General features: G+C 72.4%; 53 protein-coding genes and 1 pseudogene (2 of these 54 cut by a window edge). 24 read left to right on the plus strand and 30 right to left on the minus strand.

What is annotated here, in order from left to right; translation table 11 throughout:
* Positions 1 to 528, plus strand: partial view of a ThuA domain-containing protein gene (locus RBL05_RS09610; RefSeq protein ID WP_308739694.1) — the 3' portion only. Its footprint begins 234 nt before the window's first position; 528 of the gene's 762 nt are visible here — the last part of the coding sequence; its start codon lies beyond the left edge, outside the window; it ends in the stop codon at positions 526 to 528.
* Positions 525 to 1613 carry a Gfo/Idh/MocA family protein gene (locus RBL05_RS09615; protein WP_308739693.1) on the plus strand — a complete coding sequence of 363 codons (1089 nt, stop codon included), beginning with the start codon at positions 525 to 527 and terminating at the stop codon, positions 1611 to 1613. Before RBL05_RS09610 ends, RBL05_RS09615 begins: the two co-directional genes overlap by 4 nt.
* 12 nt (positions 1614 to 1625) lie before the next feature.
* Here RBL05_RS09615 and RBL05_RS09620 read toward each other — a convergent pair whose 3' ends face one another.
* The gene (locus tag RBL05_RS09620; RefSeq protein WP_308739692.1) at positions 1626 to 2300 is read right to left on the minus strand and encodes a maleylpyruvate isomerase N-terminal domain-containing protein; all 675 of its coding nucleotides are present in this window, start codon (positions 2298 to 2300) and stop codon (positions 1626 to 1628) included.
* 14 nt (positions 2301 to 2314) lie between these two features.
* Positions 2315 to 3886: an aspartate:alanine exchanger family transporter gene (locus RBL05_RS09625; RefSeq protein ID WP_308739691.1), complete on the minus strand. Its 1572-nt coding sequence runs from the start codon at positions 3884 to 3886 to the stop codon at positions 2315 to 2317.
* A gap of 288 nt (positions 3887 to 4174) precedes the next feature.
* On the opposite strand from RBL05_RS09625, the gene RBL05_RS09630 reads away from it, so the two are divergent.
* Positions 4175 to 5257 (plus strand): Gfo/Idh/MocA family protein, encoded by a 1083-nt coding sequence (locus tag RBL05_RS09630; protein WP_308739690.1) that lies wholly within the window; start codon positions 4175 to 4177, stop codon positions 5255 to 5257.
* A 79-nt stretch (positions 5258 to 5336) separates the two neighbouring features.
* Here RBL05_RS09630 and RBL05_RS09635 read toward each other — a convergent pair whose 3' ends face one another.
* Complete coding sequence (locus RBL05_RS09635) at positions 5337 to 5603, minus strand: hypothetical protein (RefSeq protein ID WP_308739689.1); 267 nt, start codon at positions 5601 to 5603, stop codon at positions 5337 to 5339.
* A gap of 244 nt (positions 5604 to 5847) precedes the next feature.
* Positions 5848 to 7110, minus strand: a complete 1263-nt coding sequence (locus tag RBL05_RS09640) for a DUF222 domain-containing protein (protein ID WP_308739688.1) — start codon at positions 7108 to 7110, stop codon at positions 5848 to 5850.
* A 254-nt stretch (positions 7111 to 7364) separates the two neighbouring features.
* Here RBL05_RS09640 and RBL05_RS09645 point away from each other — a divergent pair, with 254 nt between their 5' ends.
* From RBL05_RS09645 to RBL05_RS09670, 6 genes are all read left to right on the plus strand, one after another.
* Complete coding sequence (locus RBL05_RS09645; RefSeq protein WP_308739687.1) at positions 7365 to 7835, plus strand: MarR family winged helix-turn-helix transcriptional regulator; 471 nt, start codon at positions 7365 to 7367, stop codon at positions 7833 to 7835.
* Positions 7836 to 7908: 73 nt separating this feature from the next.
* The gene (locus RBL05_RS09650) at positions 7909 to 9213 is read left to right on the plus strand and encodes an MFS transporter (RefSeq protein ID WP_308739686.1); all 1305 of its coding nucleotides are present in this window, start codon (positions 7909 to 7911) and stop codon (positions 9211 to 9213) included.
* Between the two features lie 295 nt (positions 9214 to 9508).
* Positions 9509 to 11032 (plus strand): mannitol dehydrogenase family protein, encoded by a 1524-nt coding sequence (locus RBL05_RS09655; RefSeq protein WP_308739685.1) that lies wholly within the window; start codon positions 9509 to 9511, stop codon positions 11030 to 11032.
* Positions 11032 to 12036, plus strand: a complete 1005-nt coding sequence (locus RBL05_RS09660) for an L-idonate 5-dehydrogenase (protein ID WP_308739684.1) — start codon at positions 11032 to 11034, stop codon at positions 12034 to 12036. The genes RBL05_RS09655 and RBL05_RS09660 overlap by 1 nt, the downstream gene beginning before the upstream one ends.
* Before the next feature lie 38 nt (positions 12037 to 12074).
* Positions 12075 to 12728, plus strand: coding sequence for a bifunctional 4-hydroxy-2-oxoglutarate aldolase/2-dehydro-3-deoxy-phosphogluconate aldolase (locus tag RBL05_RS09665; protein WP_308739683.1), 654 nt, complete (start codon positions 12075 to 12077; stop codon positions 12726 to 12728).
* The gene (locus RBL05_RS09670; protein ID WP_308739682.1) at positions 12725 to 13690 is read left to right on the plus strand and encodes a sugar kinase; all 966 of its coding nucleotides are present in this window, start codon (positions 12725 to 12727) and stop codon (positions 13688 to 13690) included. Before RBL05_RS09665 ends, RBL05_RS09670 begins: the two co-directional genes overlap by 4 nt.
* A gap of 42 nt (positions 13691 to 13732) precedes the next feature.
* Here the strand turns inward: RBL05_RS09670 and RBL05_RS09675 are convergent, their stop codons facing one another.
* Both RBL05_RS09675 and RBL05_RS09680 read right to left on the minus strand, forming a co-directional pair.
* A complete protein-coding gene (locus RBL05_RS09675; RefSeq protein WP_308739681.1) occupies positions 13733 to 14395 on the minus strand; it encodes a GntR family transcriptional regulator in 663 nt (220 codons plus the stop codon).
* Positions 14385 to 15302, minus strand: coding sequence for an NAD(P)-dependent oxidoreductase (locus tag RBL05_RS09680; protein ID WP_308739680.1), 918 nt, complete (start codon positions 15300 to 15302; stop codon positions 14385 to 14387). The genes RBL05_RS09675 and RBL05_RS09680 overlap by 11 nt, the downstream gene beginning before the upstream one ends.
* A gap of 105 nt (positions 15303 to 15407) precedes the next feature.
* On the opposite strand from RBL05_RS09680, the gene RBL05_RS09685 reads away from it, so the two are divergent.
* Together RBL05_RS09685 and RBL05_RS09690 are read left to right on the plus strand one after the other, a co-directional pair.
* Positions 15408 to 16196 carry an SDR family NAD(P)-dependent oxidoreductase gene (locus RBL05_RS09685; protein ID WP_308739679.1) on the plus strand — a complete coding sequence of 263 codons (789 nt, stop codon included), beginning with the start codon at positions 15408 to 15410 and terminating at the stop codon, positions 16194 to 16196.
* Positions 16197 to 16256: 60 nt separating this feature from the next.
* Entirely contained in the window at positions 16257 to 17666 is a 1410-nt protein-coding gene (locus tag RBL05_RS09690) for a GntP family permease (RefSeq protein WP_308739678.1), read from the plus strand.
* A 78-nt stretch (positions 17667 to 17744) separates the two neighbouring features.
* On the opposite strand, the gene RBL05_RS09695 is transcribed toward RBL05_RS09690, so the two are convergent.
* Positions 17745 to 18002, minus strand: coding sequence for a hypothetical protein (locus RBL05_RS09695; protein WP_308739677.1), 258 nt, complete (start codon positions 18000 to 18002; stop codon positions 17745 to 17747).
* Positions 18003 to 18115: 113 nt separating this feature from the next.
* Positions 18116 to 18409, minus strand: a pseudogene (locus RBL05_RS16935) (hypothetical protein); the annotation flags it as partial.
* A gap of 195 nt (positions 18410 to 18604) precedes the next feature.
* On the opposite strand from RBL05_RS16935, the gene RBL05_RS09700 reads away from it, so the two are divergent.
* Positions 18605 to 19396: an IclR family transcriptional regulator gene (locus tag RBL05_RS09700; protein WP_308739676.1), complete on the plus strand. Its 792-nt coding sequence runs from the start codon at positions 18605 to 18607 to the stop codon at positions 19394 to 19396.
* Positions 19397 to 19405: 9 nt separating this feature from the next.
* Here the strand turns inward: RBL05_RS09700 and mgtE are convergent, their stop codons facing one another.
* Together mgtE and RBL05_RS09710 are read right to left on the minus strand one after the other, a co-directional pair.
* Positions 19406 to 20761, minus strand: a complete 1356-nt coding sequence (gene mgtE / locus RBL05_RS09705; protein ID WP_308739675.1) for a magnesium transporter — start codon at positions 20759 to 20761, stop codon at positions 19406 to 19408.
* A gap of 67 nt (positions 20762 to 20828) precedes the next feature.
* Complete coding sequence (locus tag RBL05_RS09710) at positions 20829 to 22976, minus strand: MMPL family transporter (RefSeq protein WP_308739674.1); 2148 nt, start codon at positions 22974 to 22976, stop codon at positions 20829 to 20831.
* Positions 22977 to 23051: 75 nt separating this feature from the next.
* Between RBL05_RS09710 and RBL05_RS09715 the strand changes: the two genes are divergently transcribed.
* Entirely contained in the window at positions 23052 to 23639 is a 588-nt protein-coding gene (locus RBL05_RS09715) for a MarR family winged helix-turn-helix transcriptional regulator (protein ID WP_308739673.1), read from the plus strand.
* Between the two features lie 118 nt (positions 23640 to 23757).
* Here RBL05_RS09715 and RBL05_RS09720 read toward each other — a convergent pair whose 3' ends face one another.
* The 3 genes from RBL05_RS09720 to RBL05_RS09730 form a co-directional block, all read right to left on the minus strand.
* Positions 23758 to 24267, minus strand: coding sequence for an SRPBCC domain-containing protein (locus RBL05_RS09720; protein ID WP_308739672.1), 510 nt, complete (start codon positions 24265 to 24267; stop codon positions 23758 to 23760).
* 237 nt (positions 24268 to 24504) lie between these two features.
* Entirely contained in the window at positions 24505 to 24906 is a 402-nt protein-coding gene (locus RBL05_RS09725) for a hypothetical protein (protein WP_308739671.1), read from the minus strand.
* The gene (locus tag RBL05_RS09730; protein ID WP_308739670.1) at positions 24900 to 25475 is read right to left on the minus strand and encodes a DUF664 domain-containing protein; all 576 of its coding nucleotides are present in this window, start codon (positions 25473 to 25475) and stop codon (positions 24900 to 24902) included. The genes RBL05_RS09725 and RBL05_RS09730 overlap by 7 nt, the downstream gene beginning before the upstream one ends.
* 135 nt (positions 25476 to 25610) lie before the next feature.
* Here RBL05_RS09730 and RBL05_RS09735 point away from each other — a divergent pair, with 135 nt between their 5' ends.
* Both RBL05_RS09735 and RBL05_RS09740 read left to right on the plus strand, forming a co-directional pair.
* A complete protein-coding gene (locus tag RBL05_RS09735; protein WP_308739669.1) occupies positions 25611 to 26585 on the plus strand; it encodes a YafY family protein in 975 nt (324 codons plus the stop codon).
* Positions 26586 to 26696: 111 nt separating this feature from the next.
* Entirely contained in the window at positions 26697 to 27611 is a 915-nt protein-coding gene (locus tag RBL05_RS09740) for a hypothetical protein (protein ID WP_308739668.1), read from the plus strand.
* 33 nt (positions 27612 to 27644) lie between these two features.
* Here RBL05_RS09740 and RBL05_RS09745 read toward each other — a convergent pair whose 3' ends face one another.
* From RBL05_RS09745 to RBL05_RS09755, 3 genes are all read right to left on the minus strand, one after another.
* Entirely contained in the window at positions 27645 to 28475 is an 831-nt protein-coding gene (locus tag RBL05_RS09745; protein WP_308739667.1) for a sulfite exporter TauE/SafE family protein, read from the minus strand.
* Between the two features lie 186 nt (positions 28476 to 28661).
* On the minus strand, positions 28662 to 29333 hold the full coding sequence (locus RBL05_RS09750) for a DAK2 domain-containing protein (protein WP_308739666.1): 672 nt from the start codon (positions 29331 to 29333) through the stop codon (positions 28662 to 28664).
* An 11-nt stretch (positions 29334 to 29344) separates the two neighbouring features.
* Positions 29345 to 30343: a dihydroxyacetone kinase subunit DhaK gene (locus RBL05_RS09755; RefSeq protein WP_308739665.1), complete on the minus strand. Its 999-nt coding sequence runs from the start codon at positions 30341 to 30343 to the stop codon at positions 29345 to 29347.
* Between the two features lie 131 nt (positions 30344 to 30474).
* Here RBL05_RS09755 and RBL05_RS09760 point away from each other — a divergent pair, with 131 nt between their 5' ends.
* Positions 30475 to 30963, plus strand: coding sequence for a DUF3592 domain-containing protein (locus tag RBL05_RS09760; RefSeq protein ID WP_308739664.1), 489 nt, complete (start codon positions 30475 to 30477; stop codon positions 30961 to 30963).
* A 201-nt stretch (positions 30964 to 31164) separates the two neighbouring features.
* On the opposite strand, the gene RBL05_RS09765 is transcribed toward RBL05_RS09760, so the two are convergent.
* Positions 31165 to 32310, minus strand: a complete 1146-nt coding sequence (locus RBL05_RS09765; protein WP_308739663.1) for a 3,4-dioxygenase subunit beta — start codon at positions 32308 to 32310, stop codon at positions 31165 to 31167.
* 339 nt (positions 32311 to 32649) lie between these two features.
* On the opposite strand from RBL05_RS09765, the gene RBL05_RS09770 reads away from it, so the two are divergent.
* Positions 32650 to 33324 (plus strand): histidine phosphatase family protein, encoded by a 675-nt coding sequence (locus RBL05_RS09770; RefSeq protein ID WP_308739662.1) that lies wholly within the window; start codon positions 32650 to 32652, stop codon positions 33322 to 33324.
* A gap of 13 nt (positions 33325 to 33337) precedes the next feature.
* Here the strand turns inward: RBL05_RS09770 and RBL05_RS09775 are convergent, their stop codons facing one another.
* From RBL05_RS09775 to RBL05_RS09805, 7 genes are all read right to left on the minus strand, one after another.
* The gene (locus tag RBL05_RS09775; RefSeq protein WP_308739661.1) at positions 33338 to 33481 is read right to left on the minus strand and encodes a hypothetical protein; all 144 of its coding nucleotides are present in this window, start codon (positions 33479 to 33481) and stop codon (positions 33338 to 33340) included.
* A gap of 92 nt (positions 33482 to 33573) precedes the next feature.
* Entirely contained in the window at positions 33574 to 34287 is a 714-nt protein-coding gene (locus tag RBL05_RS09780; protein WP_308739660.1) for a sirohydrochlorin chelatase, read from the minus strand.
* Positions 34284 to 35150 (minus strand): uroporphyrinogen-III synthase, encoded by an 867-nt coding sequence (locus RBL05_RS09785; protein WP_308739659.1) that lies wholly within the window; start codon positions 35148 to 35150, stop codon positions 34284 to 34286. Before RBL05_RS09785 ends, RBL05_RS09780 begins: the two co-directional genes overlap by 4 nt.
* Positions 35147 to 36034 carry a uroporphyrinogen-III C-methyltransferase gene (gene cobA / locus RBL05_RS09790; RefSeq protein ID WP_308739658.1) on the minus strand — a complete coding sequence of 296 codons (888 nt, stop codon included), beginning with the start codon at positions 36032 to 36034 and terminating at the stop codon, positions 35147 to 35149. Before cobA ends, RBL05_RS09785 begins: the two co-directional genes overlap by 4 nt.
* Positions 36031 to 36417, minus strand: coding sequence for a nitrite reductase small subunit NirD (gene nirD, locus RBL05_RS09795; protein ID WP_308739657.1), 387 nt, complete (start codon positions 36415 to 36417; stop codon positions 36031 to 36033). Before nirD ends, cobA begins: the two co-directional genes overlap by 4 nt.
* Complete coding sequence (gene nirB, locus RBL05_RS09800) at positions 36414 to 38975, minus strand: nitrite reductase large subunit NirB (protein WP_308739656.1); 2562 nt, start codon at positions 38973 to 38975, stop codon at positions 36414 to 36416. Before nirB ends, nirD begins: the two co-directional genes overlap by 4 nt.
* A complete protein-coding gene (locus RBL05_RS09805; protein WP_308739655.1) occupies positions 38972 to 39847 on the minus strand; it encodes a formate/nitrite transporter family protein in 876 nt (291 codons plus the stop codon). Before RBL05_RS09805 ends, nirB begins: the two co-directional genes overlap by 4 nt.
* Positions 39848 to 40292: 445 nt before the next feature.
* Between RBL05_RS09805 and RBL05_RS09810 the strand changes: the two genes are divergently transcribed.
* A complete protein-coding gene (locus tag RBL05_RS09810; RefSeq protein ID WP_308739654.1) occupies positions 40293 to 41273 on the plus strand; it encodes an LLM class flavin-dependent oxidoreductase in 981 nt (326 codons plus the stop codon).
* 34 nt (positions 41274 to 41307) lie between these two features.
* Here the strand turns inward: RBL05_RS09810 and RBL05_RS09815 are convergent, their stop codons facing one another.
* On the minus strand, positions 41308 to 42348 hold the full coding sequence (locus tag RBL05_RS09815) for a M14 family zinc carboxypeptidase (RefSeq protein ID WP_308739653.1): 1041 nt from the start codon (positions 42346 to 42348) through the stop codon (positions 41308 to 41310).
* Between the two features lie 192 nt (positions 42349 to 42540).
* Here RBL05_RS09815 and RBL05_RS09820 point away from each other — a divergent pair, with 192 nt between their 5' ends.
* The 4 genes from RBL05_RS09820 (at position 42541) to RBL05_RS09835 (ending at position 48038) form a co-directional block, all read left to right on the plus strand.
* A complete protein-coding gene (locus RBL05_RS09820; RefSeq protein WP_308739652.1) occupies positions 42541 to 43086 on the plus strand; it encodes a nucleoside deaminase in 546 nt (181 codons plus the stop codon).
* Positions 43083 to 44381, plus strand: a complete 1299-nt coding sequence (codB, locus tag RBL05_RS09825) for a cytosine permease (protein WP_308739651.1) — start codon at positions 43083 to 43085, stop codon at positions 44379 to 44381. The genes RBL05_RS09820 and codB overlap by 4 nt, the downstream gene beginning before the upstream one ends.
* An 88-nt stretch (positions 44382 to 44469) precedes the next feature.
* Positions 44470 to 44898: a (deoxy)nucleoside triphosphate pyrophosphohydrolase gene (locus RBL05_RS09830; protein ID WP_308739650.1), complete on the plus strand. Its 429-nt coding sequence runs from the start codon at positions 44470 to 44472 to the stop codon at positions 44896 to 44898.
* Positions 44898 to 48038 (plus strand): DUF3427 domain-containing protein, encoded by a 3141-nt coding sequence (locus RBL05_RS09835; protein ID WP_308739649.1) that lies wholly within the window; start codon positions 44898 to 44900, stop codon positions 48036 to 48038. The genes RBL05_RS09830 and RBL05_RS09835 overlap by 1 nt, the downstream gene beginning before the upstream one ends.
* A 21-nt stretch (positions 48039 to 48059) precedes the next feature.
* Here RBL05_RS09835 and RBL05_RS09840 read toward each other — a convergent pair whose 3' ends face one another.
* Complete coding sequence (locus RBL05_RS09840; protein ID WP_308739648.1) at positions 48060 to 49367, minus strand: acyltransferase family protein; 1308 nt, start codon at positions 49365 to 49367, stop codon at positions 48060 to 48062.
* A gap of 149 nt (positions 49368 to 49516) precedes the next feature.
* On the opposite strand from RBL05_RS09840, the gene RBL05_RS09845 reads away from it, so the two are divergent.
* Positions 49517 to 50188 carry a class I SAM-dependent methyltransferase gene (locus tag RBL05_RS09845; protein ID WP_308739647.1) on the plus strand — a complete coding sequence of 224 codons (672 nt, stop codon included), beginning with the start codon at positions 49517 to 49519 and terminating at the stop codon, positions 50186 to 50188.
* A gap of 56 nt (positions 50189 to 50244) precedes the next feature.
* Here the strand turns inward: RBL05_RS09845 and RBL05_RS09850 are convergent, their stop codons facing one another.
* The 4 genes from RBL05_RS09850 to RBL05_RS09865 all read right to left on the minus strand — a co-directional run bounded on the left by RBL05_RS09850 (position 50245) and on the right by RBL05_RS09865 (position 53522).
* Positions 50245 to 51729, minus strand: a complete 1485-nt coding sequence (locus RBL05_RS09850) for a DUF1524 domain-containing protein (RefSeq protein WP_308739646.1) — start codon at positions 51727 to 51729, stop codon at positions 50245 to 50247.
* Positions 51730 to 51980: 251 nt separating this feature from the next.
* Positions 51981 to 52358 carry a nuclear transport factor 2 family protein gene (locus tag RBL05_RS09855; protein ID WP_308739645.1) on the minus strand — a complete coding sequence of 126 codons (378 nt, stop codon included), beginning with the start codon at positions 52356 to 52358 and terminating at the stop codon, positions 51981 to 51983.
* 70 nt (positions 52359 to 52428) lie between these two features.
* Positions 52429 to 53229 (minus strand): SDR family NAD(P)-dependent oxidoreductase, encoded by an 801-nt coding sequence (locus RBL05_RS09860; protein WP_412523760.1) that lies wholly within the window; start codon positions 53227 to 53229, stop codon positions 52429 to 52431.
* Positions 53230 to 53339: 110 nt separating this feature from the next.
* Positions 53340 to 53522 (minus strand): hypothetical protein, encoded by a 183-nt coding sequence (locus tag RBL05_RS09865; RefSeq protein ID WP_308739644.1) that lies wholly within the window; start codon positions 53520 to 53522, stop codon positions 53340 to 53342.
* A 1094-nt stretch (positions 53523 to 54616) separates the two neighbouring features.
* Between RBL05_RS09865 and RBL05_RS09870 the strand changes: the two genes are divergently transcribed.
* Positions 54617 to 55468: the 5' portion of a hypothetical protein gene (locus tag RBL05_RS09870; RefSeq protein WP_308739643.1), read on the plus strand. The gene runs 60 nt beyond the window's last position; 852 of the gene's 912 nt are visible here — the first part of the coding sequence; its start codon is at positions 54617 to 54619; its stop codon lies off the right edge, out of view.

Consider the following 55468-nt stretch of genomic DNA (forward strand, 5'->3'; position numbering starts at 1 on the left):
GCCGCGATCGAGGCCGGCACCGGCATGGCCGGATGGCACGGCGGGATCGCCGACAGCTACCGCAACGAGTCCGACTACCTCACCCTCATCGGCGGACAGTTCGGCTGCCACCCCGGCAAGCACCCCGACGAGCGCAAGGGCGAGCAGGCCGACAACTACGTCCCCTACACCGTGAACATGCTCCCGGAGGCCGCGGACCACCCGATCACCGCCGGGATCAGCGACTTCGACCTGGTCACCGAGCAGTACTGGGTGCTGGCCGACGACTACTGCGACGTGCTCGCCACCACCACGCAGAAGGTGCGCGACTGGGACCCGTGGCACCGCGAGATCACCTCCCCGGCGCTGTGGACGCGGCTGTGGGGCAAGGGCCGGATCTTCGTGACCACGCCCGGGCACCGCGTCGAGGTGCTCGAGGATCCGAACGTCCGCACCATCGTCGAGCGCGGCCTGCTCTGGGCCGCGCGCGGCAGCGAGATGCCCTACGGCGACCACGGCAGGACCCGTGCGAAGGAGGCGACCCGATGAAGGTCGGCATGATCGGCTGCGGGGTCATCTCGCGCCAGTACCTGGAGAGCTTCGACCGTCTGCCCGACGTGCAGCTGGTCGCCGTCGCGGACCTCGACCGCGCCCGCGCGGAGGCCGCGGCCGAGGGACGCGAGGGGGTGCGGGTGCTGAGCGTCGACGAGCTGATCGCCGACGCCGAGGTGGACACCGTCCTGAACCTCACGATCCCCGCCGCGCACGCCGAGGTGGACCTGCGCGCGATCGCCGCAGGCAAGAACGTCTACTCGGAGAAGCCCTTCGCCGTCACCACCGAGGAGGGCGCCCGCGTGCTCGCCGCGGCCGCCGAGGCGGGGGTGCTCACCGGCTCCGCCCCGGACACCGTGCTCGGCACCGGCACGCAGACCGCCCGCGCGGTGATCGACGACGGCGTGATCGGCACCCCGATCGCGGCGACCGCCACCATGGTCACCCCTGGGCATGAGCGCTGGCACCCGCAGCCGGACTTCTACTACGTCCCCGGCGGCGGCCCGCTGCTGGACATGGGCCCCTACTACATCCACGCCCTGGTCACGCTGCTGGGCCCGGTCGAGGCCGTGATCGGTGCGACGAGCCGGCTGCGCACCGAGCGCACCATCGGCTCCGGCCCCCGCGAGGGCGAGACCATCCCCGTCACCACGGACACGCACGTCACCGGGGTGCTGGTGCACGAGTCCGGGGTGCTGTCCACGCTCGTGATCAGCTTCGACGCGGTCGCGACCGCCGCCCACCCGATCGAGATCCACGGCACCGCCGGGTCCCTCGCCGTCCCGGATCCGAACCGCTTCGACGGGGACGTGCGCCTGCACCCGCTCGGCGGCGAGGGCTGGGAGACCCTGCCCGTGACCGGCGGGTTCGAGCAGGCCGGGCGCGGGATCGGGCTGCAGGACATGGCCGTGCGCGGCGCGGACCTGCGGGCCTCCGGCGAGCTCGGCCAGCACGTGCTCGAGGTGATGAACGGGGTGCTCGAGGCCGCTCACGGCGGGGCGCGCGTAGAGATCGCGAGCACCGTCGAGCGTCCGGCGGCGGTGCCGCTGACCGCGGCCGACGGCGCGGTGGTCGCCGGCTGACGACGGGGCCGCTCACCCGAAGGACAGCGGCAGCATCTCCCCGCGCGGGCCGAGCTCTGAGAGCTCGGCCCGCTGCGCGTCGGTGAGCGTCTCGCGCCCAGTCGCGAGGCGCAGCGCGTCGGCGTCGGCCCATCCCGCAGGCAGGCGCAGCCGCAGTCGGCGCTCGACCATGTCGCGGGCCTCGGCGAGGCCCTCGACGGGAGGAGGGGCGGGGGCGTCCTCGGGGTCGAGGTGGGCGACGAGGTCGAGATGATGCAGCGTCCACTCGAGCACATAGGCGTGCAGAAAGTCCCGCACGGTCAGGCTCATGCCCTGGGTGGCGACGGGCAGGTCCGGCTCGGCGAGCAGCGCGGCGCGCTCGGCGGCGCCGCCGAGGTCCTCGAGGTGGCCCTTCAGCAGGTCCGGGTCCTGGTAGGCGGCGGCGAGGCGCACGGTGAGGGCGTCGTGCGGGTCGGTGCGGTCGGGCGGGGTGGGCGTCGGGGTCCAGTAGCTCAGCGCGTCCGCCGTCGGGGCGTCCTCGGCGGGGGTAGCCAGCGTGGTCAGCACGTCCTGCGCGGCGATCACGAGATGAGAGGCGAGGTCGCGCACCAGCCAGCCACGGCATCCCGAGGGAAGATCGAAGGCGCCCGCCGGCAGGTCGCCGACCGCGCGACGCAGCGCGGACCAGGTCGTGGTGAACAGCTCCATGGGCGAACGCTATGTCACACGTTCCAGATGACCGGGACCAGCAGGATCTTCACCACCATCGCGAAGGCGAAGAGGGTGGCGTAGGCGGTCTCGATCCGTTCGTCGGCCTTCCGGGAGTTCGCGGCGTCCAGCACCGCGGGCTGGCCGAGGAAGCCGGCGACCGCGCCGGCGGCGCGGGCGGCGGAGAGGTCCAGCACCCAGCGGGCGGCCAGCAGCAGCACCACGCAGGAGAGCGCGGCGACGACCACGGAGAGCAGCGCGGCGCGCCAGGCCGTCGGCGAGGCGAGCACGGAGGCGACCTCGGGCCCGGCGGTGAGGCCGAGCGCGGCGAGGAACAGCAGCAGCCCGAGCTGGCGCACGGTCGTGTTCGCGCCGCCGGGCAGGGACCAGACGATCGGGCCGGTGCGGCGCAGCGCGCCGAGCGCCATGCCGACGATCAGCGGGCCGGCCGCCGGGCCGAGGGCGAAGGCGCCCCCGCCGGGGAGCGGCACGGTGATCATGCCGAGCGCGACGCCGAGCATGAGCCCGAGGCCCAGGGAGAGCACGTCGAGCTCGCTGGCCTTGCGGTCCGAGTCGCCGAGGAAGCGGTGCACGGCGTCGAGCTCGCCGCGGTCCACGACCACGGCAATGCGGTCCCCCGGCTCGAGGATCAGGTCGTCGCGAGCGACCAGCTCGAGGTCGCCGCGCCGCACCCGGGTGACCACGGCGCCGAAGCGGACGGGCAGGTTCAGCTCGGCGATGGAGCGGGAGGCGAGATCCGGGTTCGAGACGGTCATGCGCGTGAACTCGACCAGGGAGCGGTCGTGGGCGATGTGCCGGTCCGAGCGCTCGCCGAGCTCGGCGACGACCTCCTCGACCACCTCGGGCATCCCGACGGCGACCACCTCGTCCCCGGCCAGCAGGTCCTCGCCGGGCACGATCACGCGCACCTTCCCGTCGCGGCGCAGGTAGGAGAAGCGGACCCGCTGCTCGTACCACTGCGGCACGTCGCGCAGGTTCACGTCGCGGTGGACGCGCACGGTGGTGGAGGTGAGGCTGGTCCCGGCGAGCGCGGGGGTGTCGCGCCTACCCGGCCAGGCGCGGCCCACGACCACGGAGACCATCGCGATCCCGACGATCACGCCGATCGGGTAGCCGAAGGAGTAGCCGACGGACGGGCCCGTCGTGCCGGTCAGGCGTGAGGCGGCGTCGAGCGCGGGCGCGGCGGTGAGCGCGCCGGTGAACAGGCCCAGTCCCAGGTCCTTCTCGATCCCGAGCACGCTGCCGAGCAGGATCGTCGCGATCGCGGCGACGACGGTGGCGACGGTCGCGGCCCCGAGCAGCGGCAGCTGCTTGTTCAGGGTGGCGAAGAAGGTGGCGCCGGCGGAGATGCCGACGGTGTAGACGAACAGCGCGAGCCCGAGGGTCTGCACGATCTGCATGCCGTCGCCGAGCTGCGGGGCGAGCGCGGACAGTGCCAGGCCCGTGAACAGGGCGCCCGCGGCACCGAAGCGCATCCGGCCGAACGGGATCGCGCCGAGCACGGCCCCGGTCGCGACGACCAGGAACAGCGTGAGCAGGGGGCTGTTCGCGAGGGCGTCGATCACGGGGGTCCTTCCCGGGCCCGCCGTCGAGCGGGACGGGCGCGCTCGTGCACGGGCACCGCAGTGTGGGGTTCAGGTCCACGATAGGCCCGTCGGCCGTGCCCGGCGAGCCGGGGTTGTCCGAGGTCACGCCGGAGGGGAGGTTCGACGGAGGTCGCGGCCCGCGCGGCCGGCGCCGCCCCGCGCGCCTGGCAACCCCCGGCACTCCGCGCCATCGCACCTCGTGATGCACGACACTGATGGCGACCACGACCGGGCCCCAGCCCGCACTCTCGACCGAAAGGACTGTCGATGGCCGTCTCCGAAGGCGCGAACTACGCCCCCGCCGCGATGCCGAAGCCGGTGGTCGAGCCCGGCGAGTTCGTGTTCGCCGCGATGCATCTCGACCACGGCCACATCGGCGGCATGACCCAGGGCCTGCTCGGCGCGGGCGGCACGCTGAAGTGGGTGTACGACCCGCAGCCCGAGCGCGCCGCCGCGTTCAAGGAGCAGTTCCCCGAGGTCACCATCGCCTCGAGCGAGGAGGAGGTGCTCGCCGATCCGGAGGTGCATCTGGTCGCCGCGGCGGCCGTCCCCGTGGACCGGGCCCCGCTCGGCATCCGCGTGATGGAGGCCGGCAAGGACTACTTCACGGACAAGACCCCGCTGATCTCCCTCGAGCAGCTCGCCGAGGCGAAGGCGGCCGTCGCGCGGACCGGGAAGAAGTACATGGTCTACTACTCCGAGCGCATCCACGTGGAGGCCGCGGTGCTCGCCACCCAGCTCATCCAGAAGGGTGCGATCGGCAAGGTCCTGCAGGTCACCGGCATGGGCCCGCACCGCTTGGGCGATCCCTCGACCCGTCCCGACTGGTTCTTCGAGCGGGCCCGCTACGGCGGCATCCTCACCGACATCGGCTCGCACAACTTCGAGCAGATGCTCACCTTCACCGGCTCCGAGGACGCGGAGATCCTCTCCTCCTCGATCGGCAATTTCGGCCACCCCGAGCATCCCGAGCTCGACGACTTCGGCGACGCGCACGTCGCGCTGTCCTCCGGGGCCACGGGCTTCGTCCGCGTGGACTGGTTCACCCCGTCGGGCCTGCGCACCTGGGGCGACGGCCGCACCTTCGTGGTCGGCACCGAGGGCTACCTCGAGCTGCGCAAGTACGTCGACGTCACCACCGACAACGGCCCCAACCAGGTCATCCTGGTGGACTCCGAGGGCGAGCACCGCCTCGAGGCCGACGGGAACGTCGGCTACCCCTTCTTCGGCGAGCTGGTGCTCGACGTGCTACACCGCACCGAGAACGCGATGACCCAGGAGCACGCCTTCAAGGCCGTCGAGCTGGCGCTGAAGGCGCAGGAGGCGGCGAAGGAGCTCACCGGCCGCTGAGCCCGACGTCTCGTCGAGTCCGACACGAGGGGCCTGATGCGCACACGCGCGTCGGGCCCCTCCGTCATGCTCGGGGTGCTCACGCCGCTCTGACCAGCACGCTCTCGCACAGCGCCTGCACGCAGTCGGCGAGGCGGAAGCCCTCCCCGCCCGTGGTGGCGGCGATCCGTTCGGGGTCTTGGCCGTCTGGCGTGCCGGGAGCTCTGCCAGCCGTCGTGGAGTGATCCTCGCCGACCGGACCGTCACCCTCGGCTTCGTCAGCCGCCGCCGCTCCGGCTCCTCCCTCGGTGCAGGGTGCCGTGTCGTCCGTCGGCACATCCGGGCGGAGGATCAGCCGCTCGAGCATCGCGGGCCATCGTGCCTGGACCGGGCGGCCGGCCTCGTCGAGCACCTGGAAGCGCGGCGTCCAGGCCGACGGGGCCGCCGTTGCGCCCGTCGACGCGGCCGCCGATGAGACTGCTGACGGAGCGAGCTCCCGGGACGCTGCCGGCTGAGCCCTGCTGCCCGAGGACGCGGACCGGCTATGGACCAGCCGCAGCCCGCCCTCGTGGACCATCACGTGGTGGCGCCGACACAGCAGCGCGAGCTCGTCAAGATCCGTCGACCCCCCCTTCTGACCAGGGCGTGAGGTGGTGGGCGTCCAGGTGCTTGCTCTGGTGGCAGCCGGGGAACACGCAGGTCCCGTCGCGGAGCCGAAGGGCGCGACGCTGGGCCCGGGAGGCGAGGCGCCGGGCGCGTCCGAGGTGGAGGATCTCCCCGTGGACGTCGGAGATGGCGAGCGAGACCTTCCCGGTGCAGGCGAGTCGCTCGGCGGTGCGGGGCTCGAGGGGCCCGCCGCCGACGACGCCGCAGCGCGGAAGCGTTCCCGCGGGAACGTCCTCGACGAGCGACTCGGCGCTGACCTGCACGACCACGAGGTGGCGGTCCTCGCCGGAGCGGTCGTCGGGCTCGGCGTCGAGATAGGTGCGGGCGATGTCGTGGAGGGCATCGGCCCGACGCTGTTCGAGAGTCGCCTCAGCGGTGATCTCGGCGCAGCGCTCGGCGATCGCGTCGGGAGCCTCTTGGCCGACGGGGCCACGCCCAGTAACGGCGGCAGTTAAGGCGGGTCCGGACTCGGCGGGTCCGGCGGTGCCGCGAGCCTCGGCGAAGGCGCCTCGGTCCGCCGCGCGCGACGACGATGCGGAGCGAGTGGCCGCCTCGATGCTCGCGACCGGTTCCGTGCTCGACGGCGGGGCCGTGCCGTCGCGGTCCAGCGCCAGTTCGAGGGCGGAAAGGAGCTCGGCGCCGGTCTCCGCGGGCAGCACCGCGCGGATCTCGACCATGCCGTCCTCCCGCACATGCCAGCGCGCCTCGCGGCGCGAGTCCTGGTCGAGCCGGGAGCCGTCGACCGCCCGGAACGAGGAGACCGTGCGCGCGAGCTGGGAGGCGGTCATCGCGCGGGCCATCTCGACCAGGACCTCCTCCTCGACGCGATCCGCGACGCGGGTGATCTCCCGGACCTTGGAGAAGGAGAGCCGCCCGGCGCGGAACTCGGCGACGGTCAGCGGCAGCTCGGGCAGTGCGCGGGCGACGCGGAGGTGCTCCCGGGCGGTGCCGGCGGCCATCGAGCAGGCCCAGCCGAGCCAGTGCGCGGTCGACTTCAGCCCCTCGTAGAACCGCACTCCCTCGCGCGCGTCGAACTCCGCGAGCATCAGCAGGAACTCGCACGTGGCCTGGGCGATCACCGCGGCCTGGCTCTGGATCCGTCGGCCGAGCCGCTCGGCGCCGTCACGGTCGAGCCGCGCGGGCGGAGCGGAGCCGGACGGGGGCGGGTCGATGTCGGGGCTGGGCGGTGGTGGGGCGATGAGGGTCATGACGTCCTCCGACCGGGTGACGGGAGTGCGGCTCCCCAGTCCAGCCGAGACCGCCGCGGAATGCACCCTCAGCTGCACGGATGTGGATCGGTACGCGGTGTGGAGGAACGGTCGCGCAGGCGCGGAGGGGGCCGACGGGGCGAAGAGGTCGGGAGGGTGCGGGGTGAGGGACGACGAGATGACGTGGGAGCACGAGGCGGCGGAACGCGACGCCCTCTTGTCATAGTTAGCAATGCGAACTACTATCGGTCGCCGTGACCAGAACACCGCCGCCCCACCAGGACCCGTCGGCCGCCGACCCCGCCCTCGCCGAGCTCCCTCAGCACCTCGCGCTCGTGTGCAGCCAGTTCGCCCGGCTCGCCGCGCGGCGCTCTGACGTCGGCGTCGGCACGGTGTCCTGGCGGGTGGTGGCGACGATCGAGCGTCTCGGGCCGCTGCGCCTGAGCGAGATCGCCGAGCGCGAGCGGGTCTCCCGCCCGACGGCCACCACTGTGATCAAGCGGCTCGAGGAGGAGGGGCTGGTGCGCCGCGAGGCGGACCCGACCGACTCCCGCTCCTCGCTGGTCAGCACCACCGAGGCCGGCTCCGCGCAGCTGGCCGCCTGGCGCGGGCAGCTCGCCACCGGCGTCGGCTCCCTCCTCGAGCCCCTGGCGACCGAGGATCTCGCGACCCTGGCCCGCGCCTCCGAGATCCTCGCGGACCTCCTCGAGTCCCACGACCGCTGACCCGTCGGCGACGCCCCTCGGGCGGACCGGCCGCGTCACCGACCATCCCTCCTCTCCCCGGAAGAAGCACCGCATGACCTCGACGGACACCGATCCCTCGACATCCCCCTCCACGGGCGCAAGCTCCTCCGCGCCCACCCTGCGCGACGCCTTCCACCAGCCGCGCGCGGTGTGGGCGATCGCCTTCGCCGCGACCGTGTCCTTCATGGGCATCGGCCTGGTGGACCCGATCCTCCCCGCGATCAGCACGCAGCTGGACGCCTCCCCCTCGCAGGCGATGCTGCTGTTCACCAGCTATCTCTTCATCACCGCGATCGCCATGTTCTTCACCAGCTGGTTCGCCTCCGCCGTCGGTGTGAAGCGCACGCTGATGATCGGCCTCGTGCTCGTGGTGCTCTTCGCGGCGCTCGCCGCCGGGGCGGGCTCCGTCAACGAGATCATCGGCCTGCGGGCGGGCTGGGGCCTCGGCAACGCCCTGTTCATCTCGACCGCGCTCGCCGCGATCGTCGGCGCGACCGCGGGCCCGAGCGGCGGCGCGATCATCCTCTACGAGACCGCGCTCGGGATCGGCATGGCGCTCGGGCCGCTGCTCGGCGGCCTGCTCGGCTCCGTCTCCTGGCGCGCCCCCTTCGCCGGCACCGCGACACTGATGGGCATCGGCGCGCTTGCGATCGCGGTGCTGCTGCAGCGCGAGGCGAAGCCCGCGCACGTCTCGCCGCTCGCGGCCCTGCGGGCGCTGGGGAATCCGGCGCTGCGCACCCTGGCGCTGACCGCGATCTTCTACAACTTCGGCTTCTTCACACTGCTGGCCTACTCCCCCTTCCCGCTCGAGGCCGCCGCGGCCGCGCACGGCATGGAGTTCGGCGCGATGGGCATCGGCGGGGTGTTCTTCGGCTGGGGCCTCGCGCTCGCGATCACCTCGGTGTTCGCCGCGCCCGTGCTGACGCGCCGCCTGGGCCTGATCCCGACGCTGCTGACCACGCTCGGCCTGCTCACCGTGCTGATGGCGGTGCTCGCCCTGGTGCACACCTCGATGGCCGCGATGATCGTGCTGATCGTGATCGGCGGGCTGCTGCTGGGCATCATGAACACGGCGCTGACCGAGACGGTCATGGAGGCCACCGACCTGCCGCGCGGCGTGGCGAGCTCGGCGTACTCGGGCGTGCGCTTCCTGGGCGGCGCGATCGCGCCGGCCGTGGCGGGCCCCCTCGCGGCGGCGACCACCGCCGGCGCCCCCTACCTGCTCGCGGCGCTCGCCCTCGCGCTCAGCATGGCCATGCTGACGATCGGCCGACGGCACCTCGCCGCGGTCGGCCAGGAGCACCATCTGAGCGCCGCCGAGGAGGCCGAGGCGATCACCGCCGGCGACGAGGTCTGACAGCCGGCGGGCCGACGGGCGGTCGGGCTGGCCGGCGATCGGGTCGGCCGACGGGCGATCGGCCGACGGGTGGGGCCCCGGGACGCGAGGAGGCATCCCGGGGCCCTCGTCCATCCGGCAACCTGCGCGAAGGTTCCCGTCGGACGCCCACCTTGCTAAGCTGTTGCGTGTTCCAAAACATGCGTTCTGCTATGCAAAACGCACGACGGGGTGCGATGCTCGAGCAGCTGCCCTCGCCACCCTCGGGGCATCGCATCGCGGCGTCCCCGCGATCTCGCATCGACCAGGAGGTCCCGTGTCCGACGTCGCCCCCGCACCCCGGCTCGACCGCTCCCGCCTCGGCTCCCAGCCGCAGCTCGGGGCCTCCGCCCCGCTGGACCCGGCGCGTGCCGGCATCATCCACCTGGGCCTCGGCGCCTTCCACCGCGCGCACGCCGCTGTGCACACGGCCCGCGCCCTCGCCGCGGAGGAGGGCGACTGGGGCATCATCGGCTTCGCGAACCGCTCGCGCTCGGTGATCGAACCGATGGCCAGGCAGGACGGGATCTACTCCGTCCTCGAGATGTCCGACGCGGGCACCCGCGCGGACCTGGTGGACGTGCACCGCGGGTTCGGCGTGATGACCGAGGAGCCGGACCGGGTGGTGCGCGAGATCGCGGACCCGCAGCGCCGCCTGCTGACCCTCACCGTCTCCGAGGGCGGCTACTACGTCTCCCCGCGCACCGGCCGGCTGGACGCGGACGACCCCGCCCTGCGCGCCGACCTCGAGGGCGCCGGCACGCCGCGCACCGTGATCGGCCTGCTCGCCCGGGGCCTCGCCTCCCGCGCCGAGGGCGGGGAGCCGTTCACCGTGCTGCCCTGCGACAACGTCTCCGCCGCCGGCCGCACCGCACGGCGGATGGTGGAGGAGTTCCTCGAGATCTCGAGCGCCCCCGAGGACGTGCTGCGCTACGTGCGGGAGCACGTCTCCTTCCCCGACGCGATGGTGGACCGGATCGTCCCGGCCACCACCGCGGCGACGAGCGACGAGGTCGCCGCGCTGCTGGGCGTGCGGGACGAGGCCCCGGTGCGCGCCGAGCGGTTCTCGATGTGGGTGGTCGAGGACGACTTCGCCGCGGGACGCCCCGCCTGGGAGCGCGGCGGCGCGATCCTCACGCCCGACGCCTCCGAGGTCGAGCGCTACGAGCAGGTGAAGCTCCGCCTGCTCAACGGCCCCCACTCCCTGATCGCCTATCTCGGGGCGCTCGACGGCCGGGTCATCATCCCCGAGGCCTTCGACCAGGACTGGATCGCGGAGGCGACGATGCGCCTGATCCGCGACGAGATGCTGCCCACCGTCGACCAGCCCGCGGGCTTCGACCCCGACGCCTATCTCGAGGACCTCGCGCACCGCTGGCACAACCACGACCTCGGCCACCGCACCCGCCAGGTGGGGTCCGACGGGTCGATGCGGCTGCCGCAGCGGATCCCCGTCCCGGCCCTGCACCATCTCGAGGCCGGCCGCACGCCCGCGCTGCTCGCCCTCACCGTCGCCGCCTGGTTCGCCTGCGTCGTCCCGCCGCGCGGGTTCGACCCGGGCGAGCAGGCGCGCGCGATGACCGACCCCGCGCAGGCCCGTCTGCAGGAGGTCGCCGCCCAGGCGACCACCCCGGCGGAGCATGCGAGGATCCTGCTCGAGAGCGGCTGCCTCACCGAGGAGCTCGCCGCCCGCGAGGAGTTCACCGACCTGGTCGGCGCACTGCTGACCACCCTCCTCACCTCGGGTCCGCGCGCCGCAGCCGCCGAGGCCCTGGACGCATCCCTGAAGGAGAACCGCTGATGAAGGCCCTGTTCATCCACGCCGCCGAGGACGCCCGCCTCGAGGACGTCCCGACCGTCGAACCCGCGGAGGGCCAGGTGCGGCTGAAGGTCGCCTACGTCGGCATCTGCGGCTCCGACCTGCACTACTACTACAACGGCGCGAACGGCGCCTTTGTCATCACCGAGCCGCTGATCCCGGGCCACGAGCTCTCGGCCGTGGTGGACCTGGACCCCAGCGGCGAGCTCGCCCCGGGCACCCCCGTCACCGTGCACCCCGCCCGCTACGGCACCAGCGCCCGCGGCATCGAGGACCGCCCCCACCTGTGGCCGGGCGGCGACTACCTGGGCAGCGCCTCGGTGACCCCGCACCGTCAGGGCGCCGCCGCCGAATACCTCGTGATCGACCGCGCGAACCTGCGCGTGCTGCCGGAGTCGCTGCCGCTGGAGCGGGGCGCCCTGGCCGAGCCGCTGGCCGTGTCCCTGCACGCGGTCACGATCGCGGGCGACGTGGCGGGCAAGGACTGCCTCGTGCTGGGCGCGGGGCCGATCGGTCTGCTCGCCGTCGCCTCGCTGCTGCACCGCGGCGCCGCCTCCGTGCACGTCACCGACGTGCGTCCCGAGCCGCTCGAGCGCGCCGCCGCCCTCGGCGCGCAGCGCACGATCCTGGTCACCGAGGAGACGCCCGAGGCGAACTCCTACGACGTGGTCCTCGAGTGCTCGGCCGCGCCGGTCTCGCTGTCCTCCGCGGTCAAGGCCGTGCGTCCCGCGGGGATCATCGTGCAGGTCGCGATCCTCCCGGACCAGGACATCCCGGTGAACCTCGCCGCGCTCGTGTCCAAGGAGGTCCAGCTGCGCGGCACCCAGCGCTTCGACGTCGAGATCGACGAGGCGATCACGCTGCTCGAGGGCGATGCGCGCTTCGACGCCGTGGTCACCCAGACGATCCCGCTCGAGAAGGCGGCAGAGGCCTTCGCCACCGCGCGGGACGCCTCCCGCTCCGCCAAGGTGCTGCTGGCCCTCTGAGCCCGTCCGCCGCCCGCCCGACCTCCCAGGAGACCCGCATGACCGACACCGCCCGTCCCCCGCTCCCCGAGCGCACCGCCGCCGCCCGCCTGATCGTCGTGATCCGTGGCCGTGAGGCGGACCAGTACGCCCCTGTGCTCGAGACCCTCGCGGGCGCCGGCATCCGCTCGGTCGAGCTGACGCTGTCCACGCCCGGCACACTCGAGGCGCTGCCGGAGCTGCTCGAGCGCTTCGGCGACCGGATGGACATCGGGATCGGCACCGTCACCGATCCGTCGGACCTGGCCACGGCCGTGCGGCAGGGCGCGCACTACATCGTCACCCCGATCACCCGTGCGGACCTGCTCGAGGTGGCCGCCGAGGCCGGCATCGCGATCGTGCCCGGCGGGCTGACCCCGTCCGAGCTGCACGCGGGCTGGGCCGCGGGGGCGGCGGCGGTGAAGGTGTTCCCCGCCTCGGTCGTGGGGCCCGGCTACGTGAAGGACCTGCGCGGCCCCTTCCCGGGGATCCGCGTGGTGCCCTCGGGCGGCGTGGACCTCGAGGCCGCGCAGGCCTGGCTGCGCGCCGGGGCCGACGCGGTCTCCGTCGGCGGGCCGCTGCTGGGAGATGCGCTCTCCGGCGGGAGCCTCGAGGCGCTCGCGGAGCGGGCGGCGCAGTTCGTCGCCGTGACCACGCGAGAGGCCGGGGCATGAGCGCACGCGCCCGTGTGGTGACCGTCGGCGAGACCATGGCGCTGCTGCGCAGCAGCATGATCGGCTCGCTCGCGCATCTCCCGTCGGTCGACATCTCCCTGGGCGGCGCCGAGTCGAACCTCGCCATCGGGCTGCAGCGGCTGGGGGTGCAGGCCGCCTGGATCAGCCGGGTCGGGGCCGATCCGCTGGGCACGCGGGTGGTGCGGGAGATCCGGGGCGAGGGCGTCGAGGTGCGCTGCGCGGTGGATCCCGAGCGGCCGACGGGGCTGATGCTGAAGTCCCGCCCGACGGGCACGACCACCCGTGTGGACTACTACCGCGCCGGCTCCGCGGCCTCCACCCTCTCCCCCGCGGATCTTCCCGACGGGCTGATCGAGGAGGCGGAGATCCTGCACGTCAGCGGCATCACCCCGCTGCTGTCCCCCTCCGCGCGGGAGGCCGTGCGCGTCGCCGTGGAGCGCGCGGTCGCGGCGGGCACCACGGTGAGCCTCGACGTGAACCACCGCTCCCGCCTGGGCTCCGCCGAGCATCTCGCCGAGCTGCTGGAGGACGTGCTCGAGCACGTGGACGTCCTCTTCGGCGGCACCGAGGAGCTCGCGCTGCTGGCCCCGCAGATCGACGGGAGTGACGCCCGCGCGCTCCTGGCCGCGCTCGCCCGGCCCGGCCGCGAGGTGGTCGCGAAGCTCGGCCCCGACGGCGCGGCCGCGCTCGTGGACGGGCAGCTGCACGAGGCCGCCGGGCACCGCGTGGACGTGGTCGACACGGTCGGCGCCGGGGACGCCTTCGTCGCCGGCTATCTCAGCGCGCGGCTGGACGGACAGGACGTGGCAGGCCGGCTCGAGCGCGCGAACGCCTGCGGGGCGCTGGCCTGCACCGCTCCCGGGGACTGGGAGGGGGCGCCCGACGGCGCGGCGCTGGAGGCGTTCCTGCACGGCGGGGAGGCGGATCCGGTCTCGCGGTGAGCGGGGCGGCGCGAGGACTCCACGCCGGATCCCGTGCGCCGGTCAGCGCTCGAGGGAGTGTCTCGACCTCGCCTCGACTCCTCGGATGTGCTCCTCCACAGCGCGCCGGGCGCTCTCCGGGTCGCCGGTGGCGAGCGCGCGCCGCACCGCGTCGTGTTCGGCGAGGGACACCTGGACGTCATCGACACCCTCGGGGCCGAAGAGACGGAAGCGCTGCACGTGGACGGGCAGCGAATCCAGCGCGGAGCGGAGGAACCTGTTCTCGCACGCCTGCCCGATGAGGGTGTGGAACTCGGCGCTCAGCTCCAGGTACTCGCGATAGTGCTCGTAGGCCGGCCCGACCTCCACTCGGCGCGAGCGCTCCAGGTTCTCCCGAAGGGCGTTGTCGAGCCCCTCTGCGCCTGCGGCCTGGGCGGCGATCTCCGATTCGAGGAGCAGCCGCGCATGCATGAGCTCGACGACCTCCTTGTCGGAGAGGAGTGGCGCGACCGCGTAGCCGCGCATCGGCGCCCGGACCACCAGCTGAGATCCGGCCAGTCGACCGAGGGATTCCCTGATCGGGGTCTGGCTCACGCCGAGGCGTGCCGCCAGGGCCTGGACGCGAAGCGGCGCCCCGGGGGCGAGGGACCCGTCCATGATCATCTCCAGGAGTCGATCGTGGACGGCGTCGGTCAGCGGGACTCGCGCGACTGTCTCATCCACCATGATTCTCCTCGTCTTCGGCGACAGCTGATGCTCTGCTGCGCCGGCCTGCGCCTCGGCGAAAATGCTCGAGCACGACGCCGTGGTCCTGCTCCCCTTCTCCGGACTGCACGATCTCGTCGAAGACTCCCTTCAGCATGCGCGTCAGCGGAGCGTGTGCCTCGAGCCGCTCAGCGGCATCGGAGGCGTAGACGAGATCCTTGAGCTGATTGGCGGCGCTCCCGCCCAGGCTGTAGTCGCCGTCGAGCAGCTTCTCCTTCTTCAGGGAGAGCACTGCGCTGGAGGCGAGTCCTCCCTCGAACACCTCCACGAGCAGCCTCGGGTCCACCTCTGCCCGCTCCGCCAGGGCGATGGCCTCGCCGATCGCGCTCAGCGTTCCGGCCACGACGACCTGGTTCGCGAGCTTCACCAGCGACCCGGTGCCGGGATCCCCGAAGCGGACGACAGTGCGGCCGAGCGCTCGCAGGACGGGTTCGAGCTCGACGAAGTCCCGCTCCTCGGCACCGACCATGAGGCTGAGGGTCGCCTCCCGCGCCCCGCGATCCCCGCCGGACATCGGTGCGTCGGCCACGCGGATGCCCCACGGCGCGAGGTCGGAGGCGAGCTCCTCCACCTGCGCAGGCGACGTCGTCGACATGATCACCAGGAGCGGCCGGACGCGGCTCCATGCCTCCAGGACCTCCTCGGTGAGGTTCCCGCGCAGATGGGGCACATCGGGGAGGACCGACAGGATCACGGCCGCGTCGATCCTGGCCAGCTCGTCGCGGACCTCGGCGCCCTCGTCCGCGAACGGCCGAGCGATCTCGCGGGTCCTGTTCCACACCTGGAGCGGGATCCCGGTGCGCAGCAGGTTCCGAGCGATCGGTGCGCCCATCGGACCGAGCCCGAGGACCGCTGTCGTGCTGGCCATGACATACACACCTTGTCGTCGATGGTTGCGGGAACACTCCGGCCTGATTATATATTGTGTACTATCTGGTCCGGCCAGACGTCCCACTGCGAGGAGGCAGCCCCGATGGCGCTGACGCCCTACCCGGCATCCGATTTCCCCACCACCCCCACGGCGATCGTCACCGGGGCCGCGTCCCCGCGCGGCATCGGCCGCGCGACCGCACATCGACTCGCAAAGGACGGCTGGGCCGTCGCGGTGATCGATCTCGACCAGGCGGCCAGTGAGGGCGTCGCGGCGGAGGTCGCCGATCGGCACGGCGTTCCCACCCTCGGCCTCGGGGTCGACATCAGCGACGAGAAGGCGGTGGTCGAGGCCGTCTCCCGCATCGAGGCCGAGCTGCCGCAGATCGTCGGCCTCGTGAACAACGCGGGAGTCTCCTCGCCCGTCCCGTTCCTCGAGGTCACCTCGGAGGAGTGGAAGCGGGTCATCGACATCAACGTCAACGGCACCTTCTACGTGACCCGTGCCGTCGCTCCGATCATGGTGGAGCATTCCCTCGGTCGTATCGTGAACATCGCTAGCGCCTCTGCGCAGCGGGGCGGCGGGGTGTACGGCCGTGCGGCGTACTCCGGGTCCAAGGCCGCGCTCATGGGGATCGCCAAGACCCTCGCGCGGGAGCTCGGCCCCTACGGGATCACGGCCAACACCGTCTCCCCCGGCTCGATCGACACCGACATCATGGGCGGCCGACTGACCGACGAGCGCAAGGAGTTCCTCCTGAAGGAGCTCCCTGTGGGACGAGTCGGCACCGTCGACGACGTCGCCGGTGTCATCAACTTCCTCCTCGGTCGCGAGGGCGGCTATCTCACCGGCGTGACCTACGACGTCAACGGCGGCTCCCACATCGCCTGACCGACCTCCCCATCCCACCTGGGCAGGCGCTTCTGTCCTGCCCGACAGAAAGGAACCACGATGGAGTGGATAGAAGAGACCGGCTGGGAGAGCTGGCTCGGCACCGGCGGCCTCATCGGCGTCGCAGTCGTCGCCGTCCTCCTGCTTCTGCTGATGGTGATGCACTTCAAGGTGCATGCCTTCCTGGCGCTCATCATCGTCAGCCTCCTGACCGCGCTCGCAGCCGGCATTCCCGTCGGCAACGTCGTGGACACGCTCGTCGCCGGCTTCGGCAGCACCCTCGGGAACGTCGCGCTCCTCGTGGCGATCGGAGCGATGCTCGGCGCGCTCGTGGAGACCTCAGGGGGAGCACGCGCCCTCGCCGAGAAGATGATCGACGTCTTCGGCGAGCACCGCGCTCCCTTCGCCCTCGGCGTCGCCTCGCTGTTCATCGGCTTCCCCATCTTCATGGATGCCGGTTTCGTGCTGATGATCCCGATCGTCTACGCCGTCGCGCGGCGGCTCGGGATGAACCTGATCGCCGTCGGACTTCCGGTCGCGGCAGCGCTGTCCACCATGCACGTGTTCCTGCCGCCGCACCCGGGCCCTGTCGCCGCGACGGAGTTCGTCGAGGCGAACCTCGGGTACGTGCTGCTGCTCGGCCTCCTGGTCGTGTTCCCGATCTGGTGGGTCTCCGGCCATCTCTGGGGCAAGGTCGCCGCCAGGCGCTTCTTCGTGGACGTCCCGGATGCAGTGTTCGGCGAGCTGACCGGCGAGGAGGAGGAGATCGAGAATCCCCCGGGACCGGGGACCGTGGTGTTCCTCCTGCTGCTCCCGCTCTTCCTGATCCTCCTCAACACCGGCCTGGACGCCCTGGGCACCGCCGGCGTGGTGGATGCCGAGGCCGGCTGGGTCGAGGCTCTGCGCATGCTCGGCCAGACCCCGGTGGCCCTGCTGATCGCGGTGATCGCCACGACGGCCCTGCTCGGCTTCCGCCGCGGAAAGAGCGGCACGGCGATCGAGCGGACGCTGGACAACGCGCTCGGCCCGGTCTGCTCGGTCATCCTCATCACCGGCGCGGGAGGCATGTTCGGCGGCGTGCTGCGAGCCACCGGGATCGGTGACGCGATCGCCGACTCGCTCTCGGCGCTCGGCATTCCGCTGATCCTCGCGGCCTACATCATCGCCGCGGCGATCCGCGTCGCCCAGGGATCGGCCACGGTCGCCCTGACCACAGCTGCAGCGCTGGTCGCGCCCGGAGTGCTCGCGAGCGATCTGAGTCAGCTGCAGGTGGCGTGCATCGTGCTCGCCCTGGCCGCCGGCTCCGTGCTGGCGGGACACGTCAACGATTCAGGGTTCTGGCTGGTCTCCAGGCTCCTTCGGATGGACGTGAAGACGACCCTCCGCACCTGGACCGTGCAGCAGACCATCGAGTCCCTCACCGGGTTCGTGCTGGTCCTGGTCATCTACGGGATCATCTCCCTCGTCTGACCTGCTGCGCACAGGAAGAGGCGCCTCCGCGGAAACCGCGGAGGCGCCTCTCTCTTCACCGTCGCCTACACGGCGAGATCAGTCCTGCGCGTCGACCCGCGCGAATCGCGGATGCTCGAGGACGTCGGGGTTCACGAGGTTCCTGGGACTGCGCCCGGCGAGCACATCGGCGACGCCCTCCAGGGCGCGTCGCTTGAGCTCGGTGTAGGACTGCTCCGTGTACCAAGCGGCATGGGGCGTGAGCACGACGTTGTCGAGCGCGGTGATCGGGTGCGTCGCCGGCAGCGGCTCCTGGGGGAGGTCAGAGTAGAGGTAGCACTCGGTACGACGAGGCATGGGCGGGCGCGGAGAAGACGGAGAAGCGCGCTTCGGCCGCCGCCCCGCCAGAACTCGCCCTCCTCCTCGGTGGTGGCGAGGATGTCCCGCTCGAGGAAGTCGCGGCACTGCGGCTCCATCCGGTCGAGCGTTCCCGGGCTGGAGATGAGGTAGTCAAGGAACATCAGGTGCGGTGTGCACGAGTAGTACGGCGCGACCTCGTCGTGCGAGAGGCTCGCGTAGATGGACTCGTTGTTCTCGCCGCCCTCGAGGATCCCGGACTGCATCGCCGTGCAGACCTCGCCCTGTCCCATCGGCGCGCCCGAACCGCCCATGAGTCGCAGCATCGCGATGTTCGTGTCCATCGAGGGGATGCGTCCTCGATCAGTAGACGACGTCCGGAACCGACAGCTAGTTGATGCGGTCATTGGGGATGCAACGGCTTCGCACCGGCCCGACGCAGTTGTCAGCGTGGCTCCACTGCTTTGCGTTCCACTCTTCGAAACGCTAGCTTCATTAGGCGTGACACACACGGACAGCGCGGGACCCCGTCGGCAACGACTCTCGAGGATCCAGCTCTCGACGTCGAGGCAGCGGGGGCAGCCCCGGAGAGAATGGACCCCATGACGACGACGCCCTCCCCCGGCCCTTCCCCCGTCGGCAGCGTCGACAAGGCGCTGTCCCTGCTCGAGGTCCTCGCCGAGGCGGGGCCCGAGGGGATGACCCTGCGCGACATCTCCGCCGAGAGCGGCCTGAACAAGGCCTCGGCGCACCGGCTGCTGCGCGCGCTGATGCATCGGGGCTTCGCCGAGCAGGCCGTCACGGACCAGACCTACCGCCTGGGGGCTGCGCTCCCGCTGCTCGCGAGCAGCTTCGAGCGGGAGGAGAACCTCCCCGTCCTCATGGCGCCGGCCCTCGCCGCGATCTCGCAGGAGGTCCAGGAGCTGGTGCACCTGGGCCGCCTGGACGGGCCGCACGTGCTCTACCTCGACAAGGTCGAGCCCGAGCGCGCCCTGCGGGTGTGGTCACGGGTGGGCAGCCGGGAGCCCGCGGCCCGCACCGCGATGGGCCGGGCGATCCTCACGGCCGACGGGGTCCGCGGCGCGGGCCTGGAGTCCTACGCCCGAGCCACCGAACGGGACGACGACGGCCGCGCCGTGACATCTGCCCATCTCGCGGCGGTCATCGCCGAGGCGGAGCAGCGCGGCTGGGCCTCCGAGATCGAGGAGAACGAGGCGGGGATCGCCTGCGTCGGCGTCGCGCTGGTGCGCCCCGGCGGGCGGTCGCTCGCGGTGAGCGTGACCGGACCGATCGAGCGGATGGATGCGGCGCGGCGCGAGGAGGTCGGTGCGCTCCTGCGGGAGCACGTGGCGGCGCTCGCGCCGACGGGGTTCACCGTCGCGGAGCTCGGCTGAACCCGCGTCTCACAGCCCCAGCACCACCGTCGCGATCGTGAAGTAGATGATCAGTCCCGTCGCGTCGCAGAAGGTCGAGATGAACGGGTTGGAGAACACGGCCGGGTCCGCGCCGATCCTCTTCGCGAGCAGCGGCATCAGCCCGCCGACGATCGCGGCCATGATGCAGATCGACAGCAGCGTCAGCCCCATCACGATCCCGATCGACAGGCCGTAGACGAGCCCGGAGACCACGAAGCCGAGGGATCCGAGCACCGCCCCGAGCACGGCGCCGACGCGCAGCTCCCTCCACACCACCCGCGGCAGGTCCCGCACGCGCACCTCCCCCACGGCGAGGGCGCGGGTGACCGTGGTCGCGGCCTGGTTGCCGGTGTTGCCTCCCGTGCCGGTCAGCAGCGGGATGAACAGGGCGAGCACGACCACCTGATCGAGCCGGTCCTCGAAGATCTCCAGCACCTGCACGGTGAGGATCGCGGAGATCGCCAGCACCAGCAGCCACACGATGCGCGAGCGGACCACACGCAGGATCGGGGTGGCGAGATAGGAGCGGGTCAGCGGCTCGGAGCCGCTGGTGCGGGCGGAGTCCTCGGCGTTCTCCCGCTCGATGATCTCCACCGCGTCATCGACAGTGAGCACTCCCACGAGCCGCTCCTCCGCGTCGACGATCGGCATGGCCAGCAGCTTCGCGGCGAAGAAGCGCCGGGCGGCCTCCTCCCGGTCGTCGGTCGCCAGGGCGCGGACCGCCTCGTGGGCGAGGTCGCCCACGCGCTCCTCCGGATCGGTCAGCAGCAGACGGCGCAGGCCCACCACCCCCAGCAGCACCCGGGAGGAGTCCACGACGGGCAGGAGGTACACGGTCTCCGCGTCCTCGCCGCGCTCGCGCACCTCGGCGAGCGCCTCGGCGACGGTCTGCTCGGGGCGCAGCGCGAGCACCTCCGGGGACATGTAGCGCCCGATGGCGTGGCGCGGGTAGCCGAGCACCGCGGTGGTCATCGCCCGCTCGTCGGCGTCCAGGCCGTGCATGAGGCGCTCGGCGACGGAGGCGGGCAGCTCGTCGAACAGCGAGGCGCGGTCGTCGGGGTCGAGGTCGCCGATGATCTCGGCGACCTGCGGGGTGCGCAGGGCGGAGATCAGCTCGGCCTGGTGGTCGGAGCTGAGGCCCTCGAAGACGGCGAGAGCGCGGGCCTTGTCCAGCACACGGAAGAGCAGGGCGGCCTCGGTCGCGGGGCGGGCGCCGACGAGGTAGACGAGCTCGCCGGTGGGCAGGAGCTGCGCCTCGCGGGCGAGGTGCTCGAGCTCGGCCTCGCTCTGCGGATCGGTGCGCAGGAGGTCGAGGACGGTGTCGAGAGCGGCGGTGGAGGTCACGGAGCCATTGTGTCCGAGGTGGCCGAGGGCCGGCCCCGCGCCCCCTCGAGCGCGGTGGGCGATGCGCCTAGTCGTCCCCGCGCGCGAGGCGAGACGGCCACCAGATCCTCTTGCCGATGTCGTCGGCCAGCGCCGGGACCAGGAGGGAGCGCACGACGAAGGTGTCGAGCAGCACTCCGAACGCGACGATGAAGGCGAGCTGCACGAGGAACAGGATCGGGATGACGGCGAGCGCTGAGAACGTGGCGGCCAGCACGACCCCGGCCGACGTGATCACGCCGCCGGTGATGGCGAGACCTCGCGTGATGCCGTCCCGTGTGCCGTGCGCCTTGGCCTCCTCCCTGACCCGTGTCATCAGGAAGATGTTGTAGTCGATGCCCAGCGCCACCAGGAAGACGAAGCCGTACAGCGGCACGGCCGCGTCCGCGCCCGGGAAGTCGAGGATCTGGTTGAAGACGATCGCCGAGACGCCCAGCGCCGTCGCGAAGGAGAGCACGGTCGTGAGGATCAGGAGGAAGGGAGCGAGCAGGGAGCGCAGCAGGAGCACGAGGATCACGAAGATCACTCCGAGGACCAGGGGGATGATGAGATCGCGGTCGTGGACGGCCGCGTCGTTCGTGTCGACCGCGGTGGCCGTGACCCCTCCCACGTACACCTGCTCAGAGATCTCGTGCAGCGGCCCGCGGAGCGCGCGCACGTCCTCCGCGGCCTGCTCGGAGTCCGCCGCTTCCACCAGGGTGGCCTGGATCAGCACGTCGCCCTGGGAGACCCTCGCCGCCGGGGATTCGCCGGGGACGAACGACTCGATGCCGCCGTCAGCGCTCAGGGTCGCGGTGGTGGACGAGGAGCCGTCGACCGTGATCGACACTCCATCGATCGCCTCGCTCCCGGCGAGCACCCCCGCCACCTCCTCCATGTCCTCTTCGGGCGTGAGGACGTACACCGGCGAGCCGGATCCTCCGGGGAAGTGCTCGCCGAGCGCGACCTGACCATCTCGCGCCTGGGACTCGCCGAGGACCAGGTCCGACTGCGGGACGCCGTCGGCGCGCAGCTGCGTCAGACCGGATGCACCGACGACCAGCAGCAGAGTCGTGATGATCCAGATCGGTCGGGGGTGGCGGCGCACGAAGCGTGCCACGGCGGCCCACACCCCTCGTGCGGTGGCCTGGGTGCCGGAGGCGGACAGCTCGGGATCGTAGTGCGGACGCCGCGGCCAGAACGCGACCCGCCCCAGCGCGTAGAGGACTGCCGGGAGGAACGTCAGAGCAGCCAGCATCGCGAACGCGATGCCGATCGCCGCGACCGGCCCGAGGGTGCTGTTCGACCGCAGGTCGCTCAGCAGCAGGCACAGCAGGCCGGCGATCACGGTGCCGCCGGACGCCAGCACCGGTTCGATGGTGCCGCGCAGCGCGACGCCGGTGGCGATGCGCTTGCTCCGGTTCTCCCGCAGAGCCTCGCGATATCGCGCGACGTAGAGAAGGGAGTAGTCGGTCGCCGCGCCGATGACCAGGATGAACAGGATCCCCTGCGTCTGTCCGCTGAGGAGGAGGACTCCGGCTTTGGCGAGCCACCAGATGGCGAGCAGCGCGGCGGAGAGCGCGAGGACGCTGGTCAGCAGGACCGCGACGGGGAGGATCACCGAGCGGTAGACGAGCACCAGGATGACCAGCACCGCCGCGAGTGCGACCAGCAGCAGCACGCCGTCGATCCCGGCGAACGCCTCGCTCAGCTCGGCGGAGAATCCGGCAGGGCCGGTGATGTGGAGGCGAACCCCCTCCGGCATGCCCTCCGTGGCCGCGTCCTCGACCTCCGCGAGCACCTCGCCGGTCTCGGCATCCGGGTCCAGCGGCAGGATCGCCTGGACGGCGAGCCCGTCCTCGGAGGGTATGGCCGGTGAGCCGCCCTCCAGCACCCCGTCGACGCCGGCGGCCCGGTCGAGGCTCTCCTGCAGCTCGCCGAGCGCGCTCTTCGACAGCTTCTCGTCCGAGGTGAAGACGAGGATCGCGGGCAGGGAGTCGCTGTCCTGGAACTCATCGAGCCGGCTCTGGACGACCGTGGCATCGGCCGATTCCGGCAGGAAGGTCGTCTGATCGTTCGAGGAGACCTCCTCGACCCGGCCGAAGTAGGGCCCGCCCACCGCGGCCGCGGCAAGCCAGGCGACGATCAGCGCGGCCGGTACGAGAACCCGCAGCCAGCGGGCGAGAGAGCGAGGCACAGGGGGTCTCCTGGAACTGGTTAGCTGAGGAAGTTATTCGCTCAGCATACATATTCTCTGGTGTACGGTTTACGGATGGACGATCGGGAGGACGGCGAGGGGGCGAGCGGCGGCGCCGAGGGCGACGGGTCGCATCGCTGGCTGTACGACCTCGACGCGACCGATCCGCTGTCCGAGCTGATCTCCCGCGACCACGTGAGCCGTGAGGACATCGTCCAGATCGGTCGCCTGATGGGTGCGATGGCGGATCTGCGCCGGGCCGAGGAGGCACTGTCCCTCGCCGGCCGCGAGTACATGCGGCTCGGGACGACCGACATGAAGGCGATCCAGTTCCTGATCGTCTCCGCGAACAAGGGCGAGGCGCCCACGGCGAGCACCCTCTCCGCGCACCTGGGGATATCGAACGCCTCGGTGACGAAGCTGCTCGACCGTCTCGAGCGCGGTGGCCACATCGAACGTCTGGCGCACCCGACCGACCGCAGGTCTCGCACCATTCGACTCTCCGAGCAGACGAAGGCCGCGGCCATGGCGTCGATGGGCAGGGCTCAGGCGCAACGATTCCACGCGGCGGCGAGCCTGACCGCCGACGAGCGCGAGGTCGTGACCAGATTCCTCCAGCACACCGCCGAGGACCTCCGTGACGCCCTGGGGCGCTTCTTCTGATCGATGTCCCGACGATCGCGGGCGCCGACGCCCAGCGATCGTGGTGACCGCGCTCGCGGCCGGGGCGCTGATCGCGCTCGACCGGAGCCTCCTCCGGCTCCTGCGAGCGCGGGGCGCCTCAGCCGGCGAGCGCGGCGTACTCGGGGGCTCGGCTCATGTACTCCGCGTCCCACACATCCATACCCAGGATCCGGGTGCCGGTGACGGCGCCGACGAGCCGGTCGAGGTACCACTCCCAGCCGGGCCCGATGTGCTCGACCATGTCGGCGGGCACGTCGTGGTGGCGCAGCGCGAGATGGGTGAGATCGCCCGCGGCGCCGCCGGCCCCGTCGGAGCCGCCCTCGAGCTCGAGCGAGAGCTTCCAGACCTGGTCCCCGAGTGCGGAGCTGACGGTGAGCAGGCGCTCGCGCTCGCAGGCGTGGATGCTCCACGGGGAGGTGGAGGGCTCGCCGGGCTCGGCGGTCATGGTCACCTCGACGACGCCGCTCGCGGGATCGCCGGAATAGGGCCCGTACCAGGTGGCGAGGTGGTCCGGGTCGGTGAGGTGCTGCCAGATCCGCGTCCGCGAGGCGGGGACGGTGCGGCGCAGCACGAGGTCGCCGCCGTCGAGTCGTCCGGTGATGCTCATGTGCTCTCCCGAGGTCGGTCGCGGCCGGGCCGGCGCGGTGGCGGCACCACAGTAGCCCGGGGACGGAGCGGGGTAGATCCCCGCGCGGCGACGAGCACGCCCGTCGACCTGTCGGCTCATACGGCGGGGCCCTGCCGAGCCTATGGTCAGGCGTTTTCCCTGCCCAGGGGGTCCACGCCCTGGCCGTCCGGAGTGGCTGCGCACGGCGAGCACGCCCACGATGACGTGGCCGAGACGTCAGGCGATGGTGGTGAACGGGGCGGGGTCGGGCTCGGGGAACTCGAAGTCGATGACCTTCTCCCCGGACCCGCCCTGGATCGAGGTTGGCGCCGTGCCGCCCTCAGGTGCGCGGGGATGGACGGCCCAGGTGTCGCCGTCGCCGATCGGGTCGTAGAAGTCCTCCTCGTCGGTGAGCCCCTCGAGCCGCGGGCGCACCTGCTCGCGCATGTGGAACTCGATCTGGTCGACGAGGAGGGTGGGCAGGTCGCCGTCGCGTCCGCGGGGCGCGGCGCCGTCGGGCGTGGGTGCAGTCTCGTCGTGGAACCTGGCAATGCTCCTTCGGGAGTCGTGGCGGTCTGGTCCGGTGTGGTCGGTCTGGCCTGGTCGGCCGGGGAGCGGGTCCGGGGACGGGCTCACCACCCGGCCGGCGGCCACTCCTGGCCGGCGGCGAGCGCGTTGAGCTCGTAGGCGCCCTTCCCGTCGATGCTCTCGCGCAGGATGTCGGCGTGGCCGGCGTGCCGGGCGTTCTCCTCGATCTGGTGCAGGGCGTACCAGCGCAGGCTCCAGCGGGTGCGGCCCTCGAACCAGGGCGCGTCGGGGACGGGCGCGAGCATGTCGAGGTCGGCGGCGCGGATCGCGGCGGCGAGCTCCTCCCCCACCTGGTGCAGCTGCGCGATGAGGGACTTGGGGGTGTCCTCGGGGCGCAGGGCGTCGGGGGCGAGCCCACCCTCGGCCTGCAGCTGCTCCGGGGTGCGCTCGGGGTCGGCGCCCGGTCCGGGGGCGGCGGCGATGGACAGCGCCGCGCCGCCCGCGATGAACAGCACGTGGCGGGCGAGCGCGCCGAGGCTCATCCCGGAGGCGCTCGGGACTAGGGCGAGCTGCTCCTGGTCGAGCCCGTGCAGGGCGGTGGCGACCTGCTCGATCTGCTGCTGGGCGAAGGTGGCGAGGCTGTCGTGCTCGCCGGTGGCCTCGGGGGTCAGGAAAGGCATGGGGTGCTCCTCGGTGGGTGCGGATGCTGACAGGACCCACCCTCCGCACCGGTGCGGACAGGTCCTGTCCGCGAAGCGGGGCAGACTGTGCATCACCAGGACCGCGCACCGGTCGCGGCGAGGAGAGGAGGCACTTTGAGCGACGTGACCACGAGGGCGCTGCGTCTGCTGGCGCTGCTGCAGTCCCGCTCGGTGTGGACCGGGCCCGAGCTGGCCGACGAGATGGGCGTGACCACGCGGACCGTCCGCCGGGACGTGGATCGGCTGCGGCAGATGGGCTATCCGGTGCTGACCTCGGCCGGGCACGGCGGCGGCTACCAGCTCGGCGCGGGCCGGGCCCTGCCGCCGCTGCTGCTGAGCTCCCCGGAGGCGGTCGCGGTCGCCGTCGGCCTGCGGCTCGCCGCCTCGTCCGGCCTCGAGGGGCTTGACGAGGAGGCGCTGCGGGCGCTGGCGGCGCTGGACCGGATCCTGCCGGCGTCCGTGCGCGCGGAGGTCGGCGCGGTCTCCGAGGCGATGGGCGTGATCTCCCGTCACGCTCCCGGCGCCCGCTCGGAGGTGCTGCTGTCCCTGGTCACCGCGGTGCGGGACGGGGTGCGGGTGCGGGTGGACTACGAACGGGCCGACGGCGAGCGGTTCGAGCGGCGGCTCGAGCCGCGCCGGGTGCTGTCGATGGAGGGGCGCTGGTACCTCTTCGCCTGGGACCTGGAGCGGGAGGACTGGCGCACCTTCCGCCTGGACCGCATGCACGAGGTGAGCGCCTCGACCCTGCCGATCACCGACCGCCCCGTCCCGGACATCGAGGCCGCGGTGCGGGAGTCGATCACCCTCAGCGCCTATCCCACCGCCTGCACCGTGCGGATCCTGGCCCCGTACGACGAGATCGCACCCCACATCCCGGCACGCTCCGGCACGCTCGAGGCCGACGGGGAGGGATCCTGCGTGCTCCGCGCCGGCGCCGACGAGCTGACCTGGGTGGCGCTGCACCTGGCCCGGGTCGGCGCGCCGGTGGAGGTCATCGACCCGCCCGAGCTGCTGGAGGAGATCCGGCGGCTCGGCCGCTGGGCGGCGTCGGCCGGGCCGGGGTCGACCAGGCCGGCGCCCGAGCGGTAGGACCCCTGTGTCCTGCGGCGTGCGCGCTCTATCCTGGCAGTGATCCCCGGGGGCGGGCAGCGGATCGCTCCTCCCCGAGGGAGCGGACCCTCCGAACGGACTCGATGCGCCATGACCCCGCGCCGCTCCTCGCCGTCCCCCGCCGCGTCCCGACGTCCGGCCGCGCCCCGGCGCCTCGCCGCCAGGCACCCTGCCGCCGCCGAGCGCGCCCTCGCGCTGAGCGGTGCGCTGCTGCTGGGGGCCGTGCTCACGGGGTGCCTCGCGGGGCCTGCGGCCCCGGAGGCGACCGAGTCCACGTCCGCCCCGGCGACGATCGCCGTCCGCCAGGACGCGCCCCAGGAAGTGCCGCTCGCCCCCGACCCGTCCCCGACGACCCCGTCGGCCGGACAGCATGAGGACCCCGCCGTGAGCGGGAGGACCTCCGCAGAGGACCCGCCGCTGACCCGCACCCGGGTGGCCGGGATCTGGCCTGACGAGGACTGGGAGATCGTCGACCTTCCCGGGAACGCCTGCGCGGGAAGTCTGCCAGAGGCGACCGACTGGGCCATCGGCGAGGACTACTTCCGTTGCGGCAGCGCGGACAAGCGCCTGCTGGTCTGCCGCGCCGTCGAGGGAGGGCAGGTCGGCGAGGCGCTGTGCGTGCGCGATCCGCTCACCCGCTCCGCGGCCCGGATCCGCTCCTCGATGCTCGTCGGCTTCACCTCTCACGCCTCGGAGATGCCGAACCCGCTGGTCGTGGTGCTGGCCGACGGGACGCAGTGCGGAGCCGTGCCGCGCGACGACCTCGAGCACCACGCGGGCCGGCAGTCCTGGCTCCACTGCGGCGCGGACTCGGCGCTGCTGCTGGACCAGACCACCGCGACCCTCTACTTCGACCGCGAGGAGCCGGTGTGGACGGCCGAGCTCGAGGAGCACGGCGGGGAGCCGCGACGGGTCGAGGTGCGGGAGGTGCTCTTCGCCGCGAGCGACGAGGACCTGCGAGAGTGGGGCTTCACCGCCGGCCTGACGGCCGATGAGATCCCGTGAGGGCCGGGGCCTCCGCGAACAACCGGACCCTGGTCAGGGGATGAGCAGGCCGATCGCGGCGAGGACCGTCAGGCCCAGCACCAGCTTGTCGAAGACCGACTGGGAGATGCGGCGGGCGACCTTCGCGCCAGCGAAGGCGGCCAGCAGCACGACCGGCACGAGCAACGCGTCCATCGCGAGGGTCTCGGCGGTGAACAGGCCCAGCCCTGCGGAGAAGGGCAGCTTGAACAGGTTGATCACGGCGAAGAACCACGCCGAGGTGCCCAGGAAGGTCAGCACCGGCATCCGCATCATCAGCAGGTACAGCGACATGACGGGCCCGGCGGCGTTGGCGACCATGGTGGTGAAGCCGCCGAGCAGGCCGTAGCCGATGCCCTGTGCGGTCGCGGCGGCGCCCTTGCGGCTGCCGCGCTCGGACTCGGCGCGGGTCGCAGGCGGAGTGTCGGAGGCCTCGGCCTGTGCGGCGGTGCGCCGGGCGGCCTGAGCGCGGCGGACGAGGGTGAGGGTGACCAGCGCCAGCAGGATCACGCCGATGGTGACGCGCACGGTCACGTCGTCGACCGCAGCGAAGAAGAACACCCCGATGATCACGCCGACCATGGCGCTGGGCAGGAGGCGCACGAGGGTGCGCCAGTCCGGTTCGCGCCGGTACACCCACAGCGCCGTCATGTCGCCGAGGATCAGCAGCAGCAGGAGCGCGGCGGTCGACTCCTTCGCGGGCATGGCCAGCGCGAACGCGCCCGCGGCGAGGGTCGCTGCGCCGGGCAGCGCGGTCTTGGAGAAGCCGACGATCAGCGCGCCGAGCACCACCAGCAGCCAGGAGGTGGTGCTGAGATCGGGGAGCAGGGCGGCGAGGTCGGACACGAAGAGCGAACCTACCAGCGGGCGAGTCTGCGGTGCGCGCGGTGTCCGGAGCCGTCATCCACAGTCCTGCGGAAAGAGATCTTCATCCAGGAGATCCTCGAGATGTCCCGGAGCGTGCCGGCGCCGCCCGCCATCCCTGCCGGCCGTGCGGGGCTCCTCGGAAGGGCACGAGACGATGCGCGGGCTTCACCCGATCCAGTCGGCGCGGACCTCTCCCCCGTCGGCCCCGACCGCGGCGCGCAGCGCGCCGACGACCAGCGCCATCGCGCAGGCGCCGGGGTCCATGACGCCCTTGGCGCTGTCGCCGACGTAGCTGGCGCGGCCGCGGCGGGCGGTGAGCTCAGCGGTGCCCTTCGCGGCGTCGATCGCGGCCTTCTCGGCGGCGCCGAGCGCGTGCGCGGCATCGGCCCCGGAGCCGGCGGCCTCGCGGAGCGCGGCGACGGCGGGGGCGAGGGCGTCGACCATGGTGCGGTCCCCCACCTCGGCCTCGCCGTACTTCTGGATCACGGCCTGGCCGGCGGCGAGCGCCTCGGCGAGCGCGGCGAGGTCCGGGACCTCGCCGTCGTCGGCGGCCTTGGCGAGGTCGCGGTAGAACATGCCGAACAGGGGGCCGGAGGTGCCGCCCACGCCGAGCCAGGCGCGGGACATGGCGGTGACCCAGCCGCGGTAGTCGGCGGGCTCGCCGCCCTCGAGCTCGCGGCCGAGGTTCTTCATGGCGGTGCGGACGTTGTCGCCGAAGTCGCCGTCACCGGCGCGGCGGTCGAGGTCGCCGAGCGCTGGCGCGGCGTCCTCGAGGGTCTCGCGAAGGGTCGTGACGACGAGGCGGCCGAGGTCTTCGGGCAGGGCGTGGTCGGTCATCGGAGTGCTCCTCACCAGGTCAGGGCAGGGGTCTGGACGGGCGCGTCCCAGAGGCGGCGCAGCTCGTCGTCCAGCGGCATCAGCGTCAGCGAGATGCCGTGCATGTCGAGGCTGGTCACGTAGGAGCCGACGAGGCTGCGGCCAACAGCGAGGCCGGCGTCGCCCAGGCGGTGGTGGAGGCGGCGGGCGACGAGGTTCAGCTCGAGCGGGTAGGTGCCCCCGAGGCCATTGACGATGGCGAGCACCTCAGTGCCGCGCTCCAGGCCGAGCTCCTCGAGCAGTGGGTCCAGGAGCAGGTCGGTGAGGCCGTCGGCCGTGGTGAAGGGGACGCGCTGGGCGGCGCGCTCACCGTGGATGCCGACGCCGAGCTCGACCTCGTCGTCGCCGAGTGTGAACTGCGGCTCGTCGTCGCCGGGGTGGGTGCCGGCGGTCAGCGCGAGGCTCATGGTGCGGGCGGAGGCGGCGACGCGTCGGCCTACCTCGGCGACCGCGGCGAGGTCCTGGCCCTCCTCGGCGGCGGCTCCGCACACCTTCTCGACGATCACGGTGGCGGCGGTGCCGCGGCGGCCCGGGCCTCCCCCGTCCGCCGTGTCGGTGGCGAGGTCGTCGTCCACCAGCACGATCTCGGTCTCGACCTGGTCGTCGCCGCTGATCTCGCCGGCGATGCGGAAGTTCAGCACGTCGCCGGTGTAGTTCTTGACGATCTGGACGACGCCGCGGCCCGAGTCCGCGGCCTTGGTCGCCTCGAGGACCTGCAGCGCGGTCGGGCTCGCGAAGACGGCACCGGCGACCGCGACGTCGAGCATGCCCTTCCCGACGAAGCCGGCGTGCAGCGGTTCGTGGCCGGAGCCGCCGCCGGAGACGAGGCCGACCTTGCCCGTGGCGGGCTCGGCACGTCGGACGAAGCGGTGCTCGGCGTCGAGGGCGAGACGGCCCGGATGGCTCAGGACGAAGCCCTCCAGCGCCTCGGGGACGAGCTGGTCGGGGTCGTTGACGATGCTGCGTCGCATGAGGGTCCTTCCCGCGGGCGGATGCTCCGTCCCGACTCTAGCCCGCGACGCTCCTTGCCGCGCCGTGCCCGGTACGCTCGGTCGGAGGGACACGTCGGCGGGGGCCGACGGGTGAGGACGAGGGGGGGACCATGGACGGGGTGCGCCTGGGCTTCGGCGTGTTCGCGACGCTCTTCGCGCTGGTCGTGCTGCTGCTGGTGCTGGTGGCGCTGTGGATGATGTTCTCGGCCGTGCGGGACCTGCTGCGGGCGCGGCGTCTGGCCTCGAGCGGCATCCGGACCGAGGGGCGGGTGATCTCCTCGCACGTGCACTACAGCGGCACCCGGGAGGACCGCTCCAGCCGCGTCGTCGAGACGATCGAGTTCACCACCGATCGCGGGCAGACGGTCCGGGCGAATCCGGTGGTCACGGACGCCGGGACCGTGGACCGCAGCGGCATGAGCGTGACCGTGCTCCACGACCGCGACCGGCCCGAGCGCTTCATCGCCCCGCAGAACGGGCGCGGCATCTCCGCAAGGGGCCCGGTGATGCGGATCGGCTTCGCCCTGGTGTTCCTGGCCGTCATCGGGATCATCGTGAACGGCGGCTGGATGATCCTCGGCCAGCTCCCCTTCTTCTGAGGCGGTGCCGGCTGGGGCGGCACCTGCAGAAAGGGGACTCCAGCGCCACGGCACGGCGCTGAGCTCCGCCGTGTGCCGCAGGAGTCCCTTTTCTGCTGAGCCCCCTCCCGGCGCCGTATCCGTCCGCACGCATCAGCTCTGCCGATGCCGCGTCAGCTCTGCGCCGGGCCGCGCGATCGCCGGGCCGTGCAGGTCGCCGGATCAGCTCTGCATGTCTCCGCCGCCGTCGGACGGCGCATCCGCCGGGGGCTCGCCGCCCTCGCCCGGCGCACCCTCGGGCGGGGTGCCGCCCTCACCGCCGGGACCGCCCTCTCCATCGGCCGGCGGCTGGCCGCCCGCACCGCCCTCTCCGCCGCCCATCCCGCCGGCCTCGGGCTCCGTGGTGGTGTCGATAGGGACGTCGATGGCGAAGGAGTAGCCGGAATCCAGGTCGCCGGAGAGGGCCGCGAGCTGCTGCTCGTAGCCGTCGGAGAAGATCCCGTCGGTCTCGAGGGTGAGCTCGGAGAGGTTCTCGGCGCTGCCCGCGTACTCGGTGAGCTCGTAGACGCCGTCCGCCTCCGTCTGGGGCAGCGCGATCTGCGAGGTGAGGATCGCGTTGGTCGCATCGACGATGGACTCCGCGTCGGGGAACACCTCGAAGTGGAGGTGGGGCCAGCGGCCGGTGTAGCAGCCGGGGAAGATGGAGGTGAAGGTGACCTTGCCCTGCGCGTCGGCGATCTGCACGCCGCGCAGGTAGGTCTCCTCCTCCACCCCCTCGGAGTACATCGAGTACTCTCCGGCGGCGTCGCACTGCCACAGGTACACGGCCGCGCCCTCCATCGGCACGTCGCCGCCGGCCATGTCAATGATGGTCATGGTGATGTCGAGGGGGACGCCCTCGGCCGTGGTGTCCGAGTCGATGGAGGAGCGGATGTCGGACCGCTCCACGCCGCTGGTCTCGAGCACGTCGGCGCCGTTGGAGCCGTCGCCCGGGTAGGGGCCGGCGGTCTCGCCCGGCATCTCGGTGAGCTCGCTGGAGGCGCTGGAGCCGCCGGCGTCGCTCGCCCCTCCCCCGTCGCTCGCGGCGCCGGTGCTGGTCGCGGAGCCGCTCGAGCAGGCGGCGAGGACGGCGGCGACGCTGCCCGCGCCGAGCACGCCGAGCGCGCCGCGGCGGGAGACCAGAGTGCCGACGTCGAAGGCGAGGCCCTGGTCCTCGACATCCTCGTCCGGGTGGTGGAGGGGCCGGCCCTCGAAGCTGTTGCGCGGTGCGGTGCCCGAGGGGACCGCTCCGGCGGAGTTCTGTGCGGCGGTGTGCTCGCGCGCCTCGGGATAGGGGCGGCCGACGCGGCGGGGGTCGGTGGTGTCCATGGCGGGTCCTCTCGGTCTCCTGCGGTGAAGCCGGAAACCTAAGGACGCAGGCTGTGCGGCCACTTGAGCCTTTCCGTGACCTCTCGGAAGAGTGGCCGGGAACTTCCTGGGAGACCGGGCGCCTCGCCGCGCGGTCGACGACGCGTCCGCAGGGCGAGCGGGACGACGTGCAGGGCCTTTGACCTGCGGCATCGAGGCAGGGAACGTCGGTCGGCGCTCAGATCCCCGGCGCTCCCCGCGGCTGGCCGGGGACTGCCCGTGACAGGGCCCGCTGTGACGCAGACCGCCGCTCGGCGACCGATCCTGCACCCTCCCGGCGGATCTCGTACGGTGCTGAGCATGCGACTCCTCCTTCTCCGCCACGGCCAGACGCCCTCCAACGTCGAGGGGATCCTCGACGCCGCCTATCCCGGGCCGGGGCTGACCACGCTCGGCCACGCCCAGGCTCGCGCGGTCCCCGCCGCGCTCGCGCACGAGGACATCGCCGCCATCCACGTCTCCCGCCTGCTGCGCACCCACGAGACCGCGGCCCCGCTCGCCGCCTCGCGCGGGCTCAGCCCGCGCCTGACCGAGGGGATCGAGGAGATCCGCGCCGGGATCCACCAGGGCCGGCAGGACGCGGAGGCCGTCGACGCCTATCAGGACAACCACCAGCGCTGGAGCGCGGGCGAGCTCGAGGGCGGGCTGCCCGGCGGTGAGACCGGGCGGGAGTTCTGGGACCGCTGGACCCGGGCGCTGCGGCACATCGCGGATCAGCACGCCGAGGACGCGACCGTTGTCGTGGTCAGCCACGGCGCCGCGATCCGCGTGTTCGCCTCGGTCGCCGGCGGGCTCGGCGCCGCCTCGCTGTCCGAGCGGCCGCTGTACAACACGGGCCTGGTCACCCTGGTGGGGGACCCGGCGGCGGGCTGGCGCGTCGAGGACTGGGTTTCCAGTCCCGTCGGCGGCGAGCACCTGCTTCGCGATGCCGAGCACGACGTGACCGCCGACGACGCGGCCGACGCGAAGGCCTGAGGGCCGCCGCAGGTCATCGCGCCGTCGGCCACTCCAGGCCCGGGGTGTCCGGGCCCTCGTAGGGCGCGTCCCCGACCTCGGCCTGCATCCGCGCGGTCAGCTCCTGCATCTCGGCGAGCGCCTGCGCGTAGGCGGGATCGCCTGCCGCGTCGGTCATCTCCGGCGGATCGGCGACGGGCCGGCTCGGGTCGCCGGGACTCCATGCCCTCGCTGCGCAGTCTCGCAGGCGACGCCGTCCGGGCGTCGGTGTCAGCGGACGGCGGCGGCCTCGAGCGCGGGACGCGCCTGCCGGAAGCGGGCCGCGGCCACGGCGATCACCGCCGGGTGGTCGCCGAGAGGGGCGGAGACGAGATCCGCCCCGGCCCGCTCCACGAGGTCCGCGAAGTGCCCCGGGGCGAGCACGTAGCTCGCGGCGATGACGCGGCGCGCCCCCGCAGCGCGGGCCGAGGCCACCGCGTCCGGGATCGTGGGGGCGCAGCCGGCCCCGTAGCCGACGGTGACCGGGGCGGGCAGTCGCGAGGCGAGGAGGTCCCGCATCCGCTCCACGGCGCGGGCGGCGGCGGGGTCGGAGGAGCCGGCCGCGGCGAGCACCACGTGATCGCCCGGCCGGTGGCCGGCGTCGCCCCCGCTCACCGCGGCCAGACGGTCGCACAGGGACCGCACCAGCAGCTCGTGCGGGCCCAGCGGCTCGGCGGCCGCGGCGCCGGGGTGCGGGGCGACGGCGGCGGCGATGTCCACGGAGGTGTGGAATCCGGTCGAGAGCAGCAGCGGCAGCACCACGACGGGCCCGTGCGCGGCGGCCTCGGCGACGACGCCGGCGACCTCGGGCTGCTCGACGTCGACGTAGGCCTCCCGCACCTCGGTCCCGGGGACCGCGTCGGCGAGGGCGGCGCGGATCCGGGCGACGGCGGCGCGGCCGGCCGGGAAGCGGGTTCCGTGCGAGCAGGCGACGAGGGTGGTCATGAGGCGTCCTCCTGGAGGCGACGGCCGGCGTCGGCGGGATCGAAGTGCTGGACGACGGTGCGCACGAGCGCGCCCATCCGGCTGCGGGCGGGCAGCAGCGCGGGGATGCCGCGCGCCTCGAGCGGCCCGGCGGTGAGGGGGCCGACGGCCGCCATCAGCAGGCGCCCGGCGCGGGCGTGCGCGGCGATGCCGGGCAGGGCACCGGCCCGTTCGGCCGCGGCGAGCCAGTTCTCGGTGCCGGGTGCGGCGGTGAAAAGCACCGCATCGACCTCGCCGGCGGCGGCGGCGAGCGCGGAGCGGTGCACGGCCGCCGGGTCCCGGGGCGGTCCCCAGCGGTAGACGGTCAGGGCCGTGACCTGGGCGCCGGCCTGTTCGAGCGCCTCGTCGAGGCCGTCGGCGCCGGAGCCGTGGTGCTGGACCGCGGCGCGGATCCCGTGCAGGTCACGGCCCGCGAGGTGCTCGATGATCTCGGCGGAGGTGCCGTCGGCCGCGACCCAGTCGACGGTGAGGCCGACGCTCTGGGCGGCGCCGCGGGCCTTCGGACCGCGGGCGAGGACGCGGGTGCTGGCGAGCGCGGCGCGCAGGGCGGGGGCGATGCCGGCGGCCTCGGCCGCCTCGAACCAGCCGCGCATCCCCACCCCGGTGGTCGCGATCAGGAGCTGCGGCGGCCGGGCGACGAGCTCGGCGGTGCGCTCCAGCAGCAGCGGGTCGTCGACGTGCGGGATCATGCTCATCGCGGGGGCGTGCTGGATCGCGGCGCCGTGCCGCCGGAGCGCGGCGGCGAGCTCGTCGGCCCGTCGGTCCAGGGCCAGGACGAGGCGACGCCCCTCGAGCGCGGACGAGAGGCTCGCGGGGGCGCTCACGCCCCGGGTCCCGCGACGGGCGGCCGTGCGGTCGGTGCCGCGGAGCCGGCGGACTCCATCGGCGGGGCGAGGGGCGCGGGAGAGCAGCCGGACGGAGCAGCCGTGAGGACGCGCGCGTCGAGCGCCGGCGGCTCCTCGCCGAGCAGGCCGGGCCGGGCGACCTCGCCGATCACGATCACGGCCGGGCTGCGCACCTGCGCCTCCTCCGCCGCGCGCACGGCGCGCTCGAGGGTGGTGCGGGTGGTGCGCTGGCGCGGGGTGTGCCCGTTCTCGACGATCGCGACGGGCCTCTCCCCCGGCACGCCGTGGGCGCGGGCGGCGGCGACGAGGGCGGGCAGGGTCCGCACCCCCATCAGCACCACGGTGGTGATGCTGTCGTCGGCGAGCGCGGCGAGGGTCGCCGGGGACGGGCCGTGCGGCCCGGCGGCGTCGTGACCGCTGACCACGTGCACGCCTGCCGAGGTGCCGCGATGGGTGACGGGGATACCGGCGGCCTGGGGCACGGCGAGGGAACTGGAGATCCCGGGGACCACCTCGACCTCGATCCCCGCCGCCCGGCAGGCGAGCACCTCCTCCCCGCCGCGGCCGAGCACGAAGGGGTCGCCGCCCTTGAGCCGCACGACCGCACGCCCCGCGAGGGCGTGCTCGACCAGGAGCGCGCTGATCCGCTCCTGCGGGACGGGGTGATGGCCGGGGCGCTTGCCCACGTCGACCAGCAGCGCGTCGGGACGCAGCTCCGCGCGGATCTCGGCGGCGGGGCCGAGCCGGTCGGCGATCACCACGTCGGCCGCGCGCAGCAGGCGCAGGGCGCGCACGGTGAGCAGGTCCAGCGGACCGGGCCCGCCGCCGATGAGGGCGACGCGGCCGGGGACGGCGCCGCTCATCGCGCGCCCCCGCGCAGCACGTACAGGTCCCCGTCGAGGGTCCGCACGGGCCAGACGCGCAGCCGCTCCACGGCCTTCCCGCGGGTGTCGACGCAGGTGCCGGAGCGCAGGTCGAAGACCTGCTTGTACATCGGGGAGGCGACGGTGGGGCGTCCCGCGCGGGAGCCGACGATGCCGCGGGAGATGACGTTCGCGCCCGAGTAGGGGTCGTGGTTGTCGACCGCGCGGACGTCCCCGTCCGGCAGCAGGAACAGGGCGACCTGCTCGTCCCCGAGGAGGGCGGCGCGGCCGCGCTCGACCTCGAGGTCCTCCAGCGGGCACAGCCGCTCCCAGTTCGCGGCGAGCTGCGGGGCGAGGGTGGGGGTGGTGAGGGTCGTGGTCATCGTCGTACCTCCAGGGTCGTGCCGGCGATCAGGACGGAGTCGCTGCCGCGCTCCTCGGGCCGGGCGGGACGGATCTGACCGCGCTCGGGGACGTGGGCGAGGCCGGGGTCGGGGGTGGCGGGGGCGTTCACGAAGGAGCGGAAGCGGGCGAGCTTGGCGGGATCGGCGAGCGTCGCGGCCCATTCGTCGCGGTAGCCCTCGACGTGGCGGGCCATCGCCGCGTCGAGGTCGGCGGCCAGGCCCAGGGAGTCCTCCATGATCACCTCGCGCAGGGAGTCGATCCCGCCGTCGAGGGACTCGACCCAGGGGGCGGTGCGCTGGAGCTTGTCCGCGGTGCGGATGTAGTACATGAAGTACCGATCCAGCGTGCGGATCAGGGTGTCGTCGTCCAGGCCCTCGGCGAGCAGCTCGGCGTGGCGCGGGGTCGCGCCGCCGTTCCCGCCGACGTACAGGTTCCAGCCCTGGGCGGTGGCGATGATGCCGGCGTCCTTGGAGCGGGCCTCGGCGCACTCGCGGGCGCAGCCGGAGACGCCGAGCTTGAACTTGTGCGGGGCGCGCAGGCCCCGGTAGCGCAGCTCGAGCCGCACCGCCATGTCCGTGGAGTCCAGCACGCCGTAGCGGCACCAGGCGGAGCCCACGCAGGACTTCACGGTGCGCAGGGACTTGCCGTAGGCGTGGCCGGACTCGAAGCCCGCGTCCACCAGGCGCTGCCAGATCAGGGGCAGCTGCTCGAGGCGGGCGCCGAACATGTCCACGCGCTGGCCGCCGGTGATCTTCGTGTAGAGGCCGAAGTCCCGGGCGACCTCCCCCACCACGATCAGGCCCTCGGGGGTGACCTCGCCGCCGGGCATGCGCGGGACGACCGAGTAGGTGCCGTCCTTCTGCAGGTTCGCCATGACGTGGTCGTTGGTGTCCTGCAGGGTCGCGTTCTCGCCGTCGAGCACGTGCTCCCCGCCGAGGACGGCGAGGATGCTGGCGAGCACGGGCTTGCAGACGTCGCAGCCGCGGCCGCGGCCGAACCGCTCGATGACGGCGCTGAAGGTGGTCAGGCCCGAGACGTGGATGGCGTCGAAGAGCTGGCGGCGGGAGAGCTCGAAGTGCTCGCACAGCCCGGTGGACACGGCCTTCCCGAGCTTCGCGAGCTCGCCGCCCACCAGGGACTTCACCATGACGGTGCAGGAGCCGCAGGTGGCGCCGGCCTTGGTGCAGGCGGTGACCTCGGCGGCGTCGGTGCAGCCCTGCTCGCGCACGGCGTGACGGATCGCGCCGGCGCTCACCGAGGAGCAGGAGCACACGATCGCCTCGTCGGGCAGCTCGGGAATCGGGGCGTCGACGCCGCCGGCGGGCAGGAGGTGCGCGGCGGGGTCGCCGCCGAGGGGACCGCCCACCAGCGGGCGCAGCGCGCCGTACGCGCTCGCGTCGCCGACGAGCATCCCGCCGAGCAGGGTCTTCGCATCGTCGGAGAGGACGAGCTTCTTGTGCACGCCGCTGACGGGGTCGGTGTAGACGACGTCGAGGGCGCCGGGGGTGGTGGCGAAGGCGTCGCCGAAGCTGGCGACGTCCACTCCGGAGAGCTTGAGCTTGGTGGAGAGGTCGTAGCCGTCGAAGGTCGCGCTCCCGCCGAGGATCCTGTCGCTGACCACCTCGGCCATGGCGTAGCCGGGGGCGACGAGGCCCACGCACTGCCCTTCGAAGGCGGCGACCTCGCCGATGGCGTGGACGGAGGGGTCGGAGGTGGTGCAGGCCGCGTCGATCCGCACCCCGCCGCGCTCCTCGCAGGCGAGGCCCGCCGCGCGGGCGAGCTCGTCGCGGGGACGCACGCCGACGGTGAGGACGACGAGGTCCGCGGGCAGCTCGGTGCCGTCGCGGAGGAGGACGGCCTCGACGGCCCCGTCGGGGCCGGGGCGGAGCGCGGTGGTGCGGGCGTCGGTGCGCACGGCGATGCCGCGGGCCTCGATGAGGCGGCGCAGCACGGTCCCGGCGGGCAGGTCCAGCTGCGCGGACATGAGCCGGTCGCTGGACTGGAGCACGGTCGCCTCGGCGTCCATGCCCTGCAGCGCGCCGGCGGCCTCGAGGCCCAGCAGTCCGCCGCCGACGACGACGCCGCGCACCGGGCGTCCCAGCGCCGCGGCCCGTTCCTGCACGTGGCGCTGCAGGGAGTCCACGTCGTCGAGGGTGCGGTAGACGAAGCTGCCGGGCAGCTCCGCACCGTCGACCGGGGGCCGCGCGGCGACCGAGCCGGTGGCGAGGACGAGGTGGTCGTAAGGGTGGACGGCGCCGGAGGCGGTGGTGACGGTGCGGGCTGCGCGGTCGATGGCGGTGGCCGCATCGTCCTCGTGGAGGGTGACGCGGGGGTCGGCGAAGATCGTGTCCGGGAGCGCGAGCTCCTCGGGGCTGTCCCCGTCGAAGAAGCGGGTCAGGCCCACCCGGTCGTAGGGGCGGCGGGCCTCGTCACCGAGGACGGTGATCGTCAGGTGGCCCTCCGAGCGGGTGACCAGGGAGTCGACCAGGCGGTGCGCCGCCATCCCGGCGCCGATCACGACGATGCGGGGGCTCATCGGCTCGCTCCCGCCAGCTCGGGCGCCTCGACCGGGACGGAGGGGACGGCCGCCGGGACCGCGGCATCGGCCGTCGGGGCGGAGCGGCGGCGGTGGGCGAGGTAGAGCGGCAGGCCCACGAAGGTCAGGCCGCCCACGAGGTTGCCGATCACGGTGGGGATCTCGTTCCAGATCAGGTAGTCCATGAGGGTGAAGTCCGCGCCGAGCAGCAGGCCCGAGGGGAACAGGAACATGTTCACGATGGAGTGCTCGAAGCCCATGTAGAAGAAGAGCATCACGGGCATCCACATGCAGGCGATCTTCCCGAGGATGCTGTCGGAGATGAACGCGCCGACCACCCCGGTGGAGACCATCCAGTTGCACAGCACCCCGCGCACGAACAGGGTGAGCATCCCGGCCGCGCCGTACTCGGCGTAGCCGACGGTGCGGCCGTGCCCGATCTCGGAGATCGCCTCCCCCACGGCGCTGGGCTCGGTGGAGAAGCCGTAGGTGAAGTAGATGGCCATCAGCACCGCGACGGCGACCGCGCCGATCAGGTTCCCCAGGAACACCAGGCCCCAGTTGCGCAGCATCGCGGGGAGGGTGACGCCGTCGCGGCGGGCGAGCCAGGCGAGCGGCACCAGGGTGAACACCCCGGTGAGCAGGTCGAAGCCCATCAGGTACAGCATGATGAAGCCGACGGGGAACAGCATCGCGCCGAGCAGCGGCTGGCCGGTCTGGGTGGAGACGGTGACGGCGAAGGCGGCGGCCAGCGCGAGGATCGCCCCACCCATGGCTGCGCGGAGGAGGGTGGTTCCGGTGGAGTAGGAGGCCTTCGCGGCGCCGGCAGCGGTGAGGCGGTCCACCAGATCGGCGGGCTGGACGTAGGACATGGCAGCTCCTGGGGTGGGAGGGGTGGGTCATGTCCCGTGCGCCTGCAGCGGGGTACGGCCATCGTGTCCGGTGCGGCGGCCCGGGCGAAGCCCCGGAGGGGCCCGTGACCTTCTCGTGATCCGAAGTCTCAGGCGGCGCGGACACGGCGGGGCGTTCCCACGGGAACGTCCGAGCACACGTCCCTCGACCTCAGTGCGTTCCCGCAGCCGTCCTCGCGCGCCGCGCACGGCACCAGGGTGGACCCCGGGCGGCGCGGAGGATGGTGGCGCCGGTGGAGCAGGAGGCGTTCGCGGCGCCGGCGGCGGTGAGACGGTCCGCCAGGCCGAGCGGGGCGCGGACTCCACGCAGTCCCCGGCGCCCGGGAAGAGGAACGGCACGTGAGGCGTTGACCCCATGGGTGCCGGGCGAGCCGGCCGGCACCCTCACTCGACGAAAGGTGCCCCCATGGCCGTCCCGCTCTCGATCCTCGACCTCGCGACCGCCGCGCGCGACCAGACCCCGGCGGACGCGCTCGAGGGCACGGTCGCCCTGGCCCGAAAGGCGGAGGAGGCCGGGTACCGGCGGGTCTGGTACGCCGAGCACCACAACATGGCGTCGATCGCGTCCTCCGCGACCTCGGTGCTGATCGCCCACGTCGCCGCGCACACCAGCACCATCCGGCTCGGAGCGGGCGGCGTCATGCTGCCCAACCACTCCCCGCTCGTGATCGCCGAGCAGTACGGCACCCTCGAGACGCTCCACCCGGGCCGGATCGACCTGGGCCTCGGCCGTGCGCCGGGCACCGACCAGAACACGATGCGCGCGCTGCGCCGCAGCGCCGCCTCCGCCGACTCCTTCCCCGAAGACGTCATGGAGCTGCAGGGCTACCTGCAGGGCCGGTCCCGGATCCCGGGCGTGGACGCCTACCCGGGCAAGGGCACCGACGTCCCGCTGTTCATCCTCGGCTCCTCGCTGTTCGGCGCGGGCCTCGCCGCCGCGCTCGGGCTGCCCTATGCCTTCGCCTCGCACTTCTCCCCCGGCGCTCTCCACGAGGCGATCGCGCTCTACCGCCGCGAGTTCCAGCCCTCCGAGCAGCTCGAGAAGCCCCACGTCATCGCCGGCTTCAACGTGATCGCCGCCGACGATCGGACCGACGCCGAGCGCCAGCAGCACGAGATGATGCGCAGCCGGGTGGCGCTGCTGCTGCGCCCGGGCACCGAGTACACCGACGAGCAGGCCGACGAGCTGCTCGCCGCCCCGCAGGCCCAGCACCTGCACCAGATGGCGACCTACAGCGCCGTCGGCACCCCCGACGTGGTGCGGGACCAGGTCGCCGAGTTCGCCGATGCCACCGGCGCCGACGAGCTGATCATCGCCCACCAGGGCCCGCGGGTGGAGCAGCGGCTGCGGTCGGCGGAGCTGCTGGCGGAGGCGTACATGCGGTGAGGGTCGCCCTCGGCCGCGACGTGCGCCGCCGCCCTCACTCGTCGGGGTCGTACCGCCCCTGGGTGGGGAGGGTGTCCCAGAAGGAGGTGTCGGCGGCCTGGATGGACCCGTCGGCGATCGCGCGGGTCGTCTCCTCGAGGGTGATGACCGTCTGCCGGATGAGGTAGCCGCTGCTGCGGGCACCGAGCACGTAGCTCTCGCCGGAGTGGTCGGCCATGCCGCGCATCTCGAACAGGAGCGTGGCGATGTCGTACTCGACGGCGAGGCCGTTGCGACTGATGGTCTCGGCGGAGCCGCCGTTGTACTTGCCGATCAGCCCCCAGCCGGTCGAGTCGACCGCCTCGTACACGACGGCGCCGAGCTGCTTCGAGCGCTCGACGAGCTCGGCGGAGGCGTTCGGGGTGGTGGGGTACAGGATCGAGCCGGAGACCCAGTCCTCGCCGATCGCGCTGTAGGCGCCCTGGTGGTGGAGGTCGATCATGTAGTCGATGTCGTAGGCGCCCAGCACGTTCTCGTGCAGCGCCTGCGTCTCCGGCTGGAGCCGGTCGACGTGGTCGCGGTTGAGGTCCACCTCGCGGGCGTTGTAGCGGGTGAGATGGCGGTCGCCGTGGGCGATGTAGCCGTCCAGGGAGAAGTCGACGTCGCCCATCGCGCCGTCGGGGTTGAGCATCGGGCCGACGAGCACGTTGACGCCGTCGAGCACATCGCGGTTGCGGCCGGTGCCGAGGTGCTTGATGAACTCGAGCGCCCCTTCGGTGGTGAGCTGCTCGTTGCCGTGCTGCTGGGTGAGGAAGAGGACCGTGGGGTTCGCGGGGTCGCCGATCCACGAGGCGAGGTAGAGGTCCCGCCCCTTCACCGACTGCCCGATGACGCTCAGCTCCATCGCGGGCTGCTTGTCGGCCTGCTTCTGCAGGAATGCGGCGAGGTCGTCGTAGGTGGAGAGGTGGGCGGTGGTGATGTTGCCGTTGCCGCCCCATTCGGGGCCCTTGCCGACGGCTCCGGCCGCCACCGGCACGGAGAGGAGGGGCAGCGCCGTCAGGGCGCCGATGACACGTCGTCGTATGAGGTGGGTCATGTTCTGACCCAAGCAGAGCGGCCGCACAGGTTTCAAGGGACGATTCGGACGAGTTCTGGCCGAAACGGGTCTACGTGCCGCGGTGACGTGGCCCGCACCGGGTCTCGCCGCCGGCGCGGGGCACGCGGCGTCGGGCGGATCGGCTCTACGATCTCCTGCGACCCCTCCCCCACCCTGCAGGAGCACTCCGCCATGACCTGGACCCCCACTGCCGAGGACGACCGTCGCTTCCTCTCCCTCGCGATCGAGCAGGCGCGGAAGAGCTGGGACGAGGGCGGGGTGCCGATCGGCGCGGTGCTGGTCCACGACGGGCAGGTGCTCGCCGCCGGTCACAACCAGCGCGTGCAGAAGGACTCCGCGATCCTCCACGGCGAGACCGACACGATCGAGAAGGCCGGGCGTCTGCGCGCAAGCGTGTACCGGGAGTCGGTGCTGTACACGACCCTGTCGCCGTGCATCATGTGCTCCGGCACCGCGCTGCTGTACGAGATCCCGCGGATCGTGGTGGGCGAGAACCGCACCTTCGAGATGGCCGAGGACCTGCTGCGCGAGCGGGGCGTCACCGTGGACGTGCTCGACGACCCCGACTGCATCGCGCTGATGGAGCGGATGATCGCCGAGCGTCCCGAGATCTGGAGCGAGGACATCGGCGTGGAGACGGGCGAGCTCAGCACGTCGGCCGACGGCGCGCGCGCTGCAGGCGCCGAGGACTCCGACGTCGACGGCGCCGGCCGGTGACCGCGGCCGAGCTGCGCGAGGAGGCGGGCACCGAGCCCGTCGACCCCGACTACCCGGTCACCCCCGTCCCCGCCTCGGCGCGGCGCGGCGTCGTCTCGATCTCGGTGGTGCTGATCGGGTTCACCGTCTTCGCGCCGACGCTCATGGCCGGCGCATCCATCGGCGCGGCCTTCCGCTTCAGCGAGTTCCTGGCCGTGCTGCTGGTGGGCTCGGTGGTGCTCGGCGCGTACGTCGCCGCGATCGGCTTCCTCGGCGCCCGCACCGGGCTGACCACGGTGGTCATGTCGAGATATACGTTCGGCACCGCCGGGTCGAAGCTCGTCTCGGTGCTGCTGGGCGGCACGCAGATCGGCTGGTACGGGGTGGCGGTCGGCTCGATCGGGCAGATGACCGCGCTCGCCTTCGGATGGGAGAGCGCCTGGGCCCCGGCGCTGGTGATGATCGGCGTCTCCGCCCTGATGATGCTCACCGCGCTGTACGGCTACGAGGGCATGTACTGGGTCTCGCTGATCTCGACGCCGCTGATCCTGGTGCTCGCCTTCTGGATCACCGCGCTCGCGCTCGGAGAGGTGGGCGGCTGGCGGGGCCTGTTCGACATCGCCCCCACCACCTCCATGACCTGGGCCGCGGCCGTGACGACCGTGGTGGGCACCTTCGCCTCCGCCGGCACGCAGGCCGCGAACTGGACCCGCTTCGCAAAGCGCGGCCGAGACGCCGTGATCGCCTGCGGGCTCGGCTTCGTGATCGGCAACGGCCTGATGGTGTTCTTCGGCGCCGTCTCCGCGCTCGCGTTCGGCGAGGGCGACTTCACCACCCTGCTGCTGGGCATGGGCATGATCGGCTGGGGCCTGTTCTTCCTGTTCGGGAACCTGTGGAAGTCCAACGCGGATGCCGCCTACGCCTTCGGCGTCGCCGGGGCCGAGCTCGCCAACGCCCGGCGCAAGGGCCCGTTCATCATCGGCGGCGTCGCGATCGGCACCGTGCTGGCGCTCCTCGGCGTGGAGGGGCACATCGTGGGCTACCTCAGCCTCATCGGGATCTTGATCCCGCCGGTGGGCGGCGTGCTGATCGGCGACTGGATCGCCCGGTGGCGGGGTGGGCAGCCGGCGCTGTCGACGCTGACCGAGAAGGTGCGCTGGCAGGCGCTCGTGCCGTACGTGGCCGGGTGCGTGGTGGCGTGGGTGTCGAACGAGTACGGGATCGGGATCGCGCCGCTGAACGGGATCGTCGTGGCGCTGGTGGGGGCGTGGGTGTTGGGGGTGCGGGCGAAGCGAGAGCTCACCCCCGCCGCATAAGCCCCCATCCGTCCTGCGGCTTTCGCTGCGCCTGTCACCGGCTCTTCGTACGATCGACGGTGTCGGCCCAGCAAGAGGAGCATTCGCGGTGGAGAGTCCAGTCATCCGAGTCGTTGGCGCCATCATCGAACGAGACGGTGCGGTCTTCGCCGCCCGACGCAACGCCGAGCGCAGTGCTGGCGGGCTGTGGGAGTTCCCCGGCGGGAAGATCGAAGCGGGAGAGACCGCTGAGGACGCGCTGCGCCGCGAGCTCCAGGAGGAGTTGAGCGTCGACGTCGCCGTCGGCCCGTTCGTCGACCGGAGCCTGAGCGATGTCGGCACTGCGCGCATCGAGCTCTCCTGCTACGCCGCACAGTTCACGGGCGAGGATCCCATCGCCAGCAGCGACCACGACGCGATGCAGTGGGTGCCGCTCACGGAGCTGTCCTCGCTTCAGTGGGCGCCTGGCGATGTTCCGCTCCTTGACGGTTTGCCAGACCGGCTCGCCTCCCTTCGCCGCGAGCCCGAGGCGGAGTGATGGAGGGGCAGCAGGCCCTAGACCCCGGCCTCTACGAACTGCTCCTCACCACGGGCCTTACCGATGCAGTGCGGTTGACCGAAGAGCAGGGCTTACTCACCCCGACGGAAGACGTCGACGACGCAGACGTCGCGCACGTCCTCACTCAGCACGTCGCACGGACCGTCGAGCAGGCGTTGAAAACTGCACCCCGCGAGGAGCGCATCGCCCTCGTGAACCGCCTCCTCTCCGCGCTGTCCTCCGCTGCCCCGGACCCCGAAGTGTCACCTGGACCGCGCCTCCTCACCTCGGTGACGGCACCAGAAACACCGCCCCTGCCCCGTCCGTCGACGCCGCTCAGCGACGTCGCGCTTTTCACGAACTCGCGAATGGATCCGCAGCTCGGCTCGGAACTGCGCCTCGAGATGGCGAGCGCGGATCGCATTGATCTGCTGTGCGCGTTCGTCCAGTGGAGCGGGATCCGCGTACTGGAGTCGGCATTAAGAGAAGCAGCCGAACGGGGCGTCCCGATCCGCGTCCTCACGACGACGTACATCGGTGCCACGGACCGCAAGGCGCTGGACTACTTCGTGCGGTCGCTGCACGCCGAGGTGCGGGTCAACTACGACGCGCAATCCACGCACCTTCATGCGAAGGCGTGGATGTTCCATCGGTCCAGTGGGTACACGACGGCATATGTGGGCAGCTCGAACATGAGCCGCGCAGCGCTCGTCGACGGCCTGGAGTGGAACGTCCGTCTCTCCCACCTGGCGACCCCGAGCCTGGTCGACAAGTTTGAGTCGACCTTCGAGACGTACTGGGACGATGCGGCGTTCGCGCCCTACGACCCGGACGAGGACGCCGAGTACCTCGACGCGCTCCTCGCGAAGAACAGCGGCCGCGCCTCCTCGGCAGACCTGTCCATCAGTCACCTCGATGTGCGTCCATACCCACATCAGACGGAGATGCTCGATGATCTCGCCGCCGAGCGGGAGGTGCACGACCGGCATCGCAACCTGCTTGTCGCGGCGACAGGCACGGGCAAGACCGTGGTTGCCGCTCTGGACTACAAGCGCTTGCGGACGTCGGACGCCGATCAGCCGACGATCCTCTTCGTTGCGCATCGCAAGGAGATCCTCGAGCAGTCTCTGAGGACCTACCGCGACGCCCTGAAAGACGGCGCGTTCGGAGAGTTGTTCGTCGATGGACGAAAGCCCGTCCGACGGCGGCACGTCTTCGCGTCGATCCAGTCGCTGCAGCAGGCGGGAGAGCTTGAGCGGTGGACGCGCGATCACTTCGACGTCATCGTCATCGACGAGTTCCATCACGCCGAAGCAGCGACGTATCGAAAGGTCCTCGACTACTTCACCCCGCGCGAGCTGCTTGGGCTCACGGCAACACCGGAACGGGCCGACGGAGTCGACGTTGCCCAGGAGTTCTTTGAGGGGCGGATCGCGAGCGAGCTGCGGCTCTGGGACGCCCTTACCGCCGACCTGCTCGTGCCTTTCCACTACTTCGGGATCGCCGATGGAGTGGACCTCAGCGGGCTGCGGTTCACCCGCGGTGCGTACAACACTGACCAGCTGAACTCCCTGTACACCGGCAACGACGCTCGAGCAGCGAAGGTGCTGCAGGCCCTGCGAGACAAGGTCACGGATCCGAGTCGCATGAGAGCGCTCGGCTTCTGCGTGAGCGTCGAGCACGCGCACTACATGGCCGAGTTGTTCCGTCGCGCCGGGCTGCCGTCGCTTGCGCTCAGCGGCGCGTCCGGTTCTGACGAGCGCCAGGAAGGACTCGCGAAGCTGCGGCGCGGCGAGATCGTCTGCCTGTTCGCCGTCGATCTGTTCAATGAGGGTCTCGACATCCCCATGATCGACACGGTCCTCATGCTGCGCCCCACGCAGTCCGCCACAATCTTCCTCCAACAGCTGGGCCGCGGACTCCGTCGAGCGGACAACAAGGCCGTACTCACCGTGCTCGACTTCGTCGGCCTCCAGCACACGAACTTCCGCTTCGACCTGAAGTACCGCGCGCTGACCGGGCTCTCCCGGAACAAGCTCGAGCGGAGCATCCGGGACGGATTTCCGTTCCTCCCTCCTGGAACACAGATCGTCTTCGACCGCGTCGCACAGGACATCGTGCTGTCGAACGTCAAGAAGCAGCTCAAGCTTTCGACGCGGGACCTCGTGGCAGACGTGCGCCAGCACAAGCCAGAGGACGACACCCCCGGCGACTACGCCTTGGGCTCATACCTGCACGCGGCAGAGCGATCCCTCGCGGACATTTACGGGCCGGGGACGCGCAGCCTGAGCGGGGAGAAACGCTCGGCGAGCTGGTCCGCACTCGTAGACTGGGCCTTCCCTGCCAGCGGAACGAAAGATTCGACGGAAGCAGCCGACGCGCTCCTTCGACGAGTCGTCACGCTGACTCACGTCGACGATCCGGAGCGAATTCAGGCGTATCGGCGTCTACTTACGGCACCGTCTCTTCCCTCAGATGTCGAGACGGACCTCTACGCAGCGATGCTCGTGTACTCCTTCTGGCCTACTGGCGAGCGGAGCATCCGCGAAGGACTCGAGCAGCTGCGTTCCCGCCCCGTTGTCGTGGAGGAGCTCCTGCAGCTGCTGACGTACCAAGAGCAGTCCTCGAGAGTGCGACCGGAGGCACTGACGGGCTCTGTCGCGCGCTCTCCGCTGCGATCGCACGCGAGGTACTCGCGTGAGGAACTTCTGGCCGGACTGGGGCTTGGCACTCTGGATACCGGCGCGCCGGGCTCGATTCGCGAAGGCGTGAAGTGGTTGCCCAGCATGAGCGTGGACGCCTTGCTGGTGACGCTGAAGAAGTCGGAAGCGGACTACTCCCCCACCACGATGTACCGCGACTACGCGATCAATCAGGAGCTCTTCCACTGGGAGTCCCAGAGCACGACAAGCGTGGAGAGCCCCACGGGGCAGCGATACATCAACCACGCAACGCGCGGCTCCAGTGTCGTCCTCTTCGTACGGCGCGCGAAGACCGGCGACATCGGCACCGAGCCCTACACCTGCCTCGGTACAGCCCAGTTCCAGCAGGCGACGGGGTCACGTCCGATGCAGATCGTGTGGCGGCTGGACAGGACGATGCCGGCAGACCTCTTCATGGAAGCCCGGGCGGTGGCGTAGGCACGTCCAACCGTCCGGGTCTTAAAGGCCGCGACGACGAGCGACAGACGCCACCCCAAACCCCCACAGCCCCACCACCGGCAGCAGCGGCCACCACCAGGTCACGCCGCTCTCCCCCACCACGCCCACGGAGGCCATGACGGCGAGGCCCACCACGACACACACGGCCGCGGCGATCGGCTTCCACAGCGGCGGCGCCGGCCGCTCGTCGGGGCGTGGCGTCTCGAAGCGACCCATCACCAGTACGACCACTCCGGTCAGGCCCAACAGCACGAGCACCCACAGCGGCCGCGTTGCCCACCACAGCCCGGTCAGCGGCTCGGGCAGCAGCGCCCGGGCGGCGAGTGCGAGCAGCAGATGCGCCACCCCCACCATGACGGTGAGGTGCCACAGGAACCAAGTCATGATCCGCTGGTTCACGAGCACGGTCACGAACCACAGCCTCGGCCGCCGCAGCAGCGCCTCGAGCGGCTTCTCCAGCGAGAGCACGAGCCATGCCTGGAGCATGCCCAGGAACGCCATCGTCACGCGCGTCGGGCTCGAGTTGGAGATCGCATCTCCCCCGGCAGTGATCATCGAGACCGGATACGGGCCCACCAGCACGAGCAGCAGCAGGCCGACAAGACCGATCCCGGCCAGCAGCATCCGTCGGCCGATGCCCGAGAGCCGGCCGTCGAGCCAGGCGTAGCCGACCTGGTGGAACGCCGCCCAGACGAGCAGGTAGTTCGGGTAGCCGAGCAGCGGCTGGTCGGCGGCGATGCTGATCGCGTCGACGATCCCGGCGAGCGCGATGCCGCCCACGATCGACCACCACCCGAAGCGCTCCCACAGCCACAGGCACGGCGGGCCCACGAGGATCACCATCAGGTACGCGGCGAGGAACCAGGTGGGGATCAGCGCCATCTGGGAGGCGAGCTGCACGGTCGCATGCGGGGCGCCGAGCGCGACCGCGACCACGCCGATCACGAGCCAGGCGAGCAGCAGCGGGATCAGCGGGATGCCCAGGCGTCGGAGTCTGGTGCGCAGCCATTCGGCGTAGCCGATCTCCTTGCGCCTCGCAGAGCGCCAGGAGAGTCCGTTGGAGTAGCCGCCGACGAGGAAGAAGATCGGCATGACCTGGAAAACCCAGGTCAGCGGGTGGGTCCACCGCGCGCCGTCGAGCACGCCGTGCGGGAGGATCCCGCCGTCGGGGTCGACGGCGATGATCGTCCAGTGCCCGAGGACCACCACGGTGATCGCGGCGGCGCGCAGGAAGTCGACGACCCGGTTGCGGGAGGCAGGGGTCGCGGCGTCGACCTTCTCGGCGCGGCTCGGGCGCGTGCTCGTCATCGGGTCCCCTCCCCTCAACCCGGCGGCGGAGCCGCTGGAAGTGGCGACAATCTACCCCGAGCTCCGCACTCCGCACGCGGGACCGGCTCGCTCCGGCGTCCCCGGCAAGAGCGCTTCCGCGCTGCGGGAGGGTCTGCGAGGCTCAGCCCATGACTGCTCACCACCACGCCTCGCACGCCCACGCGCCCTCGCACGCCGAGCCGGCCCCCGATCTCTCCCCCACCGAGTACTGGGAGCAGCGCTACTCCGGCAGCGAGCGCATCTGGTCCGGGAAGGTGAACGCGACCGTGGCCTCGGTCGTCGCCGAGCTCACGCCAGGCACGGCCATCGACCTCGGCTGCGGGGAGGGCGGGGACGTGCTGTGGCTCGCCGAGCAGGGCTGGACCGCACTCGGTCTCGACATCTCCGCCACCGCCGTCGGCCGGGCCCGTGACGAGGCCGCCGCGCGGGGGCTCGACGGGGCGAGCTTCGAGGCCGTAGACCTCGACGCCTGGCAGCCGGAACCGGGAACGGTCGAGCTGGTCACCGCGAACTTCTTCCAGTCGAACGTGGCGCTGGACCGCACCGCGATCCTGCGCCGGGCCATGACGGCGCTGCGCCCCGGCGGGCGCCTGGTCACCGTTTCGCACGCGGCACCGCCGTCCTGGGCGAAGGAGCATCCGGCAACGATGGTTTCAGTGCAGGAGGAGGCGGTGCAGCTCGGCACCCCGGCGTCGGAGTGGGTGATCGAGCTCGCCGAGGAGCGGCCCCGCGCCGCGACCGCCCCCGACGGGTCGGCGGGCGAGCACCGCGACGCGGTGCTGGTGCTGCGCCGGCGCTGACGGCCGCCCACCCTCAGCGGGTATAGCGGACTGGAGCGGGAATCCTTCGCGAGGCGTCACTCGCAGCCGACCCCGTCGCCGTCGCGGTCCAGCTTCCTGCTGTAGCCGGGGTCGCCGGCGTGCACGGGGGCCGCACCGGCCGCGCGCGCTGCGTCGCAGTTCTTGTAGTAGACGCTGCCGCCGCCGGAGCTGCTGTCGTTCGACTCCTCCTTCGGGGCAGGCTCGTACGCGGGAGCGGGCTCGGGCTCGGGTTCCGGAGCAGGCTCGGGCTCAGGGGCCGGCTCAGGTTCAGGCTCCGGCGCGGGCTCCTCCTCGGTCGCGACGACGTCGCCCTCGCCGGTCGCGGGCCACTGGTCATCGTCCTCGATCGCGAGGAAGTCCTCGCAGCTGCTGAGCACGCGCTCCATAGCGTCGGCCTCGGCGGGCTTGACCCACAGGTCGTACTTGTCCTTCACGGCGATCTGCCGGGCCACGTACTCGCAGCGGTAGTCCTTCTTCGGCGGGAGCCAGGTGGCGGCGTCGCCGTCACCCTTCTGCCGGTTCAGGCTCGACTCGACGGCGAGCAGGTTCAGCGGGTCGTTGGCGAACTCGCGGCGGGTCTGCTCGTCCCAGCTCGCGGCGCCGGTCTGCCAGGCGTCGGAGAGCGCGACGACGTGGTCGATGTCGACGGTGCTGTTCTCGCGGTCGAAGTCGACGGTGTCGCCGCTGTACGGGGAATCGAGGGTGCCGCGCTGGACGACGCAGCCGTTCGTGCCGCCCTTGAGGGTGATCGCGGTGAGGTCGCGGCGCAGGATGTCGTTGCGGGTGTCGCAGCCGTTGCGGTCCATGTCGTCGCGCCAGCCGAACAGCTCGCGGTCGTAGTCGGTCTTCGGGCCGCGTCCCTTCTCGTCGAGTCCGGCGAGGACCGCGAGCGCCGTGCCCTCGGCCGCGACGGGCTCCGGGGTCGGGGTGGGCGTCGGGGTGACCGTGGTGGTGGGCGCCGGAGTGGTCGGCGCCTCCGTCGTGGGAGCGGCCGACGTCGGCGCCTCCGTTGTCGGCTCGTCCGCCAGGACGGCGGTCTCCTCGAGGGCGGTCTCACCCGCGGCGACCTCGTCGGCCGGGGGCGTCTCGACCGTGACGCCGCCCGCGATCATCGCGACGAAACCGAGCGCGACCACGCCGGAGATCGCCCGCGCGGGCCACTTCATCGTCTCGAACTGACGCAGGGGCCCGCCCTTGGCGTCTTTCATCCGGCCGATGCTCAGCAGCACCAGGTCGACCAGCCACCAGATGAAGAACCCGCCTGCGGTGAAGAACTTCAGCAGGCCGGTCTTCCACTTGCCGAGGTAGAAGCGGTCCACGCCCCACACCCCGAGGAACAGCGAGAGCACCCAGGCGATCGGGAAGCTCTTGGCCGGGGCCTGCACGGGGCGCTGCGGCTGCCGCGCCGAAGTGGCCGGCTCGAAGGGCAGTCCGGCCTGCGGGCTCTGGCCGTACGTGGGCGCCGAGGGCCAGTTCTGGCTCCCGTCCGGGCGCGGCGGAGTCGGGTTCTGAGCGTTCATGCCCATCCTTCGTGATCGTCACCGATGTCCGTGCGCGGCACGGACCGGGGCGTCGGCGGCAGTCGCCCGTCCCCTGTGTCTCCACAGCAGAGACTCTTGAAGATTACGATTCAACGACCACGAATGAGCAGGACTTTCGTCCGATGCCGCCGACATCACGCGGATGTGCGGAAAAATGCAGGGCGTCCTCCCGGACCCCTGGCCCGCGCGACCTCGGGAATCGTCCGTCTACCCGTCGACGACGGGACCGATCAGTGCGTCACCGTCGTCTGCTGGTACAGCGTGAGCGCCGGCCGGCCGCCCACCAGCGTGTAGTGGCTCGACATCAGGGCCACGAAGGCCTCCTCGCCGTCACGGGCGGCGGTCGCCCGATAGACCAGCGCCGCGCTGGTCTCTCCCGTCGGCACCAGGCGTGCGTCCTCGAGGGTGAAGGTGCTCCAGGCGGGCGAGTCGTCGAGGGTCGCGGCGATGGTCGCGCGGTCCAGGACCGTACCGTTGACGAGGATCATCACCGCGTCGACCGTCATCAGCGCGCCATAGAAGCGGCCGCCCTCGTGCCGGGTGAGGGACTCCCAGCCGCGGTGCTCCAGGGCGAGCAGCGCGCCGAGCGTCAGCGGGTCGTCGGCCATGTCGTCTCCTCGGTCGTCACGTCGTCGTCGGTCCTGCGGGGCAACGTACACGCGCGCCGGGGCGCCGGCCTCACGGCAGGATCGCGTCCGTGTACCCGCCGTCCACGCGCAGCGCCCCGCCCGTCGTCGCCGACGCCAGCGGCGAGGCGAGGTAGACGACCATGTTGGCGATCTCCTCGGGCCGGATCAGGCGCTGCAGCAGCGACTGCGGGCGGTGCAGGCGCATGAACTCGAACTCCGCCTCCTCCCAGGGCAGGGACGGGTCCACCAGCTCGTAGACGAAGTCCTGCACGCCCTCGGTGTACGTGGGCCCGGCGATCACGGAGTTCACGGTGACGCCGGTGCCGGCGGCGTCCTTCGCGAAGCCGCGGGAGACGGCCAGCAGCGCCGTCTTGGAGACGCCGTAGTGGATCATCTCGGCCGGGGTGACGATCGCGGAGTCGCTCGCGATGTTCAGCACCCTCCCCCAGCCGCGCTCCTTCATGCCCGGCAGGGTCGCGCGGATCAGGCGCACCGCGGCCATCACGTTCACGTCCCAGTAGCGCTGCCACTGCTCGTCGGTGATCTCGAGCGCCGGCGCGGCGCCGAAGATGCCGAGGTTGTTCACCAGCACGTCCACCTCGCCGGCGGCCTCGAGCGCGGCGGCGAGACCGTCCTCGGCGGTGACGTCGCCGGGCGCCGCGATCAGCCGCGACGGGTCGACCCCGGCGCCGACCAGGGCATCGAGCGCCTCCTGCACCCGCTCTGCACTGCGGCCGTTGACCGCCACCCGCGCACCGGCGAGCGCGAGCCGCTGCGCGATCGCGAGGCCGATGCCCTGCGTGGAACCGCTGACGAAGGCCGTCCTGCCGGTCAGGTCCAGGTCGATCATGGGATGGTCCTCTCCTCGTGTCCCGGGGGCCTCGCCCCCCGGGGTGCCAGGGGGCAACGCCGCGGGCTCGCGGATCCTTCCCGGGCCGTTCCCGGCGAGGGACCCGCCTCTCAGAGCCCCATCAGCACGATGCCGATGAAGGCGAGCACGAGCGCCGCGACCACGGCGGCGGTGGTGCGCGCGGAGCTGTCGCTCTGCCCGGCGTCCGCGTTCCTGGACACGACCGAGATGGGCCCGGTATGCGTCGTCGAGGTCATCTCGTGACCGAGGTGGATGTCAGGGCGAGGATCCATGCCGGAGGCCTCCTTCAGCGGTGTGTGGGACGCGCCTGGTGCAAGACGCGTCCTGCCAGGTCAGTCGGGGAAATCGTGCGCCTCGGCGCACCGGTCAAGACTAGGGTCCTCGCGGGCGCGCGCGAAAGAGCTGTCCAGCACCCGTCAGCGGGATCACACGGCCCCGGGCGCACTGCTCGTCGCCCTGTCCTGCGCCCTTCCCGCACGGCGCCGGTGCCCGGGGCCTTCAGTCGGTCCGACCTGCCCGCACACCCCACGCCTCGCCCGCCCCGTCGGCCGCCGACGGTCACCGTTGACGTCGGAAGAGGGTCCCATGACCGACGAGACGGACGCGGCCGATCCCACCGCGGCCTGCCCGAGCATCTGCGCGGCGCCCTCGACGATGCCGCCGAGTGGCAGCGCCGCTGTGCGATGACCTGCACAGCACGGACGGCATGAAGGCGGGAGCGGATCCCCCGATCCGTCTCCCGCCTCCGCTGGGCCACGGGCCCTGCGCCGGCCTCCGCCCCCGCGGAGGGCCATCATCCCTCTCCCCGAGAGTCCCGCACCCAGTGCCTGAAATCTATGCGGGGCGCCCGGAATGCGCGATGGGGCGAACTCCCTGGGGAGAACTCCCCATGCCGAGGCCCGGTCGGGACGTGCACCCGTGCTCGGTGCACTGCCTCTCACCGATGCTCCAGCCGCTCCCCCGCACCCGCACGCTCCGGGAATCCCGCGCCTGCACCCGCACCCGTACCCGTACCCGCACCCGCACCCGCACCCGCACCCGCACCCGCACCCGCACCCGCACCCGCACGATGGTCGAGAACTGGCTCAGGGCGTACCACTACGCCGATATAGGCATAGAGGTACGCCCTGCGCCAGTACCCGTCCATCCCCACCCCGGCCGCCCGCCCAACGCCGATCCGAGAACGCCCATCCCCTCCCCCGGCCATCCCCCCAATCCAGCCCGCGCCCACCTGCGGTCCAGCTGCTCGCGGTAGCCTTCCAGCACGCCCAGGACGAGGCGTGCGCACGGCCCTCGAGGCGGTCCCCCGCCTGCACGGGCCGACGCTCGGGCCTCGTCACCGTCCCGGGGAGGACCGCGAATCGCAGTGAGCGCAGGAGAGACACCCTCGGCCGAGCAGCCGAGCAGCGGGAGCAGCCGCCTCCCGGATCCGTCCACGCCCGACTCGCAGGCCCCCTCCGCCCCTGGCGACCAGGACCTGCCGTGGAAGGCGACCGCGGAGCGTCGTGATCTGTGGGGCCCGAAGCAGACGGCGCTCGAGGGCACGGTCCGCGGCCCCGCCTCCCGCGAGGTGTCCGCGCCGCGCCCGTCGTGGCTGGTGCGGCTCGGGGCGCCCGTCGTCCTCGGCGGACTGGCCGGTCTCGCGACGCTGCTCGTCGTGCTCGGCACCGGCCTCGGCGGGCCCGTGCTGGCCCTCGGCGCGGCGGCCGGCGTCGGCGTCCTCGCCCTCGGCGGGGTGGGGGCGGCCGTGAACCGTCCGCGTCGGGCCGCGGAGGAGCGCCCCGTGATCGATGCGTCGGCTCCCGACGGCACCCGCGAGGTGCTCGAGCGGATCCTCGCCGCGAACCGCACCACCAGCGGCACGGTCGAGCAGCTGCGCCCGCAGGCCGCCGCGGCCCCGGCGATGCAGGTGCTCGACGACGTCGACTCGCTGCTGACCAGGATCGACGCGCTCGTCAGGGCGGAGCAGCTGCAGGAGCTGCGACCGTCGGCCGGCGAGGTGTCGATGCTGGAGGGCATCGCCACCCGTTACGTGCCCGACCTCGTCGACGCCGCCGCGGACATCATCGGCTTCCTGCGCACCTTCGCCGGGAGCGCCCGCGAGGAGGCGCTGGCGAACCTCGCCTCGATCGACCGGCAGCTCGACGTGCTCGGCGAGGGCGTCGAACGCATCGAGAGCGACCTCGTCGGCGGCGTCTCCCACTCCCTCGAGGTGCAC

The sequence above is a fragment of the Brachybacterium sp. GU-2 genome, assembly GCF_030866705.2.
GTDB classification, from domain to species: Bacteria; Actinomycetota; Actinomycetes; order Actinomycetales; family Dermabacteraceae; genus Brachybacterium; species Brachybacterium conglomeratum.

Coding starts and splice junctions, on each gene's coding strand:
- RBL05_RS09615 (WP_308739693.1), top strand. CDS start 525: ATGAAGGTCGGCATGATCGGCTGCGGGGTCATCTCGCGCCAGTACCTG.
- RBL05_RS09620 (WP_308739692.1), bottom strand. CDS start 2,300: ATGGAGCTGTTCACCACGACCTGGTCCGCGCTGCGTCGCGCGGTCGGC.
- RBL05_RS09630 (WP_308739690.1), top strand. CDS start 4,175: ATGGCCGTCTCCGAAGGCGCGAACTACGCCCCCGCCGCGATGCCGAAG.
- RBL05_RS09635 (WP_308739689.1), bottom strand. CDS start 5,603: ATGCTCGAGCGGCTGATCCTCCGCCCGGATGTGCCGACGGACGACACG.
- RBL05_RS09640 (WP_308739688.1), bottom strand. CDS start 7,110: ATGACCCTCATCGCCCCACCACCGCCCAGCCCCGACATCGACCCGCCC.
- RBL05_RS09650 (WP_308739686.1), top strand. CDS start 7,909: ATGACCTCGACGGACACCGATCCCTCGACATCCCCCTCCACGGGCGCA.
- RBL05_RS09660 (WP_308739684.1), top strand. CDS start 11,032: ATGAAGGCCCTGTTCATCCACGCCGCCGAGGACGCCCGCCTCGAGGAC.
- RBL05_RS09665 (WP_308739683.1), top strand. CDS start 12,075: ATGACCGACACCGCCCGTCCCCCGCTCCCCGAGCGCACCGCCGCCGCC.
- RBL05_RS09670 (WP_308739682.1), top strand. CDS start 12,725: ATGAGCGCACGCGCCCGTGTGGTGACCGTCGGCGAGACCATGGCGCTG.
- RBL05_RS09675 (WP_308739681.1), bottom strand. CDS start 14,395: ATGGTGGATGAGACAGTCGCGCGAGTCCCGCTGACCGACGCCGTCCAC.
- RBL05_RS09680 (WP_308739680.1), bottom strand. CDS start 15,302: ATGGCCAGCACGACAGCGGTCCTCGGGCTCGGTCCGATGGGCGCACCG.
- RBL05_RS09685 (WP_308739679.1), top strand. CDS start 15,408: ATGGCGCTGACGCCCTACCCGGCATCCGATTTCCCCACCACCCCCACG.
- RBL05_RS09690 (WP_308739678.1), top strand. CDS start 16,257: ATGGAGTGGATAGAAGAGACCGGCTGGGAGAGCTGGCTCGGCACCGGC.
- RBL05_RS09695 (WP_308739677.1), bottom strand. CDS start 18,002: ATGCCTCGTCGTACCGAGTGCTACCTCTACTCTGACCTCCCCCAGGAG.
- RBL05_RS09700 (WP_308739676.1), top strand. CDS start 18,605: ATGACGACGACGCCCTCCCCCGGCCCTTCCCCCGTCGGCAGCGTCGAC.
- RBL05_RS09715 (WP_308739673.1), top strand. CDS start 23,052: ATGGACGATCGGGAGGACGGCGAGGGGGCGAGCGGCGGCGCCGAGGGC.
- RBL05_RS09720 (WP_308739672.1), bottom strand. CDS start 24,267: ATGAGCATCACCGGACGACTCGACGGCGGCGACCTCGTGCTGCGCCGC.
- RBL05_RS09730 (WP_308739670.1), bottom strand. CDS start 25,475: ATGCCTTTCCTGACCCCCGAGGCCACCGGCGAGCACGACAGCCTCGCC.
- RBL05_RS09740 (WP_308739668.1), top strand. CDS start 26,697: ATGACCCCGCGCCGCTCCTCGCCGTCCCCCGCCGCGTCCCGACGTCCG.
- RBL05_RS09750 (WP_308739666.1), bottom strand. CDS start 29,333: ATGACCGACCACGCCCTGCCCGAAGACCTCGGCCGCCTCGTCGTCACG.
- RBL05_RS09755 (WP_308739665.1), bottom strand. CDS start 30,343: ATGCGACGCAGCATCGTCAACGACCCCGACCAGCTCGTCCCCGAGGCG.
- RBL05_RS09760 (WP_308739664.1), top strand. CDS start 30,475: ATGGACGGGGTGCGCCTGGGCTTCGGCGTGTTCGCGACGCTCTTCGCG.
- RBL05_RS09765 (WP_308739663.1), bottom strand. CDS start 32,310: ATGGACACCACCGACCCCCGCCGCGTCGGCCGCCCCTATCCCGAGGCG.
- RBL05_RS09770 (WP_308739662.1), top strand. CDS start 32,650: ATGCGACTCCTCCTTCTCCGCCACGGCCAGACGCCCTCCAACGTCGAG.
- RBL05_RS09775 (WP_308739661.1), bottom strand. CDS start 33,481: ATGACCGACGCGGCAGGCGATCCCGCCTACGCGCAGGCGCTCGCCGAG.
- RBL05_RS09780 (WP_308739660.1), bottom strand. CDS start 34,287: ATGACCACCCTCGTCGCCTGCTCGCACGGAACCCGCTTCCCGGCCGGC.
- cobA (WP_308739658.1), bottom strand. CDS start 36,034: ATGAGCGGCGCCGTCCCCGGCCGCGTCGCCCTCATCGGCGGCGGGCCC.
- nirD (WP_308739657.1), bottom strand. CDS start 36,417: ATGACCACGACCCTCACCACCCCCACCCTCGCCCCGCAGCTCGCCGCG.
- nirB (WP_308739656.1), bottom strand. CDS start 38,975: ATGAGCCCCCGCATCGTCGTGATCGGCGCCGGGATGGCGGCGCACCGC.
- RBL05_RS09805 (WP_308739655.1), bottom strand. CDS start 39,847: ATGTCCTACGTCCAGCCCGCCGATCTGGTGGACCGCCTCACCGCTGCC.
- RBL05_RS09810 (WP_308739654.1), top strand. CDS start 40,293: ATGGCCGTCCCGCTCTCGATCCTCGACCTCGCGACCGCCGCGCGCGAC.
- RBL05_RS09815 (WP_308739653.1), bottom strand. CDS start 42,348: ATGACCCACCTCATACGACGACGTGTCATCGGCGCCCTGACGGCGCTG.
- RBL05_RS09820 (WP_308739652.1), top strand. CDS start 42,541: ATGACCTGGACCCCCACTGCCGAGGACGACCGTCGCTTCCTCTCCCTC.
- RBL05_RS09835 (WP_308739649.1), top strand. CDS start 44,898: ATGGAGGGGCAGCAGGCCCTAGACCCCGGCCTCTACGAACTGCTCCTC.
- RBL05_RS09840 (WP_308739648.1), bottom strand. CDS start 49,367: ATGACGAGCACGCGCCCGAGCCGCGCCGAGAAGGTCGACGCCGCGACC.
- RBL05_RS09845 (WP_308739647.1), top strand. CDS start 49,517: ATGACTGCTCACCACCACGCCTCGCACGCCCACGCGCCCTCGCACGCC.
- RBL05_RS09850 (WP_308739646.1), bottom strand. CDS start 51,729: ATGAACGCTCAGAACCCGACTCCGCCGCGCCCGGACGGGAGCCAGAAC.
- RBL05_RS09855 (WP_308739645.1), bottom strand. CDS start 52,358: ATGGCCGACGACCCGCTGACGCTCGGCGCGCTGCTCGCCCTGGAGCAC.
- RBL05_RS09860 (WP_412523760.1), bottom strand. CDS start 53,229: ATGATCGACCTGGACCTGACCGGCAGGACGGCCTTCGTCAGCGGTTCC.
- RBL05_RS09865 (WP_308739644.1), bottom strand. CDS start 53,522: ATGGATCCTCGCCCTGACATCCACCTCGGTCACGAGATGACCTCGACG.